Annotated in this window: 45 protein-coding genes and 1 other RNA gene (1 of these 46 running past the window's edge); 10 read left to right on the top strand and 36 right to left on the bottom strand. The window is 30.3% G+C overall.

What is annotated here, in order from left to right; genetic code table 11:
* The 6 genes from ABY298_RS00305 to ABY298_RS00330 form a co-directional block, all read right to left on the bottom strand.
* A partial coding sequence (locus ABY298_RS00305) for an agmatine/peptidylarginine deiminase (RefSeq protein ID WP_372743979.1) occupies positions 1–1,007 on the bottom strand: 1,007 nt, incomplete at its 3' end.
* Positions 1,008–1,009: 2 nt separating this feature from the next.
* Positions 1,010–1,897, bottom strand: a complete 888-nt coding sequence (locus tag ABY298_RS00310; RefSeq protein WP_372743980.1) for a carbon-nitrogen hydrolase — start codon at positions 1,895–1,897, stop codon at positions 1,010–1,012.
* A 33-nt stretch (positions 1,898–1,930) separates the two neighbouring features.
* Positions 1,931–2,149, bottom strand: coding sequence for a VF530 family DNA-binding protein (locus tag ABY298_RS00315; protein WP_372743981.1), 219 nt, complete (start codon positions 2,147–2,149; stop codon positions 1,931–1,933).
* An 8-nt stretch (positions 2,150–2,157) separates the two neighbouring features.
* Complete coding sequence (locus ABY298_RS00320) at positions 2,158–3,696, bottom strand: SDR family NAD(P)-dependent oxidoreductase (RefSeq protein WP_372743982.1); 1,539 nt, start codon at positions 3,694–3,696, stop codon at positions 2,158–2,160.
* A gap of 107 nt (positions 3,697–3,803) precedes the next feature.
* A complete protein-coding gene (locus ABY298_RS00325) occupies positions 3,804–5,357 on the bottom strand; it encodes a DEAD/DEAH box helicase (RefSeq protein WP_372743983.1) in 1,554 nt (517 codons plus the stop codon).
* Between the two features lie 92 nt (positions 5,358–5,449).
* Positions 5,450–6,568, bottom strand: coding sequence for a DEAD/DEAH box helicase (locus tag ABY298_RS00330; protein WP_372743984.1), 1,119 nt, complete (start codon positions 6,566–6,568; stop codon positions 5,450–5,452).
* A 136-nt stretch (positions 6,569–6,704) separates the two neighbouring features.
* Between ABY298_RS00330 and ABY298_RS00335 the strand changes: the two genes are divergently transcribed.
* From ABY298_RS00335 to pepT, 3 genes are all read left to right on the top strand, one after another.
* On the top strand, positions 6,705–7,742 hold the full coding sequence (locus ABY298_RS00335; RefSeq protein ID WP_372743985.1) for an oxidoreductase: 1,038 nt from the start codon (positions 6,705–6,707) through the stop codon (positions 7,740–7,742).
* 16 nt (positions 7,743–7,758) lie between these two features.
* Entirely contained in the window at positions 7,759–8,316 is a 558-nt protein-coding gene (locus ABY298_RS00340) for a hypothetical protein (protein WP_372743986.1), read from the top strand.
* A 63-nt stretch (positions 8,317–8,379) separates the two neighbouring features.
* Positions 8,380–9,615, top strand: coding sequence for a peptidase T (gene pepT, locus ABY298_RS00345; protein ID WP_372743987.1), 1,236 nt, complete (start codon positions 8,380–8,382; stop codon positions 9,613–9,615).
* An 89-nt stretch (positions 9,616–9,704) separates the two neighbouring features.
* On the opposite strand, the gene pheT is transcribed toward pepT, so the two are convergent.
* Both pheT and recG read right to left on the bottom strand, forming a co-directional pair.
* The gene (gene pheT, locus ABY298_RS00350) at positions 9,705–12,134 is read right to left on the bottom strand and encodes a phenylalanine--tRNA ligase subunit beta (protein ID WP_372743988.1); all 2,430 of its coding nucleotides are present in this window, start codon (positions 12,132–12,134) and stop codon (positions 9,705–9,707) included.
* Positions 12,135–12,465: 331 nt separating this feature from the next.
* The gene (recG, locus tag ABY298_RS00355) at positions 12,466–14,571 is read right to left on the bottom strand and encodes an ATP-dependent DNA helicase RecG (RefSeq protein ID WP_372743989.1); all 2,106 of its coding nucleotides are present in this window, start codon (positions 14,569–14,571) and stop codon (positions 12,466–12,468) included.
* Positions 14,572–14,667: 96 nt separating this feature from the next.
* On the opposite strand from recG, the gene ABY298_RS00360 reads away from it, so the two are divergent.
* Positions 14,668–15,876 carry an RsmB/NOP family class I SAM-dependent RNA methyltransferase gene (locus tag ABY298_RS00360; RefSeq protein WP_372743990.1) on the top strand — a complete coding sequence of 403 codons (1,209 nt, stop codon included), beginning with the start codon at positions 14,668–14,670 and terminating at the stop codon, positions 15,874–15,876.
* A 72-nt stretch (positions 15,877–15,948) separates the two neighbouring features.
* Here the strand turns inward: ABY298_RS00360 and ABY298_RS00365 are convergent, their stop codons facing one another.
* The 10 genes from ABY298_RS00365 to hisG all read right to left on the bottom strand — a co-directional run bounded on the left by ABY298_RS00365 (position 15,949) and on the right by hisG (position 25,280).
* A complete protein-coding gene (locus ABY298_RS00365) occupies positions 15,949–16,623 on the bottom strand; it encodes a DUF2461 domain-containing protein (RefSeq protein ID WP_372743991.1) in 675 nt (224 codons plus the stop codon).
* Positions 16,624–16,670: 47 nt separating this feature from the next.
* Positions 16,671–17,669 carry a lipoate--protein ligase gene (locus ABY298_RS00370; protein WP_372743992.1) on the bottom strand — a complete coding sequence of 333 codons (999 nt, stop codon included), beginning with the start codon at positions 17,667–17,669 and terminating at the stop codon, positions 16,671–16,673.
* A gap of 46 nt (positions 17,670–17,715) precedes the next feature.
* A complete protein-coding gene (gene hisIE / locus ABY298_RS00375) occupies positions 17,716–18,315 on the bottom strand; it encodes a bifunctional phosphoribosyl-AMP cyclohydrolase/phosphoribosyl-ATP diphosphatase HisIE (protein WP_372743993.1) in 600 nt (199 codons plus the stop codon).
* A gap of 81 nt (positions 18,316–18,396) precedes the next feature.
* Positions 18,397–19,152, bottom strand: a complete 756-nt coding sequence (hisF, locus tag ABY298_RS00380) for an imidazole glycerol phosphate synthase subunit HisF (RefSeq protein ID WP_372743994.1) — start codon at positions 19,150–19,152, stop codon at positions 18,397–18,399.
* 267 nt (positions 19,153–19,419) lie between these two features.
* Positions 19,420–20,148, bottom strand: coding sequence for a 1-(5-phosphoribosyl)-5-[(5-phosphoribosylamino)methylideneamino]imidazole-4-carboxamide isomerase (gene hisA / locus ABY298_RS00385; RefSeq protein ID WP_372743995.1), 729 nt, complete (start codon positions 20,146–20,148; stop codon positions 19,420–19,422).
* 43 nt (positions 20,149–20,191) lie between these two features.
* Positions 20,192–20,773: an imidazole glycerol phosphate synthase subunit HisH gene (hisH, locus tag ABY298_RS00390; RefSeq protein WP_372743996.1), complete on the bottom strand. Its 582-nt coding sequence runs from the start codon at positions 20,771–20,773 to the stop codon at positions 20,192–20,194.
* 58 nt (positions 20,774–20,831) lie between these two features.
* Positions 20,832–21,968 carry a bifunctional histidinol-phosphatase/imidazoleglycerol-phosphate dehydratase HisB gene (gene hisB / locus ABY298_RS00395; protein ID WP_372743997.1) on the bottom strand — a complete coding sequence of 379 codons (1,137 nt, stop codon included), beginning with the start codon at positions 21,966–21,968 and terminating at the stop codon, positions 20,832–20,834.
* 1 nt (position 21,969) lies between these two features.
* Positions 21,970–23,004: a histidinol-phosphate transaminase gene (gene hisC / locus ABY298_RS00400; RefSeq protein ID WP_372743998.1), complete on the bottom strand. Its 1,035-nt coding sequence runs from the start codon at positions 23,002–23,004 to the stop codon at positions 21,970–21,972.
* 42 nt (positions 23,005–23,046) lie between these two features.
* Positions 23,047–24,330, bottom strand: coding sequence for a histidinol dehydrogenase (gene hisD, locus ABY298_RS00405; protein ID WP_372743999.1), 1,284 nt, complete (start codon positions 24,328–24,330; stop codon positions 23,047–23,049).
* A gap of 92 nt (positions 24,331–24,422) precedes the next feature.
* Entirely contained in the window at positions 24,423–25,280 is an 858-nt protein-coding gene (gene hisG, locus ABY298_RS00410; RefSeq protein ID WP_372744000.1) for an ATP phosphoribosyltransferase, read from the bottom strand.
* A 482-nt stretch (positions 25,281–25,762) separates the two neighbouring features.
* Here hisG and purL point away from each other — a divergent pair, with 482 nt between their 5' ends.
* Both purL and ABY298_RS00420 read left to right on the top strand, forming a co-directional pair.
* A complete protein-coding gene (purL, locus tag ABY298_RS00415) occupies positions 25,763–29,407 on the top strand; it encodes a phosphoribosylformylglycinamidine synthase (RefSeq protein WP_372744001.1) in 3,645 nt (1,214 codons plus the stop codon).
* Between the two features lie 144 nt (positions 29,408–29,551).
* Positions 29,552–30,109: a hypothetical protein gene (locus ABY298_RS00420; RefSeq protein ID WP_372744002.1), complete on the top strand. Its 558-nt coding sequence runs from the start codon at positions 29,552–29,554 to the stop codon at positions 30,107–30,109.
* A gap of 89 nt (positions 30,110–30,198) precedes the next feature.
* On the opposite strand, the gene ABY298_RS00425 is transcribed toward ABY298_RS00420, so the two are convergent.
* From ABY298_RS00425 to ABY298_RS00440, 4 genes are all read right to left on the bottom strand, one after another.
* Entirely contained in the window at positions 30,199–30,978 is a 780-nt protein-coding gene (locus tag ABY298_RS00425) for a formate/nitrite transporter family protein (RefSeq protein WP_372744003.1), read from the bottom strand.
* Between the two features lie 32 nt (positions 30,979–31,010).
* Positions 31,011–31,739: a pyruvate formate-lyase-activating protein gene (gene pflA / locus ABY298_RS00430; protein ID WP_372744004.1), complete on the bottom strand. Its 729-nt coding sequence runs from the start codon at positions 31,737–31,739 to the stop codon at positions 31,011–31,013.
* 120 nt (positions 31,740–31,859) lie between these two features.
* Positions 31,860–34,085 (bottom strand): formate C-acetyltransferase, encoded by a 2,226-nt coding sequence (pflB, locus tag ABY298_RS00435; RefSeq protein WP_372744005.1) that lies wholly within the window; start codon positions 34,083–34,085, stop codon positions 31,860–31,862.
* 347 nt (positions 34,086–34,432) lie between these two features.
* Positions 34,433–35,230, bottom strand: coding sequence for an FKBP-type peptidyl-prolyl cis-trans isomerase (locus ABY298_RS00440; protein ID WP_372744006.1), 798 nt, complete (start codon positions 35,228–35,230; stop codon positions 34,433–34,435).
* A 79-nt stretch (positions 35,231–35,309) separates the two neighbouring features.
* On the opposite strand from ABY298_RS00440, the gene ABY298_RS00445 reads away from it, so the two are divergent.
* The 4 genes from ABY298_RS00445 to ABY298_RS00460 are packed head-to-tail and all read left to right on the top strand — an operon-like array spanning position 35,310 to position 37,553.
* Positions 35,310–35,684: an RNA-binding S4 domain-containing protein gene (locus ABY298_RS00445; RefSeq protein WP_372744007.1), complete on the top strand. Its 375-nt coding sequence runs from the start codon at positions 35,310–35,312 to the stop codon at positions 35,682–35,684.
* Positions 35,671–36,459, top strand: a complete 789-nt coding sequence (locus tag ABY298_RS00450) for an SDR family oxidoreductase (RefSeq protein WP_372744008.1) — start codon at positions 35,671–35,673, stop codon at positions 36,457–36,459. The genes ABY298_RS00445 and ABY298_RS00450 overlap by 14 nt, the downstream gene beginning before the upstream one ends.
* A gap of 3 nt (positions 36,460–36,462) precedes the next feature.
* Complete coding sequence (locus ABY298_RS00455; RefSeq protein ID WP_372744009.1) at positions 36,463–37,050, top strand: SAM-dependent methyltransferase; 588 nt, start codon at positions 36,463–36,465, stop codon at positions 37,048–37,050.
* Between the two features lie 5 nt (positions 37,051–37,055).
* On the top strand, positions 37,056–37,553 hold the full coding sequence (locus ABY298_RS00460) for a phosphoribosyltransferase family protein (protein ID WP_372744010.1): 498 nt from the start codon (positions 37,056–37,058) through the stop codon (positions 37,551–37,553).
* A 13-nt stretch (positions 37,554–37,566) separates the two neighbouring features.
* Here the strand turns inward: ABY298_RS00460 and ABY298_RS00465 are convergent, their stop codons facing one another.
* From ABY298_RS00465 to ABY298_RS00530, 14 genes are all read right to left on the bottom strand, one after another.
* Entirely contained in the window at positions 37,567–38,127 is a 561-nt protein-coding gene (locus tag ABY298_RS00465) for a TlpA family protein disulfide reductase (RefSeq protein WP_372744011.1), read from the bottom strand.
* 175 nt (positions 38,128–38,302) lie between these two features.
* Positions 38,303–40,702: a glycoside hydrolase family 31 protein gene (locus ABY298_RS00470; RefSeq protein ID WP_372744012.1), complete on the bottom strand. Its 2,400-nt coding sequence runs from the start codon at positions 40,700–40,702 to the stop codon at positions 38,303–38,305.
* Between the two features lie 137 nt (positions 40,703–40,839).
* On the bottom strand, positions 40,840–42,738 hold the full coding sequence (gene glgB / locus ABY298_RS00475) for a 1,4-alpha-glucan branching protein GlgB (protein WP_372744013.1): 1,899 nt from the start codon (positions 42,736–42,738) through the stop codon (positions 40,840–40,842).
* Positions 42,739–42,902: 164 nt separating this feature from the next.
* A complete protein-coding gene (locus tag ABY298_RS00480; RefSeq protein WP_372744014.1) occupies positions 42,903–44,843 on the bottom strand; it encodes an alpha-1,4-glucan--maltose-1-phosphate maltosyltransferase in 1,941 nt (646 codons plus the stop codon).
* A gap of 24 nt (positions 44,844–44,867) precedes the next feature.
* Entirely contained in the window at positions 44,868–46,130 is a 1,263-nt protein-coding gene (locus ABY298_RS00485; RefSeq protein WP_372744015.1) for a glucose-1-phosphate adenylyltransferase, read from the bottom strand.
* Positions 46,131–46,179: 49 nt separating this feature from the next.
* Positions 46,180–47,382: a glycogen synthase gene (gene glgA / locus ABY298_RS00490; RefSeq protein WP_372744016.1), complete on the bottom strand. Its 1,203-nt coding sequence runs from the start codon at positions 47,380–47,382 to the stop codon at positions 46,180–46,182.
* 262 nt (positions 47,383–47,644) lie between these two features.
* Positions 47,645–49,909 carry an aconitate hydratase gene (locus tag ABY298_RS00495; RefSeq protein WP_372744017.1) on the bottom strand — a complete coding sequence of 755 codons (2,265 nt, stop codon included), beginning with the start codon at positions 49,907–49,909 and terminating at the stop codon, positions 47,645–47,647.
* A gap of 249 nt (positions 49,910–50,158) precedes the next feature.
* The gene (locus ABY298_RS00500) at positions 50,159–52,936 is read right to left on the bottom strand and encodes a bifunctional aconitate hydratase 2/2-methylisocitrate dehydratase (protein ID WP_372744018.1); all 2,778 of its coding nucleotides are present in this window, start codon (positions 52,934–52,936) and stop codon (positions 50,159–50,161) included.
* A gap of 227 nt (positions 52,937–53,163) precedes the next feature.
* Positions 53,164–53,465: RNase P RNA component class A (gene rnpB / locus ABY298_RS00505), an RNA gene on the bottom strand.
* A 160-nt stretch (positions 53,466–53,625) separates the two neighbouring features.
* Positions 53,626–54,753: a molecular chaperone DnaJ gene (dnaJ, locus tag ABY298_RS00510; RefSeq protein ID WP_372744019.1), complete on the bottom strand. Its 1,128-nt coding sequence runs from the start codon at positions 54,751–54,753 to the stop codon at positions 53,626–53,628.
* A gap of 9 nt (positions 54,754–54,762) precedes the next feature.
* Positions 54,763–55,290 carry a nucleotide exchange factor GrpE gene (locus ABY298_RS00515; protein WP_372744020.1) on the bottom strand — a complete coding sequence of 176 codons (528 nt, stop codon included), beginning with the start codon at positions 55,288–55,290 and terminating at the stop codon, positions 54,763–54,765.
* Positions 55,291–55,429: 139 nt separating this feature from the next.
* A complete protein-coding gene (gene murA / locus ABY298_RS00520) occupies positions 55,430–56,743 on the bottom strand; it encodes a UDP-N-acetylglucosamine 1-carboxyvinyltransferase (RefSeq protein WP_372744021.1) in 1,314 nt (437 codons plus the stop codon).
* Between the two features lie 22 nt (positions 56,744–56,765).
* Entirely contained in the window at positions 56,766–57,377 is a 612-nt protein-coding gene (locus ABY298_RS00525; protein WP_372744022.1) for a DUF4290 domain-containing protein, read from the bottom strand.
* A gap of 66 nt (positions 57,378–57,443) precedes the next feature.
* Positions 57,444–57,671, bottom strand: the end of a protein-coding gene (locus tag ABY298_RS00530; protein ID WP_372744023.1) for an ATP-dependent helicase. Its footprint extends 2,100 nt past the window's final position; the window shows 228 of its 2,328 coding nt (coding positions 2,101–2,328); its start codon lies beyond the right edge, outside the window; it ends in the stop codon at positions 57,444–57,446.

Here is a 57,671-nt window from a genome sequence, read left to right on the forward strand (position 1 = left end):
GTTCCAAATCCCCAAATTAAATCAATTGCGCTAATTCCTATAATTTCTCTATCAGGGAAACATTCAGCAATTATATTAAGAGCTATTCTATCTTTAGCGTCATTAAAAGTTGGTACTAAAACCGTTTTATTTAATATTAAAAAGTTGGCGTAGCTAGCAGGAATTTGAATACCATCAAAAATTAAAGGTTTTGGCATTGGTAACTCAACTATGTTTGGTGTTTTACCAGTTTCTAGTTTAGCTTGCTGTAATCGCTTTAAATTATCTTGAAGCGGTGCATAATTAGCATCGTTTTTATTTTCTTCAACTACAGTAATTATGGTGTCTTCATTTACAAATCTGCATAAATCATCAATATGACCGTGTGTGTCATCGCCTACAATTCCATTTCCTAGCCAAATAACATTGGTTACACCTAAATACTGTTTAAAAACGGTTTCATAATCCTCTTTTGTAAAGCCTTCATTTCTTACTTGAATGGTGGGATGTAGTAAACATTCTTCACTTGTTAGTAAGGTTCCTTTACCATTTACATCAATAGCTCCTCCTTCAACAATTACAGGTTTTCCTTTATAAATAACCTGAGTTAAAGGAATATTTAAATGTTCCGAAACTTGTTTTGGAACGTATTTATCTAGTTGATAATTAGTGTATTTTGCCCAACCATTAAAGTTAAAGTTTAAGGCTTCTCTCTTTCCATTATTGTAAACTACAATTGGTCCAGAGTCGCGCATCCAACTTCTATTTGTTTTATAAATAATAAATGAAACGTTAGAAATTTTAACCGTAGCCGTTTCTAACATTCCAATAACTTTTTCCTTTAATTTTTCTGAAGCTACTACTAAAATAACTTCTTCAACAGCAGCTACTTTTTTAATAAATTCTACAAATGCCCACTGAATGGCTTCGTATTTACCTGGCCAATCATTTCCATTATGCGGAAAACACAATAAAATTCCTTGTTGTTTTTCCCATTCTGCAGGAAATCTTCTTGTTGAATTTGCCATAATTAGTCTATTGCTCTTTTAGTAATATCTCCAAAGACATCAATTCTTCTATCTCTAAAAAATGGCCAATTCTGACGTACATTTTCTTGTAAATCTAAATCTACTTCAGCAATTAAAATTTCTTCTTTATCATGTGAAGCTTGTGCTAAAATTTCACCTTGTGGACCAGCTATAAATGAAGAACCCCAAAATTGAATTCCTTCTGTACCTGGAATATATTTTTCCAAACCAACTCTGTTTGCTGCAGCAACATAAACGCCATTTGCAACCGCATGACCTTTCATAACATTCATCCACGCACCGTGTTGATTTTCACCATATTGCTCTTTTTCAAGCGGATGCCAACCAATGGCTGTTGGATAAAATAACACTTCAGCTCCTTGCAATGCTGTTAAACGAGCAGCTTCTGGATACCACTGATCCCAACAAATTAAAGTTCCAATTTTTCCTTTTTTAGTTGGAAATGTTTTAAACCCAATATCTCCAGGAGTAAAATAAAATTTTTCGTAAAAATGAGGGTCATCTGGAATGTGCATTTTACGGTATAAACCCGCTTCACTTCCATCAGTATCAATAATATACGCGCTGTTGTGATAAATTCCAGCCATTCTTTTTTCAAAGAAAGGAACAATTATTACAACGCCTAATTCTTTTGCCAAAGCACTAAAAGCAATAAATGACGTACTGTATAATTCTTCAGCAATTGAAAAATTATCAGTGTCTTCACTCTGACAGAAATAATGACTGCTATACAATTCGGGTAACGAAATTACTTCAGCTCCTTGTGCTGCAGCATCTTTTACCCAACTAATACATTTTTTAAGATTGTTTTCTGCAATATCATTTAAGTTTAATTGCAATACAGCAATTTTGTAGGTTTTATTTGGCATTTTTTGAATTTTAAAATGTAAAAATAAAAAATTTTATTTGATTGAACGAAGATAAAGATTCTCTACTTTTTCGCGCGCCCAAGGTGTTTTACGTAAAAATGTTAAGGTAGATTTTATAGTTGGATTGGAACGAAAACAATTTATTTTAATTCTATTTCCTAATTCCTCCCAGCCATAAGTTGAAACTAAAAATTGTACAATTTCAGCTAATTTAACTCCGTGTAACGGATTATTTGGTTGTTCTGTACTCATAATATATTTTACCAATCAATTGGCTTATAATCTTTTAAAAACTTTCCACACCAATGTTTTCCTGTATTTATTCCATCAATTAACGGATCCATAACACGGGCTGCTCCATCTACAATGTCTAAAGGTGGTTGAAAATCGTGTACTTCTGCTTTATGCTTAGATAAATCTACTGGATCTTCATCTGTTACCCAACCAGTATCTACAGCATTCATATAAATTCCAAATTTAGCTAATGTAGATGCAGATGTATGCGTTAACATATTTAATGCTGCTTTTGCCATGTTGGTATGTGGATGTCTGTCTTGTTTTCTAAATCTATGGAATTTTCCTTCCATTGCAGATACATTAATAATGTGCTTTTTACCTGTATTCTCCTTCTTCATTAACTCAGCTAAACGGTTACACAACACAAATGGTGCTATAGAATTTACCAATTGAACTTCCACCATTTCGGTAGTTTCAATTTCACCAATTTTTAAACGCCAACTATTTGTTTTGCGCAAATCAACTTGCTGTAAATCAGCATCTAATTGTCCTTCAGGAAAAACTTCACTAGCTGATAATGAATTGTCAAAACTATACGGAATTTGAGATAATTTAGCCGAAGCTCTTAACCCAATTCCTGGTTCTACACCGTGCCAAGTTACAGGCATATTTTTAGTTGCAGAAGCACCACTTGTTAATGTTTTCAATTCATTTAAACAACTAATATGATTTGATAATAAATCTTGTGCTGATTTTGGCAAACTTTCAAATGGCATTTCTTCTTTTTCCATTAAATGATGAAAAAATCCGGCAGGTCTTCTTACTGTTTGCGCTGCGTTATTAATTAAAATATCAAGTCTATCGTATTGTTGTTCAATATAGTTACAGAAAATTTCAACACTAGGAATATGACGTAAATCTAATCCGTGAATTTTTAAACGATCTTTCCATTTGCTGTAATCATCTTCTTTTGAAAAACGCAAAGCAGAATCTACAGGAAAACGAGTTGTAGCCACAACGGTTGCTCCAGATCGTAATAACATTAATGTAATATGATATCCAATTTTTAAACGAGAGCCCGTAATTACAGCTACTTGACCTGTTAAATCTGCAGTTTGAAAACGTTTTGCATAATTATAGTCTCCACATTCAACACACATTGTATCGTAAAAGTGATGTAATTTTGTGTACAATTTTTGGCAACAATAGCAATTTCTAGGAGATTCTAACTCAAGTTCCTTTTCACTTTTACCTGTTAAATCAATCATTAAAGGTGCTACAAAAACACTTGCTTCACGAGCACTTCTTATTCCAGTTTCTTTTCTTGCGTGCCTGTCTTTGGCTATCATTTTGCGCTTTTCGGCTTTTTTCGCGTCCTTTTTTCTTCGTGAGAATTCATCTCTATCTGGGCGCGTTAGTTGACCTGCAGCTTTTATAAGTGCAATTCTTTTTTCTTCTGAAAGTTCAAAAACCTGATTGGTATCTCCTATTAATTGTTGTAAAACAGCAATACAGGAATCCAATTGTTCATCAGTAATTTTAGAAGGATTTGAATGATTCATTTTTTGAAATTAAAGCGGCAAATATAATTGAAAAAGTTTGTTAAATATCTAAATGTTATAATTTTAAAACACTGAATATCAGAAAAAAAATATTTAAATATTCTCTATTAATCTTCTGGTGGATATCCATTAATTTCTTCAAAAACTGTATCAAAGTTTTCTAAAAGATAGGCTCTTAATTTTTTTCTATAATCATCATTCAACCAATCAATAAAATTCTTGGTGCTTTTACAAATGCATCTAATATATTGTTGAATTCTATACTCAATATCTTCGCCTAACTGATTCATTAAAATTAATGCATCGTAAACATCTTCACTATTTTCTATACAAATATAGGCATGTTGTTCAATAGAACGTTTTAGAACTTCTTTTGAAGATTCGCCATTTTGAATAGCATCTACATAGGTTGCTTTAATATCAAAATAAACATCTTTTGTTTTTACAAACTGCGCTCTTAATTCTGGAGGCATTTCATATCTAAAATTATTCTCTAATTCTTCATCATTAATTAAAGTATCTAAATAATAATTAGGAGATTTAAATATTTTTTGCCAATTAAGATCAGATCCCCACATTCCAAATCTGTGAAAATTATTTCCTAAATCTATTACATTAAAAGTTGATTTATCTTTTAATATACGTGATCCTCTACCAATCATTTGGTAGTATAATGTAAGTGATCTGGTAGCTCTATTTAATATAATTGTATCAACAGTGGGTTCATCAAAACCGGTTGTTAAAATACTTACAGAAGTTAAAATAGCATTTGGTGTTTTTTTAAACCACCTTAAAATATGTTCTCTTTCTTTTTTAGATGATGTGTTATCTAAATGCGCAATTTCGTAACCAGCGGCTCTAAATGTATGATACACGTTAAGCGATGTGTTAATACCATTATTAAAAATTAATGTTTTTTTACCTTTAGAACGTTCTTCGTAGGCTTCTAAAAGTTTGCTTAACATTTCATTATTGGTATATAAATCATCCGATGATTTTACGGTATAATCTCCATTTGCACCAACCACTAAAGAAGTTAATCCAACATTGTAAGAATACGTAATTGCACGTGATAAAAACTTATTTTCAATTAATGATTCTATAGATTCTCCAACAATTAATTCCTCATAATTATCATTCATTGGTAATTGAATGTTAGAGCTTAAAGGAGTTGCGGTAACACCTAAAAAGAATGCTTTTGAGAAGAATTTAAATATTTTTGTAAATGAATTATAATGCGCTTCATCAATAATAACCAAACCAATATCAGAAATATCTAACTTATTATCATTTAGCCTATTATTTAAGGTTTCAACCATTGCAACAAAGCACGAATACAATTGTTGATCATCTAAATTTGCTTTACTATGAATCACTTTATTAACAACATCAAACTCGGTAAGCATTTTTGAAGTTTGCTTACACAATTCAATTCTATGTGTTAATATTAAAACCTTTTTATTGTGATTTTTTAAATATTGCCTTACAATTTCGGAAAAAATTACTGTTTTCCCACCACCTGTTGGTAATTGAAATAACAAATGATAATCTTCTCTTGCTTCATCAAAACGTTTAAAAATTTTATCAATAGCTTCTTTTTGATAGCTATATAAATCTTTTCCTGCTTTTCTTTCCTCTAATTCCGTTGTTCTTACTGACACATTTCTAATTTTAATAGTAGCGTGTAAAATTACAACGAATTATAGGTTTATGCATTATAAATTTAAAAAAAAATAAAAATTTTACTTTTAACTTAAATTGAGATTTGCATAAATTTAATACCTAGCTCCTTTTGAATTTCTTGAATTCTATTAATTTCATTAGGTAAAATTAAAGCAATAGAAAACCCTGTTTTGCCAGCTCTGGCAGTTCTTCCGCTTCTATGTGTGTAATATTCAAGTTGTTCCGGAAGTTGATGGTGAATAATAAAAGCTAAGTTGTTTACATCAATACCACGTGCAGAAACATCTGTAGAAATTAATACTTGTAAACTACCATTTTTAAAAGCGCGCATAACTTTATCTCGTTCTTTTTGCTGCATATCACCTTCTAAAGCTTCTACCGAAAAACCTTCTTCTTTTAAAGTAGCTGTTAAACTTTGTGTTCCCGCTTTTGTTCTACAAAAAATAATTCCTCTATCTGATTGCCTGCGTTCCAACAGTTTAATTATTAAATTTACTTTTTCTTTAATATCTGTTTGAATAAATTGATGGGTAATTTTTGCATTTACCAAAGCGTTTTTATTTACAGCAATTTTTGGAGCTTCACTATCTATATATGTTTTTATTATTCGCTGAATTTCATCGGGCATTGTAGCTGAAAATAACCACGTATTTCTAGAACCGCTTGTGTATTTTAATATTCTATTTAAATCTTGTTTAAAGCCCATATTTAGCATTTCATCGGCTTCATCTAAAATAAGAGTATTAATTTTCTTTAAATCTACTTCACCTCTTTCAATTAAATCTATTAATCTTCCTGGAGTTGCAACAATAATATGTGTAGTTCTTTTTAAAGAACTTAATTGTTTTTCTATTTTTTCACCTCCATAAACACCTTCAACAAATATTTTCTTCTCAGAATATTTTGTGAATTTAAATAACTGCTTTTTAATTTGTTGAACTAATTCACGAGTTGGAGCTAAAATTAATCCTTGAATTGAAGGTAGATCTGGGTTTATAGTATGTAATAAAGGAATACCAAAAGCTGCCGTTTTTCCGGTTCCTGTTTGCGCCAAACCAATAAAATCGGTTTTAGATTTTAACAAAATTGGAATGGTTTTTTCTTGAATCTCTGTTGGATTTTTAATTCCAAGTTCTTTCAATGCAACTACATACTCTTTTTTTACTCCTAGTTCTAAAAATGTTGACATACCTAATAATTTAAGGCTGCAAATGTACACTTTATTAAATTAGCAATTTAAAAGATGTTATTTTTGAAAATTAAAGATTTTACAACTCAAAATCATCCATATTTTTTTAGTTACTTTGTAAGTCAAACATTTTAAAATGAAACTATCTTTTACCTTATTTTTAAGTCTTTTTTTATTGATTTCTTGCAAAGAAGAATATACATCTAGAGAAACTATAGCTGTTTCTATAGAAAAATTTAAAATAGATAGTACAAGTATTAGAGCAATTGAAATTGTAAACGATTCAACAATTATTTATGCGGGCTCAATTGGTGATATTGGACTTGTTTCTGTTGATGGAAAACTAAAAGAAAATCAAAAAATAATTACAGATACCATTGTTCCTCATTTTAGAGCTTTGGCGTACACTAAACAAGCTGTTTATGCTTTAAATGTTGCAAATCCTGCGTTGTTATATCAAATTAAAAATAATAATATTGAAATTGTTTATAAAGAAGAAAACGATAAAGTATTTTATGATTCAATGCAATTTTTTGATGAATTAAACGGTATAGCAATGGGCGATCCAACAGATAATTGCCTTTCTGTTTTAATAACTGGTGATGGAGGAAATACTTGGAAAAAAATAGATTGTGAGCAATTTCCTAAAATAGAAAATGGCGAAGCCGCTTTTGCCGCTAGCAATACAAACATAGCTATTGTGGGTAAAAATGCTTGGATTGTTACAGGTGGTATAAAAGCAAGAGTTTTCCATACTTCAGATATGGGTTTAACATGGAAAGTTTATGATACGCCAATAATACAAGGAAAACCAACAACTGGTATTTATACTGTTGCTTTTTCTAGTGAATTAAATGGTATTATTTGCGGTGGAGATTATACCAATAAATTTGGAAATTCTGCAAATAAAGCAATTACCAAAGATGGTGGAAAAACTTGGAAAGTTGTAGCTGAAAATAGTGAACCTAAATATGTGAGTTGCGTACAATATGTACCTGAAACTAATGGAAAAGAAGTTTTTGCAGTCTCTACTAATGGTATTTTTTACTCTAATAATTCTGGTGAAAATTGGCAAAAAGTAAGCGAAGAAGGTTTTTATTCTATTAGAATTGTAAATAAAAATTTGGCTTGGCTTTCTGGTGAAGAAGTAATTGCTAAAATGATTATTAAATAAATTATAAAAAATTATTATGAAAAAAATTGGTGTTTTAGTACTAATGTTAATTGCTGTTATAAGCTGTAAAAAGCAATCAGAATTACAAAAAGAGTTTAATTGTAGATCAACTGAATTAAGCAATTTAAAACAATACTCAGATTTTAAAAACAACTTTAAGTTGTCTGTTCCAACATCTTGGAAAACAAGTAAATATTACACCGAAACTTCTTCTGAAATTTTCTCAGCAGATACTATAAAACAACTTTCTGAAACGTATATTTTAAATGTATCGTATGCTTTAGGAACCGTAAATTTTGATGCTGATTTTCATCAAAAAACAGATTCAATTATTACGCAAAATGGATTTGAAAAAATAAAATCGGGTTCCGCTACTTTTATTAATTCACCTTGTTATTGGTATGTTTTAAAAGGTGAAAAAAACGGATTTACATATCATCAATTTAATATTATTTCAAAAAAAACGGAAATGGCATATTTTTCTGCAGCTATAGATATTTATGGCAATTTAAATATTGATGACAGAATTTGTGAATCGTTAAGCTTATTAGAAAAAATTGAATTTTTACAATAATTTAAGATATATACATTGTAAATACTTTTTTGAATACTTACTTTTGATGAAAATTTATAAATAATGCAAAAAATAATAGATCGCTTCGTAAAATATATTAAAGTTGACACACAATCTGATCCAGATAATCCTGCGTTTCCAAGCACAGAGAAACAATGGGATTTAGCTAAAATTTTGGTGGAAGATTTAAAAGAGATTGGAATGAAAAATGTAACCTTAGATGATAACTGTTACATTATGGCAACATTACCATCAAATGTTGATTTTAAAGTTCCTGTTATTGGCTTTATTGCTCATATTGATACAAGTCCAGATTATTCTGGAACCAACGTAAATCCTCAATTTCATCCAAATTATGATGGAAAGGATATTGTGTTAAATGCTGATGAAAACATAGTATTATCACCTAGTTATTTTGATGATTTATTATTGTATAAAGGTCAAACTTTAATTACAACTGACGGATCTACGTTATTAGGTGCCGACGATAAAGCTGGAGTTACAGAAATAATTTCGGCAATGGAATATTTAATTCAACATCCAGAAATTAAGCACGGAGAAATTAGAATTGGCTTTACACCAGATGAAGAAGTTGGGAAAGGAGCGCATATGTTTGATGTAGAGAAATTTGGTGCAGAATGGGCTTATACAATGGATGGAAGTCAGGTTGGTGAGTTAGAATATGAAAACTTTAATGCTGCAGGTGCAAAGGTAATTATTAATGGTAAAATTGTGCATCCTGGTTATGCAAAAGGAAAAATGATTAACTCTATGTTAATTGCAAATGACTTTATTGCAAGCCTACCAAAAAATGAAATTCCTCAAGAAACTGAAGGCTACGAAGGTTTTTATCACTTGCATAGTATGGAAGGTGAAGTAGAAAAAACAACGTTAGAATATATTATTAGAGATCACGATTTAAAATTATTTGAAGATAGAAAAGCTACTTTTCAAAAAGTTGCAGATACTATTAATAAAAAATTAGGTTCAAACTTAGTAACTGTTGAAATAAAAGATCAATATTTTAATATGCGCGAAAAAATTGAACCAGTAATGCATATTGTAGATATTGCTGAAGAAGCAATGAAGCAATTAAATATAAAGCCTATAATTAAAGCAATTAGAGGAGGAACTGATGGTTCTCAACTATCTTACAAAGGTTTACCTTGTCCAAATATTTTTGCTGGTGGACATAATTTTCACGGAAGATATGAGTATGTGGCTGCGGAATCTTTACAATTAGCTACAGATGTAATTATTAAAATTGCTGAAATTACTACTGAAAGAGCTAAGAAGTAAATAATTGTTATTCCCGTGAAGGCAGGAATCTACAGAAATAAAAAAAAACCTCTGAATTTCAGAGGTTTTTTTATGGTTTTTATTGAAAACTATCTTAACGTAGCTCCTAAATTCTTTTCAAAAGATTGTTGTAATTTTTGCATTATTTTATCTATTTGAACATCGTTTAACGTTTTTGTTTCGTCTTGAATTAAAAAACTTACCGCATACGATTTTTTTCCAGCATCTAATTTATCTCCTTCATAAACATCAAATAAATCCACATCTTTTAGTAAATTTTTCTCTGCCTGAAATGCTAAATTGTAAATCTCATTAAATGAAACTTCAGCATCTAACAACAATGCAAAATCTCTTTTTACTGAAGGGAATTTAGGTAGTTCAGTTACTTTAATCTGTCCTTTACCTCCTACTTTCAATACATTTTCCCAATCAAAATCAGCAAATAATACAGACTGCTTTATGCCAAATTCTTTTAAAATTGATTTTTTAACTACACCAATATCAACTAGTTTAATTTTACCTAAACTTAAAGTAATTCCTTCAGAAAAAACATCATTTTTTGTAGGTGAAGTTTTTAAATTTTTAATTCCTAAACGTTCTAATAAAGTAATAGAAATTCCTTTTAAATAAAAGAAATCAGAAGGTTTATCGGAAGTGTTCCAACGTGTTTTTGAACGATTTCCAGAAACAAATAATGTTAGGTGTTTTTGCTCGCTGTATCCGCTATCAAAGTGTTGATATGTTTTTCCAAATTCAAAGAATTTTAAGGAACTATTTTTTCTGTTAATGTTATATGCTACAGATTCTAACCCGCTAAATAACAGCGATTGACGCATAACACTTAAATCATTACTTAAAGGATTTAAAATAGTTACATTATGCGCTGGATTTAATGTTTCTGATAATGAAACATAGCTTGGCTTAGTTAAAGAATTTGCCATAGTTTCATTAAACCCTTGTGCCATTAACTGGTTGGCTGCAATGTTTTCAATCTTAGTTGGATCAAAATCAGAAAAAGAAATTGAAGTGTTTAATTTATGAGAAAACTCAACATTATTATAACCATAAACACGTAAAATTTCTTCAATAACATCTGCTTCTCTTGTAACATCAACTCTATATGATGGAATAGTTAAACCTAACCCTGTTTCCGTTACATTATTAAATTTAATATCTAACGATGCTAGTATATTTTTAACAGTTTCCTTTGGAATTTCAACACCAATTAATCGATTCATTTTTTCAAAAGAAAGGAATACTTGAAAATCTTCAATTTTTTTAGGATATAAATCAACAATTTCAGAAGAAACTTTACCTCCAGCTACTTCTAAAATTAAATTTGCTGCACGTTTTAAAGCATATTCAGTAATATTAGGATCTATTCCACGTTCAAATCTAAAAGAAGCATCTGTATTTAAAGCATGTCTTTTTGCAGTTTTACGAATTGCTACTGGGTTAAAATATGCGCTTTCTAAAAATATTGAAGTTGTATTATTTGAAACGCCAGATTCCGAACCTCCAAAAACACCAGCAATACACATTGGTTCTTCATTTCCGTTACAAATCATTAAATCTTCTTCGTGTAATTCTCTTTCTATACCATCTAGCGTAGTAAATTTAGTGCCTGTTGGTAAGGTTTTAACAATTACTTTATTTCCTTTTACTTTTGATGCATCAAAGGCGTGTAATGGTTGTCCTAATTCGTGTAACACATAATTTGTTACATCAACTATATTGTTAATTGGTGATAAACCAATAGCTTTTAATCTGTTTTTAATCCAATCTGGAGATTCTTTTACTGTTATACCAGAAATGGTAACTCCTGCATATCTTGGTGCTTTTTCAGTATCTTCTACAACAACATCAAATTTTAAGGTTCTATCGTCTACATGAAAATCACTAACAGATGGTGAAATTAATTCTAAAGAAATTTTATTTTGAATTAATCCTGCACGTAAATCTCTTGCAGTACCTAAATGACTCATTGCATCTGCTCTGTTAGGTGTTAATCCAATTTCAAAAACCTGATCAGATGCAACATTAAATACAGTTGCGGCTGGTGTTCCTACTTTTAAAGAATCATCTAGCACCATAATACCATCGTGGCTAGTACCTAAACCTAATTCGTCTTCGGCACAAATCATTCCATGACTTTCTTCTCCTCTTATTTTTCCTTTTTTAATAACAAATGGTTCTCCTTTATCATCATATAAAGTAGTTCCAATAGTTGCAACTGGCACTGTTTGACCAGCTTCTACATTTGGAGCACCACAAACTATTTGCAATGGTTCCTCTCCTTCTCCAATACTAACTGTTGTTATTTTTAATCTATCTGCATTTGGATGTTGTATACAAGTTAAAACTTTACCTACAACAATTCCAGATAAACTTCCTTTAATTGATTCAACGGTTTCTATACCTTCAACTTCAAGTCCTAAATCGGTTAACAATTCGCCTGTTTTCTCAGCTTCCCAATCTACTTTTAAAAACTGCTTTAACCAATTATATGATATTTTCATTTCTATTTTATTTTTTTACGAATTGCAAAGATAAATAATACAATTTAGAATGATAACTTCAATAGTTACTTTTTACTATAAATTTTAAATCAAAAAAAATGATTTCTTTATGTGTTTTTGTAATTTTTATATTTTTTTTAACATCTATATCGTTTTCGAAATCGTATAATTGTAGCAACTAAATGAAAAACCAATTTTATACTCATAATTGTTTATAAATTAGAGTGTAAAAATTTGAAAATATAACTTTTTGATTGATTGTTATCGAAGGTTTTTGTGAAGTAAAATGGTAGATTACTATCACTTTACTTCATATTAACCTTCTTCTTTTTTAGCTAATATTAGCCCAAAGTGTACTTTTTTTACTTATTTCTATATACGCAGTTTTAATTGCTAAATTATCTGATTTAGAGAGAGATGGATCAATTGTAAGTAATTCTATAGCTTGTTTTCTAGCTAATTTTAAAAGTTCGCCGTCTTTTATTATATCTGCAATTTTCAAGTTTAACACACCGCTTTGTTGGGTTCCCATTAAATTTCCTGGACCTCGTAATTTTAAATCTACTTCAGATATTTTAAAACCATCGCTAGTATCTACCATAGTATGCAATCTAATTTTGGCATCATCAGATAATTTAAAGCTAGTCATTAATATACAGTAACTTTGCTCTGCTCCACGTCCAACTCTACCTCTTAACTGATGTAATTGCGATAAACCAAAACGTTCTGCACTTTCAATAACCATAACACTGGCATTTGGTATGTTAACACCAACTTCAATTACTGTAGTTGCCACCATAATTTGAGTTTCACCTTTTAAAAACCGTTGCATTTCATATTCTTTATCATCGGCTTTCATTTTACCATGAACAATACTTATTTGGTATTGAGGTTTTGGAAACTCACGAGAAATACTTTCATAGCCATCCATTAAATCTTTATAATCCATCGCTTCAGATTCATTTATTAACGGATATACAATATATATTTGACGGCCTTTACTAATTTCTTCTTTTAAAAATTTAAAAACAGATAGTCTATTTTTATCATATCTATGCGCAGTAACAATCTCCTTTCTTCCTGGAGGTAACTCATCAATAACAGAAATATCTAAATCGCCATAAACACTCATTGCTAATGTTCTTGGTATTGGTGTAGCTGTCATAACTAAAACGTGCGGAGGCAATTCGTTTTTCTTCCACATTTTAGAGCGTTGTTCTACACCAAACCTATGCTGTTCATCAATAATTGCTAATCCTAAGTTTTTAAACTGTACTTTATCTTCAATTAATGCATGTGTTCCTATTAGTATATGTAACTCGCCAGATTGTAATTGTTCATGAATTAATTTGCGCTCTTTTGTTTTGGTTGAACCTGTAAGAAGTTGTACCGTAACATTCATTCCATTAAGTAATTCAACTACCGAATTATAATGCTGCGTAGCTAAAATTTCTGTAGGTGCCATAAAAGCCGTTTGAAAACCATTATCCATTGCAATTAAAATACTTAACAACGCAACAATTGTTTTACCCGAACCAACGTCTCCTTGCAATAACCTGTTCATTTGGGCATTGGAACCCATGTCTTTACGGATTTCTTTTAAAACTCGTTTTTGAGCATTGGTTAAATCAAATGGTAATTTATTAGTATAGAAATGATTAAAATACTCTCCAATCTTATTAAAATTATACCCTTTAATTTTTGCTTTTCGAATCATTTTTTTTCGAATCAATTGCATTTGAATAAAAAATAATTCCTCAAATTTTAAACGCTGTTGGGCTTTTGTAAGTAACTCTTGATTTTTTGGAAAATGAATATTTAATAACGCCTCTGTTTTAGAAATAAAACCAAAGTTTTGAAGTATTTCTTTTGATAAAGTTTCTGTAAATGAACCATTTACTTCTTCAAATAAACTTTCAACCATTTTAGAAACAACTCTGTTTGTTACTCCCTTATTACTTAATTTTTCTGTAGATGGGTAAATTGGTTGTAAGGCTGTGCGTAAACTTTTTTTGTAATCAGCTAACAATTCCATTTCAGGATGTGGCATTGAAAACGAACCATTAAAATAATTTGTTTTTCCAAAAATAACATAGGGCGTATTTACTTTTAAAGAAGTTTTAATCCATTTTACACCTCTAAACCAAACCAACTCCATTGCGCCAGTATCATCAACAAAAGTAGCTACTAACCTACTTCCTTTTTTTTGTTGTACCGTTTTTATATTAGTAATTTTTCCAACAATCTGAATTTCTGCCGCATTTTGTTGTAATTGACTTATTTTATAAAACTGGGTTCTATCTAAATATCTATTCGGGAAAAAATTCGCTAAATCTCCATAGGTATAAATTCCTAACTCCGATTTTAATAAATCTGCTCTGTTAGGGCCAACACCTTTTAAGTAAGCTATAGAAGTATTTAGTGTGTAAATTGCCATTTTTTTTTAAAATACGAAGGTAACAATTCAATGTACAATAAACAATTGCAAAATCTTATAATCTATTTATGTATATTTGCAGTCCAAAATTTTAATATGAGATTACACAGAAATTTAGTGTTTACGGTTATTGATTCGATGAAATTAATTTTTAATGAAGGAGAATATGCCGATAAAGTTGTTGAAAAAGCATTAAAAAGAGATAAGCGCTGGGGAGCTAGAGACCGTAAATTTGTTGCTGAAACTATTTATGATATGGTACGTTGGAAACGATTGTACAACGAAATTGCAGGAACAAAATCTCATTATACTACAGAGAACGTTTGGAAAAATTTTGCAGTTTTAGCTGTATTAAAAGGTTATAAATTACCAGATTGGAACCAATTACAAGGAGTTCCAGAACGTAGAATTAAAGGAAAATTTGATGAACTTCAAAAAGAACGTGTTTTTAAAGAATCTATTCCAGATTGGATGGATGAATTATGCGTAAAAGAATTGGGTGTTGAAAAATGGACAAATGAAATTAGTGCGTTAAATGAACAAGCTGAAGTTATTTTACGTGTAAATACCTTAAAAACAACTAAACTAGCATTGCAAAAAAAGCTAGAAGATGAAGGTATTGAAACTGAACCTATTAGAGGTTATGAATTTGCATTAAAATTAAAAGAACGTGCCAATGTTTTTACTACAGAAGCGTTTAAATTAGGCTTTTTTGAAGTGCAAGATGCTTCATCTCAATTGGTTGCAGAATATTTAGATGTAAAACCTGGAATGAAAGTTATTGATACTTGTGCTGGTGCTGGAGGAAAATCTTTACATTTAGCTGCTTTAATGGAAAATAAAGGTCAATTAATTGCTACAGATATTTATGAAAGTAAATTAAGAAAACTTAAAATTAGAGCTCGTAGAAATGGAGTTCATAATATTACTACCAAAGAAATAGATTCTTTAAAGGTAATTAAGAAAATGAAAGGTACTGCAGACAGAGTTTTAATTGATGCGCCTTGTAGCGGGATTGGAGTTTTAAAAAGAAATCCTGATAGTAAATGGAAATTACAACCAGAATTTGTAGATAATATTATTAAAACGCAAGCTGAAATTCTTGAAGAATATTCGCAATTAGTAAAAGTTGGTGGAAAAATGGTGTATGCAACGTGTTCTATTTTACCGTCAGAAAATGAAAAACAAGTTCAATTATTTTTAAAAAATCATCCAGAATTTCAATTAGAGAAACAAAATAAAGTTTCTGCTTATAAATCTGGTTTTGATGGTTTTTATATGGCTTTGTTAGAAAGAACGAGTTAAAAATTAACTATATAATTTATAAAAAGACCAAGACTTGAAATAGTTTTGGTCTTTTTTTTGTATGTTTTTGTTTTAATCTATAATTGAAACTCCGTTTAAATCGGTAGTTAAAACCTCGCTCATGTAGTTAAAATACGGACGCATAGCTTTAAAACTTTTGTTTATTTCATCTAAAAAATCAGGAGACAGAACTTCTTGATCGGTAAAAGAGCGCGTAACAATAAATTGTTTCATTTTAATTAAATCCATATCCGGATGATCCTTATCAAAACCACGAGGTGCAGTTTTTAGAGATTCACCTTCTAATTTTCCAAAATATTTTATAAATGTAGGGTTGTTTAATATTTCACGAATTTCAGAAGTATCCATTTCAAACTCTTTTCTAATACGCAGTAAGTCTTCTTTATTTGGTTCCCAAAAACCACCAGCTAAAAAACTTTCACCTGGCCTTATTCTTAAATAATATCCACCTCTTAATTTATTTGTTGCTCTTACAAAATTTCCGGCAAAATGCGGCTTATACGGAGTTTTATCTTTAGAAAATCGGACATCTCTATAAATTCGAAACATTTTTAAACTCTCAATTTCATCATGTTCTTTTAATTTTTCTTGTAGAGAAACATAAAATTTTTTAATAAGTTTTTGTTCACTTTCAAAAATAGATTTATTGTTAGCAAACCAATCTCTATTGTTGTTTTGCTTTAAATCTTTAAGAAAATTTATGGTTGTTTTTGAAATTGAATTCATATTTAGTTTTTTATCATTTATAGTTAATAGATTGCTTTTACAAGCAATTAATCGTTTCCATAAACAAGATTTATAAATTCTGAGTTTTCTAATTTCCCAAAATAATTTTCAACTGCTATAGTACTCAGCTTATTACTAATTTCAGTTTTATCGTACGGAACTCCAATTAATAATTCTTCAATATCTGAAACTGGTTGTCTTCCAAAAAAATCTCCAAAAATTTTAAAATCTGAAATAAGTCCTTTTTCTACAAAAATACGTAAATCAATTTCACCTATTGAAAAACGTTTGTTTCGCTGGATATTAAATTTAGGAGAATTCCCAAAATTCCAATCCCATAAATCATATTTTTCAGCTTTTAATTCGTGAACAGCTTTCCATTCAGCTTCGGTTAATTTATAAATTTCAAAATGTTCACGAGCTTCATATAAACCAGTAAGCAATTGATTTTTAAAACTTTCCATTGAAATAGGTGTGTTTAAAAACTCACTAATATTTGCAACGCGACTTCTAACCGATTTATGGCCTTTAGACTGAATTTTACTCATTTTTACCTGAAGAGCTTTAGATACTTCACTCATATCAGTATTGAACAATAAAGTTCCATGACTAATCATTCGTTTTCCGGTAGAAAATTGAGCTGTACCAGAAATTTTCTTTTCATTAACCAAAATATCATTGCGCCCTTTTAATTCGGCAGCAACTCCCATAGTATTTAACACACGTATTACTGGCTCAGTAAATTTTTTAAAATTACTAATACTTTTTCCATCGTGGTTGGTAATAAAACTAAAGTTTAAGTTTCCTAAATCATGGTAAACAGCTCCACCTCCAGAAATGCGTCTTACAACGTGTATATTTTTCTCAGTTATATATTCCTGATTAATTTCTTCTAAGGTATTTTGGTTTCGCCCAATAATTATAGATGACTCGTTAATATAAAATAATAAATAATCTGTAGAAGCATCAAAATTTCTTAATGCATATTCTTCTAAAGCTAAATTTAATTTAGGATTAGTACATCCTTCATTGTCAATAAAAATCATAGAATTTGTTTTTTTTAGAAAAAAAGTGCGCAATAATTAATACTTGTTATTTATGTCTTCCTTCTAAAACCTTTACAATATCTTTTAAACTGAATCCTTTTGCTTGTAACAAAATTAAATAATGAAATAACAAATCTGCTCCTTCATTTAAAAACAAGTCATCATTATCATCTTTAGCCTCAATAACAATTTCAACAGCTTCTTCCCCTACTTTCTGAGCAATTTTATTAATACCTTTTTCAAAAAGAGAGGCAACATAACTTTTTTCTGAGTTAGAGTTTAAGCGTCTACTTTTAATTACATTTTCTAATTCAGTTAAAAATCCAAACTGCTGATAATTAGCTTCATCCCAACAAGTATCCGTACCTTTATGACACGTTGGACCTACAGGTTTAACTTTCACTAATAAAGTATCGTTATCACAATCATTTTTAATAGAAACAAGGTTTAAAAAATTTCCGCTTTCTTCTCCTTTTGTCCAAAGTCTATTTTTAGTTCTACTAAAAAAGGTCACTTTTCCAGATTCTATGGTTTTTTTGTATGCTTCTTCATTCATATAACCTAACATTAAAACTTGTCTGGTTGTAAAATCTTGAATAATTGCTGGTACTAAACCATCACTATTTTTATTAAAATCTATTGTCATAATTGTATGTTTTGGGTGATTGAGCGGAGTTGAAATCACAATTAATAGTTGCGTTTCGGCTCCGCTCAACGACCAGTAAATTTATAGCCTAACCGGAATATTATTCCTTTTTAATTCCTTTTTTAAATCTTTTATTTCAATTTCTTTAAAGTGAAAAACACTTGCCGCTAATGCAGCATCTGCTTTACCTTTAATAAAAGTATCTGTAAAATGTTGCATATTTCCTGCTCCACCAGAAGCAATTATTGGAATATTTACTAAAGTGCCTAAATGTGCTAATGCTTCATTTGCAAAGCCATTTTTAGTACCATCGTGATCCATAGAAGTAAATAAAATCTCTCCTGCACCACGTTTTTCAACTTCCACAGCCCATTCAAATAATTTAATATCCGTAGGAACTTTTCCTCCAACTAAATGAACCATCCATTCTCCATTAATTTGTTTCGCATCAATAGCAACTACTACACATTGACTTCCAAATTTTGCAGCTAAATTATTTATTAATTGTGGATTTTTTACTGCAGAAGAATTGATAGAAACTTTATCAGCACCTGAATTTAATAATATTTCTACATCTTCAACCGATGAGATTCCGCCTCCAACAGTAAAAGGAATATTTACTTTTTCAGCAACGTGCATTACCAATTCTGCTAAAGTTTTACGTTTTTGCTCGGTAGCCGTAATATCTAAAAACACTAGTTCATCTGCCCCTTCATTTGCATAAATTTCTGCCAGTTCTACTGGATCACCAGCATCGCGTAAATCTATAAAATTAATACCTTTTACAGTTCTTCCGTTTTTTATATCCAAGCAAGGAATAATTCTTTTTGTTAACATAATTTCGTCACCCTGAACTTGTTTCAGGGTCTCATATTTTTATAAATCCAACGTTCTTATCAATGGATTCTGTTGTTTAATTAAATTTATTTTCCAATCGTAATGCCAATTTTTCAATTGTTTTTCTCTTAAAATTGCCTGTCTAATATCCATAAATTCTTCAAAATAGACTAGATTCTTTGTATTATATTTATTTGCTAATATGTAAACAAAACTAATTTTTATTAATTAACGCGATTCTGAAACAAGTTTAGAATGACGAGCACTTTAATAGTTGCTTAAAATAAATTTTTCTATCTCTTTCATACTAATTTTATGCTCGTAAATTGCTTTACCAACAATGGTACCTTCACAACCCATTTCAGCTAATTTTGGTAATTCATTATATGTAGAAATACCTCCTGAAGCTATAAGTTTTATATTTGAAATTTCTTTTAGCATTTTTTTATATAATTCAAACGAAGGACCTTGCAACATTCCATCTTTTGAAATATCTGTACAAATAACATAACTCACTCCTTCTTTTTGGTAACCTTTTACAAAAGGTATTAATTCTTTATCAGATTCTTCTAACCAACCACTAACTGCAATTTTTTCATCCATAGCATCGGCACCTAAAATAATTTTATCAGCACCAAATTTTAGTATCCAGTTTTTAAAAATTGCTGGATTTTTTACTGCAATACTCCCACCTGTTATTTGTTTAGCTCCACTTTCGAAAGCTATTCTTAAATCATCATCAGACTTTAATCCTCCACCAAAATCGATAGATAAACTTGTATTGTTTGCTATAGTTTCTAATACTTTATGATTTACAATATGACTCGCTTTTGCTCCATCTAAATCCACCAAATGTAAATGTTTTACACCGTGCGCTTCAAACATTTTAGCTACTTCTAACGGATTTTCGTTGTATATTTTTTGTGTTGCATAATCTCCTTTTGATAAACGAACACATTTACCGTTAATAATATCTATTGCAGGGATAATTCTCATTTCATTATAGTTGTTGGTTGGTTGATGGTTTTATGTTGTTGGTCTATAACTCCAAAAAATTCTTTAAAATTTGTGCTCCTGCTTTGCTACTCTTTTCTGGGTGAAATTGCACACCAAAAAAGTTTTTTTCTTGTAATGCAGAGGCGTAATTTATACCGTAATTTGTTGTTGCTATAGCCTCTATATTTAAAGGAACATAAAAACTATGTACTAAATACATATATTCTTTTTCTTTAATTCCTTTAAATAAATCGGACTTTAAATTTTCTATTTGATTCCATCCTATTTGAGGAACTTTTTCACGAGTATCAAATTTTACAACATCGCAATCAAAAATTCGTAATCCTTGAGTATCACCTTCTTCACAATAATTACACATTAATTGCATACCCAAACAAATACCTAAAACCGGCTGTTTTAATGTTGGAATTACTTTATCTAATCCTGTAGCTTCTAACATTTTCATGGCGCTACTTGCTTCGCCTACTCCTGGAAAAATAACTTTATCGGCATTTCTAATTTCCTCTTCGTCCTTACTTAAAACAGCCTCATAACCTAAACGTTGAATAGCGAATTTTAAAGATTGAATGTTTCCTGCTCCGTAATTTATAATTACTATTTTCATTTATTTTATTTTGTTGTTTGTTATTAGTTGTTAGTTGATTGCTAAAAACCAAAAACCATTACAGCATTCCTTTTGTACTAGGTAAAATCATTTTTTCAGAATCTCTTTTTACCGCTACTTTAATTGCTTTGGCAAATGCTTTAAAAATTCCTTCTATTTTATGATGTTCATTAGTACCTTCTGCTTTTATATTTAAATTACATCGTGCACCATCTGTAAATGATTTAAACAAATGAAAAAACATTTCTGTTGGCATTTCTCCAATTTTTTCACGTTTAAAATCTGCATCCCAAACCAACCAATTTCTACCTCCAAAATCAATAGCAACTTGTGCTAAACAATCATCCATTGGTAAACAAAAACCATAACGTTCTATGCCTAATTTGTTACCCAATGCTTTGGCAAACACTTCACCCAACGCAATCATAGTATCTTCTATAGTATGATGCTCATCTACTTCTAAATCTCCTTCTACTTTTATGGTTAAATCCATACTTCCGTGACGAGAAATTTGATCTAACATATGATCAAAAAAAGCAATTCCTGTAGAAATATCACTTTTACCAGTTCCATCTAAATTTAATTTGATATAAATTTTAGTTTCATTGGTATTTCTAGTGAGTTCTGCGGTTCTGTTTTCAAGCTTTAAAAACTCATATATTTTTTGCCAATCGTTACTTTCCAACGCAATAAAATTGTTTAAAGATTCCCTTTTAACAGTTATTTCATCAGTTCCTAAATTAGTATTGTCATTAATAAAAATTCCTTTAGCGCCTAAATTTTTAGCTAGCTCAACATCTGTTAATCTATCTCCTATTACAAATGAATTTTCCAGATCATACTCTTCCGAAAAATACTCAGTTAACAATCCTGTATTTGGTTTACGTGTTGGAGCATTATCTTTGGCAAAAGTTCTGTCAATTACAATATTTTCAAATTTAACACCTTCATTTTCAAAACATTGAAGTACAAAATTATGAACCGGCCAAAAATTTTCTTCTGGCATACTTTCTGTTCCTAAACCATCTTGATTAGTAACCATAACCAATTCATAATCAAGTTCTTTTGCTATTTTACCTAAATAAGTAAATGACTTCGGGTAGAAAATTATTTTCTCAAAAGAATCTACTTGCTCATCTGCAGGTTCTTTAATTATTGTACCATCACGGTCTATAAATAATACTTTTTTCTTCATTTTATAGTTCATTTAAAACTCTGCACATTAATTTATTTTCATTTTTTGTCCCTATGGTAATTCTAAGAGTATTTTCACATAAAGGTTGGGTTGTTCTATTTCTTATAACAATACCTTTTTTTAATAATTGATTATACCTTTTAACAGCATCATCTACTTTTATTAGAACAAAATTAGCATCAGATTCATATATTTTCTCAACAAAATGTAATGTCTTTAATTTTTCAATCATCTTTTGTCGCATTTGAATAATAGCCTCAATTTCTTCTTGTACCTTTTCAATAACTAACAATCTTTTAAGTGCTCGTTGTTGAGTTAACTCATTAATATTATAAGGTGGTTTTATTTTATTTAAAACGGCAATTATTTCTGAAGAAGCATAACAAATTCCTAATCTAATTCCGGCTAAACCGTAAGCTTTTGATAAGGTTTGGGTGATAATTAAATTTGGAAATTCATTTAAACGTTCCAACCAACTTTTTTGAGAAGAAAAATCTATATAAGCCTCATCAATAACTACTAAACCTTTAAATGTAGTTAACAATACTTCTACTGCTTCATTTGAAAACGAATTACCTGATGGATTGTTTGGAGAACACAAAAACAAAATTTTACTGTTTTTATCCACAACTTCCAATATTTCCTTTACTTTAGGTTGAAAACAGGTTGTTAATAGCACTTCTCTTTCTTCAACATTATTTAAATTTGCAAGTACCTTATACATTCCATACGTTGGCGGAAGCGTAATTACATTGTCTACTTTTGGCTCACAAAAAGCTCTGTAAATTAAATCTAAAACTTCATCACTTCCGTTACCTAATAAAATTTGATCTACAGGAACATTTTTTAGTTTAGAAAGTTCTCCTTTTAAAGTTTTTTGCTGAGGATCTGGATACCTATTTACACCACTTTCAAACGGATTTTCATTGGCGTCTAAAAAAACCATATTGGTAACATCATCTTTAAACTCATCTCGCGCCGATGAATAAGGCTGCATTTTTTTAATGTTTTCTCTTAGTAGTTTTTCAATTTTCATATGTAACAATTATTTATTTTCAAATTTAAAAATATTTAATTTTTATTTTAAACTATTCAACCTTAAAGTAACAGCATTTTTATGAGCATCTAATCCTTCTTCTGTAGCTAAAACTTCAATTGCTTTGCCTATTTTTTGAATTCCTTTTTCAGAAATTTTCTGAAATGAAATAGCCTTTAAAAACGAATCTAAATTTACACCAGAATACGCCTTAGTATAACCATTTGTAGGTAAAGTATGATTTGTTCCTGATGCATAATCTCCAGCACTTTCAGGTGTATAATTTCCTATAAATACAGAACCTGCGTTTTCAATTCCGTTTACATAAAACTCATTATCATTTGTGCAAACTATAAAATGTTCTGGACCATATTCATTAATTAAATCCAAGGCAATTTCTTTTGTTTCAACATAAATTAACTTCGAATTTTCAATAGCTTTTTCTGCTATTTTTTTTCTTGATAATTGTTGTAGTTGATTTTCTAATGCACCTTCAACATTTTTTAATTTTTCTAATGATGTTGAAACCAAAATAACCTGGCTATCAACTCCATGTTCTGCTTGACTTAATAAATCAGATGCTACAAAATCTGCATTGGCACTATCATCTGCAACTACCAATAATTCACTTGGTCCGGCTGGCATATCAATAGCAACTCCATATTTTGTTGCCAATTGTTTTGCTACTGTAACAAATTGATTTCCAGGTCCAAATATTTTATAAACTTGTGGAATTGTTTCTGTACCAAATGTTAGAGCTGCAATTGCCTGAATTCCACCAACTTTTATAATTTTTGTAACTCCACATTGTTGGGCTGCATAAATAATTGCTGGATGTATTTTTCCTTTTTTATTTGGAGGTGTAGATAATACAATTTCTTTACAACCTGCAATTTTAGCGGGAATAGCTAACATTAAAACCGAAGAAAATAAAGGTGCCGTTCCGCCTGGAATGTACAATCCTACTTTTTGAATGGGTCTTTTTTCTTGCCAACACTCAACACCTATTGTAGTTTCCACAATTACTGGCTCTGTTTTTTGAGCTGAATGAAATGTTGTTATGTTTTCTTTTGCTAGCGCAATAGCTTGTTTTAACTCTTCTGTAATTAAGGTGTTTGCCTCCTCAATTTCTACTTGTGAAACAAATAAGTCATCTAATTCAACACCGTCAAAAATTGAAGTGTAACGCTTTACACCATCATTTCCATTTCTTTTTACATCAGCAAAAATTGCAGTTACCGTTTCTTCAATAGATTCTACAGTTTGTGTTGGTCTTTTTAATATTTCTGACCATTCACTTTTTGGAGGGTTTATTATTTTATTCATTTTTTATAATATTAGAAGTTGAATATTAGAAGTTGAAAGTTTAAATGTTTTTAATTTAAAACTTTTAATATTAACTATTGTACTATATATATTTAAAGTACCATTTTTTCAATTGGCACAACTAACAATCCTTCGGCTCCATTTGCTTTTAATTCATCAATAACTTCCCAAAAAGAATTTTTTTCAATTACTGTATGAATAGAACTCCAGCCTTTTTCTGCCAAAGGCAAAACAGTTGGACTGCGCATTCCTGGCAACAATTTAATTATATTCTCAACTTTATCGTTAGGAACATTCATTAATATATATTTTGAGTTCTGAGCTTTTAAAACAGATTTAATTCGGAATTGAAGTTTGGCTAATATTGCTTTATTTTCGTCAGAAATTGTAGGAGAAACTGCTAACACAGCTTCACTTTTTAGCATTACTTCAACCTCTTTTAAATTGTTTTTAAATAAAGTACTTCCGCTAGAAACTATATCACAAATAGCATCTGCTAATCCAATATTTGGTGCAATTTCAACCGAACCGCTAATAATATGTATATCTGGTTTTACATTAAACTCACTAAAATATTGTTTTACTGTATTAGGATATGATGTTGCAATACGCATTCCATCAAGATCCTTAATGCCTTTGTATTTTGTACCTTTTGGAACAGCTAAAGAAACACGACATTTAGAGAAACCTAAACGTTCGGCAATAACAATGTCATCGCCTTTTTCTATTAAAACATTTTCACCTATAATAGCAATATCTACTACACCATCTCTTAAATATTGTGGAATATCTCCGTTTCTAAGGTATAAAACTTCTAATGGAAAGTTACTTGCTGAAGCTTTTAATTGATCTTTTCCATTATCTATAGAAATGCCACAATCTTTTAATAATTGCAAAGAGTCTTCGTTTAATCTCCCTGCTTTTTGAACTGCAATTTTAATTTTACTCATTTTTTTTAGTTGTTATGTTTGAGCAACCTTTAAGTTTATAAAATAATAAACCCGCCTGATTAACTCAAACGGGTTATAAATATATCTTTTTTTAAATTCAATTCAATACATTTTTAGCTCGCTCGAGTGCAAGTATGAAAATGATGATGATGTAATTGAATAAAACGCATTGTTTTCTAATTTTTGTTATGCAAATATATACATTTGTTTAAAATACAACTATTAAGTTTAAAAAATATTTACAAAAATTAATGCTTTGTTAACTATTTAACAACATTCCAAAATATACAGGCTAATTATTAAAAATATATAGTTGATAATTACCGATTTACTGCAATACTAATTTTTACCCTAAATTTTAATTGAACAAATGTTTAAAACTATATTAATAAGTATCTACAAATTCAAAAATAGGTACACTCTGTTTCTAAATATTTGATTAAATTTGCATTTTCTTATAAATCACTAAAAAAAATCGACATATGATTCATTTCTTTGGAAACACAAACAGTAAAATTTATGCTGTGCAAACGTCAAAAGAACTTACCCAATCAGCCGCAAAAAAATTATTTTGGCTTTTTGGAAATCAACCACAAATAAATGAGGCATCAATCGATGCTTTTTTTATTGGTCCTCGTGCCGCAATGGTAACTCCATGGAGTACAAATGCCGTTGAAATTACTCAAAACATGGCTATTGAAGGCATTATTAGAATTGAGGAATTTACAGCATCATATAAAGAAGCTGAATTTGATTATATGATTTTTCAAAAATACAGTAGTCTAAATCAAGATATTTTTGATATACACATTAATCCTGCTCCTATTTTAGAGATTGAGGATATTGCTGCGTACAATCAACAAGAAGGTTTAAGTTTAAGTGATGATGAAGTTGAATATTTAAACAATTTAAGCACTAAAATAGGTAGAAAACTAACTGATTCTGAAGTTTTTGGGTTTTCTCAAGTAAATTCAGAACATTGTCGTCATAAAATATTTAACGGAACTTTTGTAATTGATGGTGAAGAAATGCCTACTTCATTATTTAAATTAATAAGAAAAACTTCAGAAGCACATCCAAACGGAATTGTTTCTGCTTATAAAGATAATGTGGCTTTTGTTGAAGGACCTATTGTTGAGCAATTTGCTCCAAAGTCTCCAGATAAACCTGATTTTTATGAGAAAAAAGACTTTAAATCTGTTATTTCATTAAAAGCTGAAACCCATAATTTCCCAACAACTGTTGAGCCTTTTAATGGTGCTGCTACTGGTAGTGGTGGTGAAATTAGAGATCGTTTGGCTGGTGGAAAAGGTTCATTGCCGTTGGCTGGAACAGCTGTTTATATGACCTCCTATTCTCGTTTAAAGCAAAATAGAACTTGGGAAAACGGAATGACTGAACGTCCTTGGTTGTACCAAACACCAATGGACATTTTAATAAAAGCATCTAACGGAGCTTCAGATTTTGGAAATAAATTTGGGCAGCCTTTAATTACAGGCTCTGTGTTAACTTTTGAACACCAAGAAGAAGCGCGTAAATTAGGTTTTGATAAAGTAATTATGCAAGCCGGTGGAATTGGTTACGGAAAAGCTAATCAAGCTTTAAAAGATAAACCAAAAGAAGGTGACAAAATAGTAATTTTAGGTGGAGATAATTACCGAATTGGAATGGGTGGCGCTGCGGTTTCATCAGCTGATACTGGTGAATTTGCAAGTGGTATTGAATTAAATGCTGTGCAACGTTCTAATCCTGAAATGCAAAAACGTGCTGCTAATGCCATTCGTGGAATGGTAGAAAGCGATAACAATTCAATTGTTTCTATTCACGATCACGGTGCTGGTGGACATTTAAATTGTTTATCGGAATTAGTTGAAGAAACAGGTGGATTGATTGATTTAGATAAATTACCAGTTGGTGATCCTACACTTTCTTCAAAAGAAATTATTGGAAATGAATCTCAGGAACGTATGGGATTGGTAATTGGAAAAGAAGATGCCGCGTTTTTACATAGAATTGCAGATCGTGAGCGTTCTCCTTATTATGAAGTTGGTGATGTTACAAATGATGATCGTTTTACATTTAAATCTAAAACTACCGGTGTAAAACCAATGGATTTAGAATTAAATGATATGTTTGGAAGTTCTCCAAAAACAATTATGAATGATAAAACGGTAACGTATAATTATTCTGATTTAGAATATTCAATTCAAAATATTTCAACGTATTTAGAGCAAGTACTGCAACTAGAAGCTGTTGCTTGTAAAGATTGGTTAACAAATAAAGTAGACCGCTGTGTAGGTGGTAAAGTTGCCAAACAGCAATGTGCCGGACCATTACAATTACCTTTAAATAATGTTGGTGTTATGGCATTGGATTATAAAGGCGTTGAAGGTGTTGCAACAAGTATTGGACATTCGCCAATTGCAGCATTAATAGATCCTGCTGCAGGAAGTAGAACTGCCATTGCAGAATCTTTATCTAACATTGTTTGGGCTCCAATAAAAGATGGTTTAAAAGGTATTTCATTATCTGCAAACTGGATGTGGCCTTGTAAAAATGAAGGTGAAGATGCACGTTTGTACAAAGCAGTAAAAGCTGTTTCAGAATTTGCTATTGAATTAGGAATTAATGTACCAACAGGTAAAGATTCCTTATCTATGAAGCAAAAATATCCTAATGATGAAGTTTTATCTCCAGGAACTGTAATAATTTCAGCTGCAGGAAATTGTACTGATATTAAAAAAGTTGTAGAACCTGTTTTACAAAAAAATGGTGATTCTATTTATTATATTAACCTTTCTCAAGACGATTTTAAATTAGGAGGTTCTTCATTTGCACAAACGCTAAATAAAGTAGGAAACGATGCGCCAACTATTAAAAATGCTGCGTTTTTTAAAAATGCATTTAATACAATTCAAGAATTAATATCTGAAGATGCTATTGTTGCCGGACATGATATTGGTAGCGGCGGTTTAATTACCACTTTGTTAGAAATGTGTTTTGCTGATATTAATTTAGGTGCAAAAATAGATTTCTCAGTATTTGAAGAAAAAGACATTATTAAATATTTATTTGCTGAAAATATTGGAATTGTTTTCCAAGCCAAAAATGATACAATAATTGAACAAAAATTAAATCAAAACAATGTTTCATTTTACAAACTTGGTAAAGTTACAACGGAAGCTACGTTAGATTTTGGACCATGTAAATTAGATATTGCAAAATACCGTGATATCTGGTTTGAAACTTCGTACTTATTAGATAACAAACAAACTGCTAATGGATTGGCAAAAGATCGCTTTGATAATTATAAAAATCAACCATTAAAGTTTACGTTTCCTAAGCATTTTACGGGTGCTTCTGCACCGCTTAGCAATCAGAACAAACCTAAGGCAGCAATTATTCGTGAAAAAGGTTCAAACTCTGAACGTGAAATGGCAAATGCTATGTATTTAGCTGGTTTTGATGTAAAAGACGTACATATGACCGATTTAATTAGTGGTCGTGAAACGTTGGAAGATATACAATTTATTGGTGCTGTTGGTGGATTTTCTAATTCTGATGTATTAGGTTCTGCAAAAGGTTGGGCTGGTGCATTTTTGTACAACGAAAAAGCAAAAACGGCCTTAGACAATTTCTTTAAAAGAGAAGACACATTATCTGTGGGTATTTGTAATGGATGTCAGTTATTTATGGAATTAGAAGTTATTAATCCTGAACATAAAGTACACGGAAAAATGTTACATAACGATTCTTATAAGCACGAAAGTAACTTTACATCTGTAACCATTCAAGAAAATAATTCAGTAATGTTGTCAACATTAGCAGGAAGCACCTTAGGTGTTTGGATTTCGCATGGTGAAGGTAAATTTAATTTGCCAATGGAGGAATCAGCCTATAATATTGTTGCAAAATATGGATATGAATCGTATCCTGCAAATCCTAATGGATCTGACTATAACACTGCTATGTTAAGTAGTAAAGACGGTCGACATTTAGTAATGATGCCACATATAGAGCGTTCTATTTTTCAATGGAATTGGGCAAATTATCCTGAAGGAAGAAAAGATGAAGTTTCTCCTTGGGCAGAAGCTTTTGTGAACGCCAGAAAATGGTTAACAAAATAAATTTATTAGTTTATATTTAAAAAGAGGCTTTTGATAAAGCCTCTTTTTTTATTAATAAATTTCAAGAAAAATAATAACAGTTTTTTTCCAAAATATTATTACTTATTTGCACATTTGTTATGTAAATTTTAAAAGATTGAAATAATGGAAAATAAAGAAAAAAATGAAAGTATTGATACTTCAGCAATAGTAAAAGAACCTTCAAAACTTTGGGTTTTTATTAAAAAATACAAGTATTATGTATTTTTAATTATATTGCTTATTGTAAGTATTTTATATCATATTATAAGTGTAAAAATGCTTCAAAGTACCTTTACAAAAGAAAAAAATACTATTACAAACACTTACAAAATTAAGTTAGACAGTTTAAATAGTAATCGTTTACAATTAACTGCTAAAACTTTTTCCTGGGCAATTAGAAGTGAATTAATGAGAGAAAATTCTGAACAAGTAAATCAGTTTTTTAATGATTTTGTGAAAAATGAAGATATTATAAAACTTCAGTACATTAATGCTTCTACGTCCAAAATTCAAATTTCAACAAATAAAAAAGATGAAGGAACATCTGATTTAAAATTTATTGATATAAATGAACAAACTGTTTTACAAGATTCTACAAGTATTGAATTAGCAACACCAATTAATGGATTAAACACTAAATTAGGTGTATTTGTAATGAGCGTTAAAAAATTAAATAAATAATTGTACTAAAAATAAAAGCCTTTTCAATTGTAATTAGAAAAGGCTTTTAAAAATATTTTAGTTTTTATTTTATTCTTATTTAAAAGAAATTACTTTTCTTTTCCAAATAAATATCCATAAAACGTTCCAACAAATAGTGCTCCACCTACAATATTACCTATTGTAGCCGGAATTAAGTTTTTTACAATAAAAGTTTCCCAAGTTATTGGAGCTCCTTCAAAAATTGCTAAAGGAATAAAATACATGTTTGCTATACTGTGTTCAAATCCCATGGCTACAAATGCCATAACCGGAAACCAAATTGCAAATATTTTACCTGTAGTATCTTTGGCTGCCATACCTTGCCAAACAGCTAAACAAACTAACCAGTTAGCTCCTATTCCTTTTAAAAATGTAACCAAAAAAGTATGACTAGTTTTGCCTATTGCTATTTGATGAACAGAATCTACAAACGGAGAACTGCTTACTAAATGAGTTAAGTGTGTAATAAAATATGCTACAAAAACAGCTCCAATAAAATTACCAACATAAACTAATCCCCAGTTTTTTAGTACCGTATTTATGCCTTGTTTTTTATTTAAAACATTTGGTATAAAATAAGCATTATTACCCGTAAAAAGCTCCGCTCCTACTATTACAACCAAAATAAGTCCTAACGGAAACATGGCTCCAAATAAAAATTTAGTAATTCCAGGGTTATGTTCTGCAATACCTGGTGATCCACCACCAACAATAATTGCTAATAAACCTCCAAAAGCAATGTAAGCACCAGCTAAAAATGCTAACATTAATGTTTTACGTACTTTATATTCTCCTTTAGTATGTGCTAAATTACTAACTATTCCAATAACTTCTTTAGGTGTATTCATTTTAAAATAGGTATGTTTTTATACTACACTTTTTAATTTATTTTTACTTCTTTAAAATATTGTTTTAAAATAGCAGCCGCTTCTTCTAATTCTTTTGGTGTATTTTCTCGAGCATCTTTTAATTGATATTCCCAACCTAAAGCTTCCCATTTATGAATTCCTAATTTATGATATGGCTGTATTTCAATTTTTTCAATTGTATTATAATCTTTAAAATAGTTTCCCATTGCGTGCAATAATTCTGGTTTATTTGTTATATCTGGAATTAGAACATAACGCAACCACATATTTTTACCTGATGCTTCTCGGTACGCTGCAAAATTAAAAGTAGTTTCTTTACAACTTACGCCTGTTAAAGCTAAATAACCTTCCTCAGTCATATGTTTTATATCTAACATTACCAGGTCTGCATATTCATCAATTAGCGTTTTTGTATAGCTATTTAAAATTCTTCCGTTAGTATCTATATTGGTATGAATTCCTTCTTCTTTTAATCTTTTAAAAAACGGAATTAAATCTTTAGCTTGTAATAAAGGTTCTCCGCCTGAAACTGTTACACCTCCTTTTTTACCAAAATAAGGTTTCATTTTTAAGGCAATTTCAACAAGTTCTTCTATTTTATATTCTGTTCCTCCTGAGGTTTCTATAGTATCAGGATTATGACAATACAAGCATTTTAGTTTGCAGCCTTGTAAAAAAACCACCAAACGAATGCCTGGACCATCATGAGTTCCAAACGATTCAATCGAATGTACTCTCAATGTATTTTCTTGTGTTTTGATAATCTTAAGTTTTTAGTAGTAATAATAGTAGTAGTCAGTAAAAAAAAAGCATTGAAAAATTACTGAGTAATCTTTCAATGCTAAAAATATAAAAAATAATTACATTGATTCGTGGAACGAACGTGTAATAACTTCTAATTGTTGTTCTTTTGTTAAACGAACAAAGTTTACAGCATAACCTGAAACACGAATTGTTAACTGTGGATATTCGTCTGGATTTTCCATAGCATCCATTAACATTTCTTTATTTAACACGTTTACATTTAAATGTTGTGCATTTCTAGAGAAATAACCATCTAAAGTAGTTGCTAAATTTTCTATTTGCTCTTCTTCATTTGATCCTAAAGATTTAGGAACAATTGAAAATGTGTTAGAAATACCATCTTTAGAATCGTTATAATCAATTTTTGACACTGAATTTAACGAAGCAATTGCACCATTACAGTCACGTCCGTGCATTGGATTTGCACCTGGAGCAAATGGAATTCCTTGTGCTCTACCATCAGGTGTTGCACCTGTTTTTTTACCATAAGAAACGTTAGATGTAATTGTTAATACTGATAATGTTGGTTCAGCATTTTTATAAATTGGCAATTGTTTTAATTCTGCATTAAAATCATGAACAACGCTACTTGCTAATGTATCAACTCTATCATCATCATTTCCATAATTTGGAAATTCTCCTTCAATTTCAAAATCAACTGTTAATCCAATTTCATTACGAACAGGTTTAACTTTAGCGTATTTAATTGCTGATAATGAATCTGCTACAATTGAAAGTCCTGCAATACCGTATGCTAAATTAATACTTGGATTTGTATCAATTAACGACATTTGTGCTTTTTCGTAGTAATACTTATCGTGCATATAATGAATAATATTCATAGAATCGTTGTACACACGTGCAACTTCTTTCATGGCTATTTTAAAGTTTGCCATTACTTTATCAAAATCTAAATATTCATCTTTATACTCCTCAATACCTTCAATCATTTGAGTTCCTGTAAATTCACATCTACCGCCATTTAAAGCCAATAATAATGTTTTAGCTAAATTGGTACGTGCTCCAAAAAACTGAATTGATTTACCAACTTCTTGATATGAAACACAACAAGCAATACCGTAATCATCAGAACCTCTGTGAAGACGCATTAAATCGTCATTTTCAAATTGAATTGATGAAGTATCTATAGAAACTTTAGCGCAATAATCCTTAAAGTTTTGAGGTAAGTTAGGCGACCATAAAATAGTAATATTTGGTTCTGGTGATGGGCCTAAATTATATAATGTATGTAAGAAACGGAATGAAGTTTTAGTAACTTTTGTTCTACCATCTTCAAACATTCCTCCTATTGCTTCTGTAACCCAAGTTGGATCACCTGCAAAAATTTCATCATAAGCTTCCATACGTAAATGGCGAACCATACGTAGTTTCATTACAAATTGATCTATATATTCTTGCGCATCTACTTCAGTAATTAAACCGGCTTCTAAATCTCTTTCAATAAATATATCTAAAAACGAAGAAACATTACCTAACGACATTGCAGCTCCATCTTGTTCTTTTACAGCCGCTAAATATGCCATATATGTCCATTGAACTGCTTCTTGAGCATTTTCAGCTGGGCGAGTTAAATCTAAATTGTAATAGTTACCCATTACAACCATATCTTTTAATGCTTTAATTTGCTCAGCAACTTCTTCACGTAAACGAATTACATTGTCAGACATTGGGCCTTTAATTTCGGCTAAATCTTTCTTTTTTGAATCAATTAAACGGTTAATTCCATATAATGCAATTCTTCTATAATCACCAATTATTCTACCACGTGCATAATTATCTGGTAATCCGGTTAAAAAACCTAATGATCTAAACTTTTTAATTTCAGATGAATATACATCAAAAACACCATCATTATGAGTTTTTACATATTTTGTAAATAATGTAGAAACGCTATCACTTGGAGTTAAACCATGTTCTGATAATGCTTTTTCAACAACTTTATATCCACCAAAAGGTTTCATTGCTCTTTTTAACAATTCATTTGTTTGCAGACCAACAATTACTTCATTTTCTTTATCAATATATCCAGCTTCAAATGAGCTAATTCCAGAAATAATTTCAGTATCTACTGATCTAACTCCATTATTTGCTCTTTCTTCTTTGGTTGCTGCTTTACATATATCCCACAATTTTTGTGTTTTTTCACTTGGACCTACCAAAAAATGATATGTACCGTGATAAGGAGTGATATTTTTAGTAACAAAGTCTCTTAAGTTAATAGTACTATTCCAAATACCATCTTTAAAATTTTTAGTTTTCATAATTATATTTTATAATTTAATTTTTTTTTAAATATTAAAATTATCAATAATGCCGCAAAAATAGGGCATTTATAAATGAAAAATATGATAAATATCATATAAAAAAAGAGTTGTTTACCTTTTTAATTTTTAATATTTTACTAAAACGTTTGAAGTTAATAGTTGATGAAAAAAAATAATTTTGTTAAAAAAAATAAAAAATGTTTTTTTTTATTAAACAAGTCCGTTTTGCAGTAAAAACCTTTATTTTTTGATTGAAAAAGTATTCAATTATTTAGCAACTAGCCGTATATTAAAAAAGCTTCTTGTTTAACAAGAAGCTTTTTTATATTTAGTATAAAATTTGTTTAATTGTCTTTATCTAAATAATTAGGAATTCCATCTCCATCGGTATCTTCAGTTAAACTTTCGTTTTTGGTTAATATTCCATCTCCGTCATCATCAACATCCAAATAATCTGCTATTCCATCTCCATCGGTATCATCATTTTTAACATTTCCATCATTATTTCTATCTTCATTACTTGATAAAATTCCATCATTATCATGGTCGGCATAATTTATATCGTGTAATTCAATTTTAAAAACTAAAGGTGAATTTGCTTTAATAATATTTTGTTCAACATTTCCATATCCCAATCCTGAAGGAATAAATAAAAATCCTTCTCCATAATTTTCATAATAAAAAGATTCGTCAATATTAATAATTTTAGAACCTCCTTTAAATTTTGTAAAACCATAACTCCAACCATCAATTAAACTGGTAAGTGAAAACCAAACTTTTGATGTACTAGTATCAAAAATGGTACTATCAAGCATCATTCCATAATATTTTGTAAATATAGAATCTGATCTTTTAGGTGCATTTGTTGTTCCTTCATTTAATGTTAAATAGTACAATTTATATTCAATATCATTTTCGGTAATATCCATTTTTTGAACTTGGTCCATTAAGGGTGTTTCACCATTTGTAATTGTCCAAATTGCACCATCATCATTTAAATAATGCGATTGTAAATATGCTATTAAACTAGCATCATCAATTTCAGCTTGTGCTTCTGCATCAAAATTATCGTTATCATCTTTTCTACAACCAAACGCTATAAAGCCTAATATAGCAATAAAAAGCAACTGTTTAATTTTCATTTATTTGATTTTTAAGTAACGCAAGATACTATTTTACTACCTTTGGAAAAAGATAAAAAGTGAATTTTAACTTTTATGTATGAGAATTGATAAATATTTATGGTGCATCCGTTTTTATAAAACTAGAAGTATTGCAACTGAAGCATGTAAAAAAGGCCATGTGAAAATTCATGGCGATAATGTAAAGCCTTCTAAAATGGTTTTTAGTGGAGAAAATATAACTGTTAGAAAGGATCAAATTAACTACCAAATACAGGTTTTAGATTTACCCACAAGCAGATTAGGAGCTAAATTAGTGGATTTGTATAGAAAAGATATTACGCCACCTGAGGAATTTGAAAAATTAGAATTATTAAAATATTCTAAAGATTTTTATAGAAAAAGAGGAACTGGTAGACCTACAAAAAAAGATAGACGTGATATAGATGATTTCCAAGAAGATGATGAAGATTAATTTAGAAAATAAAAGAGCGCTGGTTGGTGGTAGTACTCAAGGTTTAGGAAAAGCAATTGCTTTAGAGTTAGCTAATTGTGGTGCTTCGGTTACTTTAATGGCCCGAAATGAGGAAAAATTAAAAGCTACTTTAAATGAATTAAACACAAATTACCATCAAAAACACTCGTATTTGGTTGTTGATTTTAATGATTTTACTAGTTTTGAAAATATAACAACTTCTTTTTTTAAAAATAATACAGTTGATATTTTGGTGAATAACACTAATGGACCTGATGCTGGAGGTGTTTTTGAAAAAGAAATTAAGGATTATCAAAAAGCTTTTGATTTACTGTTTAAAACAACCACTCATTTAACAATGTTGGCATTACCACAAATGAAACTAAATAACTTTGGAAGAATTATTAATACGGCTTCCGTATCTGTAAAAATTCCGTTGTTACATTTGGCGCTTTCAAATACCATAAGATCTGCAGTTATTATGTGGGCTAAAACATTATCTATAGAAGTTGCTCCGTATGGAATAACTGTAAATAATATTTTAACCGGAATTTTTGACACTGAAAGAATTAAGCAATTAAATGAATTTCAGGCTAAAGCAAAAAATAGTACACTTGAAGAAAATTTGAAGGTAATTACTAATGACATTCCAATGGGAAGACTTGGAAAACCAGAAGAATTTGGTAATTTAGTTGCCTTTTTAGCATCTAACTATGCAGCGTACATTACTGGAGCTAATATTCCAATAGATGGTGGATTTATAAAATCTATTTAATAAATGAACTCGAAATTTAATAAAGAGTATTGGGAAAATAAATATAGAGAAAATGCAACTGGCTGGGATATTGGCTATGCTTCCACTCCGCTTACAACTTATTTTGATCAACTAACAAATAAAGAATTAAAAATATTAATTCCGGGTGGAGGAAATTGTTACGAAGCCGAATATTTATTTGAAAAAGGTTTTAAAAATGTTTTTGTGATTGATATTGCGCTACAACCTTTAAAAAATTTAAAAAAACGTTTTCCTGAATTTCCTGAAGACCATTTAATTTATGATGATTTTTTTAACCATACCAATACTTATGATTTAATTATTGAACAAACATTTTTTTGTGCATTAGATCCAAATTTAAGAACTGCTTATGTTAATAAAACTCACCAATTACTTTCCAATACAGGTAAAGTTGTTGGGTTGTTTTTTAACTTTGATTTTACCCAAGCTGGTCCACCTTTTGGAGGTAGCATTGTGGAGTATTTAAGTTTATTTTACCAAAAATTTAATGTTGATGTATTAGAAAGATGTTATAATTCTATAAAACCAAGACGTGGAAATGAATTGTTTTTTATCTTTGAAAAAAATTAACCATCATGAAAAGTTCAATTATTTTAACTAAAGAGCAAATTGAAAATAAAACACGAAGAATTGCTTACCAAATTTATGAAACCAATAGCAATGAAAAAGAAATTGTTATTGCTGGTATAAATGGTAATGGTTTTGTTTTTGCACAAAATATTGCTGAAATTTTAAAACAAATTTCAGGAATTAAAGTGGTGCTTTGCGAAGTTATAATTGATAAAAAAAATCCATTAAAACAAGTTACAACTAACATACCTTCAATTGATTATAAGAATAAATCTCTAGTTTTAGTTGATGATGTTTTAAGCTCTGGAACTACACTAATGTATGGTATAAAACACTTTTTAGAAGTACCTTTAAAAAAGTTTAAAACAGCAGTTCTTATTAATCGTAACCATAAAAAATATCCTGTAAAAGCCGATTTTAAAGGAATTTCTTTATCAACTTCAATGCAAGAACATGTAGCCGTAGTTTTTGAGAAAAATAACGCATTTGCTATTATTGAATAATTAAGAATAGAAATTATTTAGATTCCTGTATTTTATTATCTAATAATTCTCTAACTTTTTTACCATTCCAATCTGCAGATCCAACTTTATCAATTACTATAGTTCCTTTACTATCAATTACATAGGTTGCTGGAATACTATTTGTTTTTGTAAAATATTCTGGAGGGTTACTAATAGAATTATATGTTGGTAAATTATAGTTGTTTTTAATAAAAAAGGACTCAACAGTAGGCCAATTTTCTGTTGTTACAAAAATAAAAACTACTTTGTCTTTATAATCATTATATAATTTTTGAATCATTGGCATTTCAGCTCGGCACGGTGGACACCAAGTAGCCCAAAAATTAACAAATATAACTTTATCTTTAAATTCAGTAAAATTTACATCTTCAGTATTTAATCCTTGTAAATTCCAATTATAATCTTCAATAACTAGTGTAGAATCGTTATTTATTGAAGGAGAAAATGCAATTTGACGCATAAACCACTCTCTAGATGGAGGATATAATAAAACCGCTAATGCAATTATAAATATAATGTTAGAAATTCTATTTTTTGTAAATAATTTTTTCATAAAACCTTTTAATCTTTAATTAATTGCTAAAATATAACAAATACAATTTTCTGTAAGTAACAAACTATTCTTATCTAAAGAAGTTACTTTTTTGTAGTCGTTAACTTTTTTATTGTTTACAAAAAAAAGCTTCTTAATTTCTTAAGAAGCTTTAAAAAATTTTATACTATTAAAATTATTTTGCAATAATATATATTTCTCTAAACTCTTTAGTAACCTCAAAAGTTACTTTTCCATTTATTTTAGATATGTCTATTTCCTCGTTATCAACTTCAATTTTATCAATTTTAAATGGTAACCCGTAAATATTTATTTTAAAAGTGTTATAACCTGTAATAAATTTCCCTGATTTAAATTGTTGAATAGTTAACGATTCTTCTTTTCCAACTTGTGTAAAATTACGCAAACTATATCTTCCTTTTTTATAATCGTATCCATCACCAGTATCTTCATAAACTTCAGAAGATTCTTTTCCTAATTTATAATAAACATCTAGTTCTAGTTGCTCAATTTTCTTTTCACCAACGTATTGTTGAACCGGATACTTTGGTATTATAGCACCTTCTTTTACAAAAATTGGCATACTATCTAAATCTGCATCTACCCAAACTTCTTCACCTCCAGAAATAATTGACTGATCCCAGAAATTATACCATTTACCAAAAGGAATATACATTCTTCTTCCTTTTGAATTGGCTTCAAGTATAGGACAAATTAATATTTTCTCTCCAAAAACAAATTCATCATTTCTATAATGCGTATTCGCATCTTCTTGATCATAAAGCACTAACGATTTTAAAATTGGAATACCTTCATCTGCATATTTCCAAAAAGCACTGTATAAATATGGTAATAATGTATATCTTAATTCAATAAATTTACGAACTATATCCGTAACTGTTTTACCAAAAACCCAAGGTTCTTGATCTCCGTGATCTCCAGACGAATGTACTCTACAAAATGGATGAAAAACACCTAATTGAATCCAACGGGCAAATAATTCTCCGTTTGGTTGTTCAGCAAATCCACCAATATCAGATCCTGCAAAAGAGAAACCAGACATACTCATGCGTTGTGCTTGTAGGTTTGCAATTGAAAGGTGATCCCAAGTTGCAACATTATCGCCTGTCCAAGTAGATGTGTATCTTTGAGTTCCTGAGTAGGCAGATCTTGTAATTACAAATGGCCGTTTTGGGTAGCTAAATTTCTTCAATCCTTGGTACGTTGCACGTGCCATTTGCATTCCGTAAATGTTATGAGCTTTTCTATGGCTACAAGGGTTTCCATCATAATCATGACGAACGTCATCTGGAAAAGTTTTACCAGGAACATCCATTACTGCTGGCTCATTCATATCGTTCCAAACACCAGCAACTCCTATATCTTCAATTAATTCTTTAAATAACTCACTCCACCACTCTCTTACTTCGGGCTTTGTAAAATCTGGAAAATAACATTCTCCAGGCCAAACTTTCCCTTTCATATATGGTCCGTCTGCACGTTTACAAAAATAATCTTTTTCTAAACCTTCTTTAAATACACTATATTCATTATCTATTTTAATTCCTGGATCAATAATTGCAATTGTTTTAAATCCATCATCTGCCAATTCTTGCACCATCCTTTTTGGATCAGGAAAATATTCTTTGTTCCAAGTAAAACATCTGAAACCTTCCATATAATCTATATCTAAATAAATGGCATCACAAGGAATTTGGAGCTCTCTAAATTTAGACGCAATTTCTTTTACATTAGACTCTGGGTAGTAACTCCATTTACATTGATGAAATCCTAATGCCCACATTGGTGGAATGTGATGCGGTCTTCCTGTTAGATCGGTATAATTAGAAACAACTTCAGTCATTTCCGGACCATAAATAAAATAATAATTCATTTCACCACCTTCAGCCCAAAAACTAGTTATATTTCTGCGTTCATTACAAAAATCAAAAAATGTACGGAATGTATTATCAAAAAATATACCGTAAGATAATTTATTTTGAATAGCTGTATAAAACGGAATTGCTTTGTAAATTGGATCTGTACCTCTAACATACGCAAAAGAATCGGTTACCCAATTTTGAAATCGTTTCCCTTTTAAATTATTATCTACTGGCTTATCTCCTAAACCATAATAATTTTCTCCTTGCTGAGATTTTAAAGACATTTTTACAATATCACCACCAATTTCATAACTTTCTTCCCAATGAAAACCTAGTTCATCTTCACAAATTAATGAATTGTCTTTTACATCAAAAATAGATTTACGCATATCTTGTTTTGAAATATGGCAAATTAATTTTGAAGTTGTAATTATATACTTTTCATCATCTTCAGTAATTTCTAAATGATTGTATCCTTTACTAGCATACATAGTTATAGCATATGAAAAATCTTTGTCAAACATTCCTGTTGTACTATATCTAAATCTTAAAACGCTATCTCTTTCTATTGTTAATTGTAGAACAACTCCGTTTTCACTTTTAAAATATAAAACATTCACATGTTTTTTATAAAAAACTATTTTTGAAGGAAATAAATTTCCTTTATGCTCTAATTCTGTGTTTAATATCATATTCTCTTCATTTTATCGAAATGCAAACGTACTAAAAAACAACTTGAATGTTAGTCTCTTTTTAATAAAAAAACACCCTTAATATTTACGAATTTGTAAAATTAAAGGTGTAAAATTTTATACTTGAAAAAATGACTCTATTTTATGCTTAATACAGTAATTCCTAGTGGTGGGAGTGTTAATTCAACAGAATATTCACGTCCATTCCATGATGATTTTCTAACTGTTAATGAGGTGTTTTCTACGCCACTTCCTCCATATTTTTTATCATCACTACTAAATATTTCTTGTAATTTACATTTAGTAGGAATTCCAACTTTATAGTTTTGTAGCGTTGTTGGTGTAAAATTACAAATTACCAATACGTTTTCATTATTTCCTTTTCTGATATAGGAAATTACGGAGTTTTCAGAATCATCTAAACTAATCCATTCAAATCCATCTTGTGTAAATGGTTTTTCAAATAACGGAGGAGTTGCTCTATAAAACGCATTTAATGCTGAAAAATATTCTTTCATTTGTTTATGAGGTTTAAATTCTAATAAATTCCAATCTAAACTCTCTTGAAAATCCCATTCATTATATTGCCCAAATTCACTTCCCATAAACAATAGTTTTGTTCCTGGGTGTGTAAACATATAACCATACAGTAATCTTAAATTTGCAAAACGTTGCCATTCATCACCTGGCATTCTTCCTAAAATGGAATTTTTACCATACACAACTTCATCATGAGATAACGGCAACATAAAATTTTCCGAAAATGCGTACGCCAAACTAAATGTTATTTCATTTTGATGGTATTTTCTGTACACTGGATCTTTTCCAAAATAATCTAAAGTATCGTGCATCCATCCCATCATCCATTTCATTCCAAATCCTAAGCCTCCCATAAATGTTGGTTTTGAAACCATTGGAAATGCTGTTGATTCTTCGGCTATGGTTTGTACATCTGGGAAACATTTGTATACTTCTTCGTTTAATTCTTTCAAAAACCTAATAACATCTAGGTTTTCTCTTCCTCCAAATTCATTTGGTTCCCATTCTCCATCTTCTCTTGAGTAATCTAAAAATAACATAGACGCCACTGCATCAACTCTTAATCCATCTGCATGATATTGGTCTAACCAAAATATGGCATTACTAATTAAAAACGATTTTACTTCGTTTCTTCCATAGTTAAATATCAAACTTTTCCAATCTTGATGGTATCCTTTTCTTCTATCAGGATGCTCATATAAATGTGTTCCATCAAATAAACCAAGTCCGTGTGCATCTTCGGGAAAATGAGAAGGTACCCAATCTAAAATTAATCCAATACCATTTTGATGTAATTTATCAACTAAATATTTAAATTCATCAGGATATCCAAAACGCGATGTTGGCGCAAAATATCCTGTTAATTGGTAACCCCAAGAAGGATCGTATGGATATTCCATAATTGGCATAAACTCTACATGTGTAAAGTTCATTTCTTTTACATAGCTCACCAATTCATCTGCTAACTCTATATAAGACAAAGATCTATCTTCTTCTGCATTTTTTCTCCAGGAACCTAAATGTACTTCATAAACAGAATAAGGAGCATCTAGTTTATTATGTTCCTTTCTGGTTTTCATCCAATTATCATCTTTCCAGTTATAATTATCTTCCCATACAACCGAAGCTGTTTTTGGAGGATGCTCACAACGGCGTGCATACGGATCTGCTTTTTCTGTTTTTATATCATTATTATTACTATGAATTTTATATTTATAAACCGTTCCTTTTCCTATATTAGGAATAAATCCTTCCCAAATTCCGCTTTCATCCCAACGTACATTTAACCTATGTTCACCTTCTATCCAATAATTAAAATCTCCTACTACTGATACAGATTTTGCGCTTGGTGCCCAAACTGCAAAATAGGTTCCTTCTCTCCCATCTATTTCAATTATATGAGAACCTAATTTTTCATATAATCTGTAATGTTTTCCTGCTTTAAAAAGATATATATCGAAGTCTGAAAATAGACTAAAAGCTTCTACTTGTGCCATAAATATTTTAATGATTTATACTGTTTAAATTCCAATATTGGAATTAATATTGTTTAAATTTCTTTAATTTAATTTTAATAATTTAAAACTTTATAGGATTGTTACTTTGTATTTTAAAAACAACCCTATAAAGTTAAGTTTTAATTTTGTAGATAGTTAATTTCTTATTTTTTAATTTTAAATATATGAAATGGCAAGGTTGGATGTAACTCTACAAAGTTCCACTCATCTTTCCAAGTATATGTATTACTAGTAATTAAATCTGTTAAGGCTATTGGGTGACCATTATTAATACCTAAATCTCCTAATGGAAGCTGAACCATTCCTTGTTGTGAAGAATGATCATCTAAACTAATTATTACTAATACTTCACTTGATTTAGAATCGTTCCATTTATAAAACGCAATTAAATTAGAGTTTTCTACATAACAGAATTTTATATTATTGGTTTGTTGTAAAGCTTCGTGTTGATGCCTAATCTGATTTATTTTTGTAATTACAGTAATTAATTTATTTTCAACATTCCAATCGTAATGCGTTACCTGAAATTTTTCAGAATTCAAATATTCCTCTCTACCTATTAACCCTTCACTTTTCATATATTCAAAAACAGGTCCGTAAATTCCAATATTAGAACTTAACGTTGCCGCAAGTGCATAACGCTGAATGTGTTTAGATTCATTTGCGCCTTGTAAATGATGTGGATTTATATCAGGCGTATTTGGCCAAAAATTTGGGCGCATATACTCTTTCTGATCTGTTTTTGTTAATTCTTCTACATATTCTATTATTTCATGTTTAGAATTTCTCCAAGTAAAATAAGTATACGATTGTGTATACCCTTGTTTACCTAGTTGATGCATAACTTTTGGAGCTGTAAATGCTTCCGCTAAAAATAACACATTTGGATGTTTTGCTTTTACTTGAGTTATTATCCAATTCCAAAAATGATATGGTTTTGTATGCGGATTATCAACTCTAAATATTTCTATACCGCAATCAATCCAGTACAATAAAATATCTAAACAAGCTTTCCATAAATTAACATAATCTTCACTTTCCCAATAAATTGGTAAAATATCTTGGTATTTTTTTGGAGGATTTTCAGCATATTGCACCGTTCCATCTGGTCTCCATTTAAACCATTGTGGATGTTCTTTAACCCAAGGATGATCTGGCGCAGCTTGTAAAGCATAATCCATTGCAATTTCAACATTATGTTCTTTTGCTTTATGTATTAATGCTTTAAAATCGTCTATATTTCCTAAATCTGGATGAATATCTTTATGTCCACCAAACCTAGAACCAACTCCCCAAGTAGAACCCACATCTCCTTGTTCAGCAGTGGTTGTGTTATTTTTACCTTTTCTGTTTACTTCACCAATAGGATGAATTGGAGGTAGATAAAGCGTATCAAATCCCATTCTTTGAACTCTAGGCAACAAGCGCTCACAGTCCTTTAAAGTTCCGTGAACTCCATAATGTTCAGATGAAGAACGAGGGAAAAATTCATACCAAGTACTAAACCTCGCTTTTACTCTATCTACATAAACTTTTAATTCTTTTGAATATGCAGTTAATAATTTTTTTGGATGATTGGCAAAAATATGATGCAACCTGTCGCTCATTGCTTCTCTAATTGCTTCATCATAAGATGCTTCGTTTCCAAAAATATATATCAGATGTAAAAAGTAATTTTTTTCTTCAAAATTTTCTTCATCAACTAAATTTTGAAGAAATTGTATTCCTTCTAATAATTCAGATTTTACATATTGATTATCCTGAATTTTCCTAATAATACCATGTTGCCAATTTAAAGCATAATCTACCCAAGCTTCAATTTTATAACTATAATATCCTTGTTTATCAACTGAAAATGATGCGTTCCATTCATTATTATGTTGTGGAGTCATTCTAGTTTCGCTCCAATTTTTATCTTTTTCGTGTTTATAAAGAACGGAAGAAGCTATAATATCATGGCCATCAACTAATACAACAGCACTTACATTAACAATTTCATTTACAACTCTTTTAATATAAAATTCTCCACAATTTATTTGTGGACGTACATCTTCTATTACTATTCTACTTTGATTTTTCTGCATATAAAAAATATTACTTAAGCTATTTTATAGTGTAAATCCGTGTGGTATGGTAACTCCTTTTTTAATTACAATAATACCATCTCTAATAACATATAAATCTGTTTCCGTATCTACCATTTTTTTATCTCCAATTAATCTAACATCATTTCCAACACAGCAATTTTTATCTAAAATAGCATTTTTTATAAAGCATCTGGCACCAATACCCATGGTAACAATATTTGGATCCAATATTTCCTCTAATGGTTGATAATGGTCTGCTCCCATCATATATGTATTAATTACTGTACTTTCCTTATCTATTCTTGACCTAATTCCAATTACAGAATGCTCAATTTTACCAGCATTTATTATACAACCATCTGCAACCACAGTTTTATCTAAAACAGTACCAGAAATTTTTGTAGTTGGAAGCATTCTGGCGTGTGTATAAATAGTTCTTTCTTTACAATATAAATCAAATTTTGGAAAATCATCAGTTAGACCTAAATTGGCTTCAAAAAACGATTCAATAGTTCCAATATCTGTCCAATATCCTTCGTATTGATAACTAAATACTTTCTTTTTCTCTATGGCTCCTGGAATAATTTCTTTCCCAAAATCATTTGTTGAAGTATCTTTCATTAATTTAACTAGTAAATCTCTATTAAAAATATAGATTCCCATAGATGCTAAATAGTCTCTACCCTGGTTTTTCATTTCCTCACCAGTATCTGAAGTCCATTCTGGCAATAATTCTGCCGCTGGCTTTTCTATAAATGAAGTGATTACATTTTTATCATTTGTTTTTAAAATTCCAAATGAAGTAGCATCTTTAGCTTTTACAGGAATAGTTGCAATTGAAATATCGGCTTTGCTTTTTATATGTGCTTCTACCATATCATCAAAATCCATTTGATATAATTGATCTCCAGAAAGTATTAAAGCATACTCAAAATCATGACTTAAAAAATGGTGCATACTTTGTCTTACAGCATCTGCTGTTCCTTGAAACCATGTGCTATTTCCTGGTGTTTGTTCTGCTGCTAAAACATCTACAAACGCAGAACTAAAAAAACTAAAATGATAGGTATTTTTAATATGTTTATTAAGCGATGCTGAATTAAATTGAGTTAAAACAAATATTCTTTTAATTTCTGAATTTATACAATTAGAAATTGGAATATCTACCAATCTATATTTTCCGGCAATTGGTACCGCTGGTTTTGAACGTGTTTCGGTTAATGGATACAATCTTGATCCTTGTCCTCCTCCTAAAATAATCCCTAAAACTTTATTATTAATCATAACCTATTTATTTTTATTGTTTAAACTTTATGAGCTTTGTTTGTATTTTCTAAATTAATGATTGGTATAATTCTTCTACTTGTTTTGCAATAGCTACCCAATCAAAATGTTCTTCCACTCTTTTTCTTCCATTATTACCCATTTTTATTCTTAAGGTATCGTTTTTAATTAAACTATTAATTCCGTTCGCTAAATCTTTTGAAAATTTATCTGGATCAACAGGTTCAAATGGTGCTTCTGTTTGTTGAATAAGTGGTACTAAAATTCCGGTTTCACCATTTACCACAACTTCTTTAATTCCACCAACAGCACTGGCAACTACCGCTGTATTACAAGCCATTGCTTCAATATTTATAATTCCAAAAGGTTCGTAAATGGATGGGCAACAAAAAACATCTGCATGAGAATATAATTGAATTACTGATTTTTTATCAAGCATTTCATCAATCCAAATAACATTTTTTCTTGTTTTTTTAACTTCATCAACACTATCCTTCATTTCTTTACCAATTTCAGGAGTATCTGGCGCTCCTGCACATAAAACAATTTGAGTATCCGGATCTATATATTTAATGGCATTTACTAAATGAATAATTCCTTTTTGTCGTGTAATTCTACCCACAAAAAGTACAAATGGTTTTGATTTATCAATTCCATATTTTTCTAATGTTGAAGTTTCTGATGTTACTACATATTCTTGAAGATTAATTCCATTATAAATTACCTTCACTTTACTTTCATCAACATTAAAATATTTTAACACATCTTCTTTAGTTTCATTGGATACCGCAATTAAAGCATCTGCCATTTCCAATGCTGTTTTCTCAACCCAAGACGAAGCGTCATAACCTCTTCCTAATTGTTCTCTTTTCCAAGGTCTTAAAGGTTCTAAAGAATGTGTTGTAATTACCAAAGGAATACCATAACAAAGTTTGGCTACAATACCGGCAAAATGAGCGTACCAAGTATGACAATGTACAATGTCTGCATCAATTTCTTCAGCATTCATTAATAAGCCAGTACTTAAGGTTTCAAACACTGCTTTTAGTTTTTCATTGGAATTTTTAAATGCGGGATTTTTAGAAGGAAAACCTTTTACGTTTAAATTTTTACTTGATTCATCCTGATCTCCAAAACATCTCACATCAACTTCCATTAATTTTGCAAGTTCAGTAGCTAAATATTCAACATGTACACCTGCTCCTCCATATACATAAGGAGGGAATTCTTTTGTGTAAAAAAGTGCCTTCATAAAATAATTTTCAGTTTAGTTTTTTGATATTGAAACATCTTAAATAAAAAAATAAATACTCTAATCTAATAATTAACCCGTTAAAAAAGCATAAATTATTAGCTTTGATATATTTAAAAAATTCAATGATATTTCAAGTAACTATATTAAGAAAAATAGCCTTTAAAACCAAATAAAGAGTCCTAAAAATAGAAAATAAATTCAAAAAAAAAGAGGAGCTAAAAAAAGCTCCTCTAAAATTATAAAACTAGGTACTTTAGACCTATTTCTGATTTTCTTTTTTAATTAAATTTAATGCAGATCCTTCATTATACCATTCAATTTGACCTTGATTATAAGTATGATTCAGTTTAATTATGTCTTTACTACCACTTTCGTGAACAATTTCTAACGTTAATTGTTTTCCTGGAGCAAATTCATTTAAATCTAAAAAGTTAAATGAATCATTTTCTTGAATTAAATCATAATCTGCTTCATTGGCAAAAGTCAACCCTAACATTCCTTGTTTTTTTAAGTTTGTTTCATGAATTCTTGCAAAAGATTTAACTATTACAGCTGCTACACCTAAATGACGAGGTTCCATTGCGGCATGTTCTCTTGAGGAACCTTCTCCATAATTATGATCTCCTACAACAATTGTTTTAACTCCAGCAGCTTTATATGCTCTTGCAGTATCAGGAACTGGACCATATTGGCCTGTTAATTGATTTTTTACTGAATTTGTATCTTTATTAAATGCATTTACAGCACCAATTAAACAATTATTTGAAATATTATCTAAATGACCACGGAAACGTAACCAAGGACCAGCCATAGATATATGATCTGTTGTACATTTACCAAAAGCTTTAATTAATAATTTTGCATTATTAATTGTATTACCAATAGGTGCAAACGGAGTTAATAATTGAAGCCTATCTGAATTTGGATTTACTACAACATTTACTCCAGAACCATCTTCGTAAGGTGCCTCATATCCAGCATCTTCAACAGCAAAACCTTTTGGAGGTAATTCTAATCCAGTTGGTTCATCAAAAGATACTTCCTCTCCTTTTTTATTAATCAGCGTATCTGTCATTGGATTAAAATCTAATCTTCCAGCAATTGCAATTGCAGCAACCATTTCTGGTGAAGCTACAAATGCATGTGTGTTTGGGTTGCCATCTGCTCTTTTTGAGAAATTTCTATTAAACGAATGGATAATTGTATTTTTTTCTTGTTTAGATGCTCCTGCTCTATCCCACTGACCAATACAAGGTCCACAAGCATTGGTGAAAATTTTTGCATCTAAATTTTCAAATATTTGCAATAATCCATCACGTTCGGCAGTATATCTAACTTGCTCAGAACCCGGATTAATTCCAAATTCAGCTTTTACAACTAAACCTTTTTCCACTGCTTGTTTTGCAACAGAAGCAGCTCTAGATAAATCTTCATAAGAAGAATTGGTACAAGAACCTATCAGTCCCCATTCAACTTTTAAAGGCCAACCATTTTTTGTAGCTTTTTCAGTCATTTCACCAACAGTAGTACCTAAATCTGGTGTAAATGGTCCATTTATTTGAGGTTTTAATTCTGACAAATTAATTTCAATTACTTGATCAAAATATTTTTCTGGATTTGCATAAACTTCATCATCACCTGTTAAATATGATGCTATTTTATTTGCTTCATCGGCAACTTCATTTCTATCAGTAGCACGTAAATATCGTTCCATAGATGCATCATAACCAAAAGTTGATGTTGTTGCTCCTATTTCCGCTCCCATATTACAAATTGTTCCTTTTCCTGTTGCCGACATGGATTTTGCTCCCTCACCAAAATATTCAACAATACAACCTGTTCCTCCTTTAACAGTTAATATATCCGCTACTTTTAAAATAACATCTTTTGGCGCAGACCAACCCGAAAGTTTTCCTGTTAATTTTACGCCAATTAACTTTGGAAATTTTAACTCCCAAGCCATTCCTGCCATTACATCAACAGCATCTGCTCCACCAACTCCAATAGCAACCATTCCTAATCCTCCTGCATTTACAGTATGAGAATCTGTACCAATCATCATTCCTCCAGGAAAGGCATAGTTTTCTAAAACTACCTGATGAATAATTCCAGCACCTGGTTTCCAAAAGCCAATTCCATATTTATTTGAAACTGAAGCTAGAAAATTAAAAACTTCACTACTATTATTTAAAGCTGTCTGCAAATCTTTATCAGCTCCTATTTTTGCTTGAATTAAGTGGTCACAATGCACAGTTGTTGGCACTGCTACCTTACTTTTACCGGCTTGCATAAATTGCAAAAGTGCCATTTGAGCTGTTGCATCTTGACAAGCAATTCTATCTGGAGCAAAATCTACATAATCTTTTCCTCTTACAAAAGCAGTTGTTGGTTTTCCATCCCAAAGATGGTTGTATAATATTTTTTCAGCTAAGGTTAAAGGTTTTTGAACAACAGATTTTGCTGCATCAACACGTTCTGCCATTCTTGCATAAACACCTTTTATCATTTCAATATCAAAAGCCATAATTTTTTAGTTTTAATTTTTTTTTTGATTAACAATATACAAAATAATAAGGTTGTTGTGAAAAATATTTCGATACTTATTGAAGAAAATAAAAAAGCTATCTAAAAAGAAAAATTTACGTCTGCCTGAACTTGTTTCAGGTTCTCATAGTGATTTATTTTCAATATGATGAAATTCTGAAACAAGTTTAGAATGACAAGTTTCTATACTTTTTAGATAGCTTTTAAAATAAGACAAAAAATCTTATAACTATTTTACTAACAGTTTATGTGATGGTTTAAACTTTGTTAAGTTAATGCCTTCTACCGCCGCTTCATATTCCTGAATGTTTGGTGTTCTTCCTAAAATGGTAGAAATTACCACCACAGGTGTTGATGAAAGCAACGATTCTCCTTTTTTCTCGTTAGAATCTTTAACAACTCTTCCTTGAAAAAGACGTGTAGATGTTGCCATTACAGTGTCTCCAGGTTCTGCTTTTTCTTGATTTCCCATACATAAATTGCAACCAGGGCGTTCTAAATATAGCATATTTTCGTATTTAGTACGTGCTGCAGCTTTGGGATCATTATCATCAAACTCAAATCCAGAGTATTTCTGTAATACTTCCCAATCTCCTTCCGCTTTTAATTCATCAACAATATTATATGTTGGTGGGGCAACTACTAAAGGAGCTTTAAACTCTACTTTTCCTTGTTGTGCCTCAACATTTTTTAACATTTGAGCAAGTATTTTCATATCTCCTTTATGAACCATACAAGAACCTATAAATCCAAGATCTACTTTTTTAGTTCCTCCATAATACGATAATGGTCTAATGGTATCATGTGTATATCGTTTAGATACATCTTCATTATATACATCTGGATCTGCAATCATAGGTTCAATTATCTTATCAAGATCTACAACCACTTCTGCAAAATATTTAGCATTTGCATCTGGAGTTAAAGCTGGCTTTTCACCAGATTTAATTTCTGCAATTCTCTTATCAGCAATTGCAATTAACCCTTTAAGAACTTGCAATTTATTATCCATTCCTTTGTCAATCATAATTTGGATTCTACCCTTTGCAATCTCTAAAGATTCAATTAAGGTAGCATCTTCAGATATGCAAATAGAAGCTTTTGCCTTCATTTCGGCAGTCCAATCTGTAAATGTAAATGCCTGATCTGAAGTAAGTGTACCTATATGCACTTCAATAATTCTTCCTTGAAAAACGTTATCACCACCAAATTGAGAAAGCATTTGTTGTTGCGTTGCATGAACAACATCACGGAAATCCATGTAGCTTTTCATAGTACCTTTAAATGTAACTTTTACCGATTGAGGAATTGGCATTGTAGCTTCACCCGTAGCAAGTGCCAATGCAACTGTACCTGAATCTGCACCAAAAGCAACACCTTTTGACATTCTTGTGTGAGAATCTCCACCAATAATAATTGCCCAATCATCAACAGTAATATCATTTAATACTTTATGAATAACATCGGTCATTGGTTTGTATTTATGCTGAGGGTCTCTTGCAGTTATTAAACCAAAATCATTCATAAATTTCATCAATCTAGGAATATTTGCTTTCGATTTATTATCCCAAACTGAAGCTGTATGACAACCCGATTGGTATGCCCCATCAACAATTGGAGAAATAATAGTTGCTGCCATCATTTCTAGTTCTTGCGAAGTCATTAAACCAGTAGTATCTTGTGAACCTACTATATTTACTTCAACTCGAACATCAGAACCAGCGTGTAATACTTTACCCGGCGTTGTTCCAACCGCATTTTTATTAAATATTTTTTCAACTGCCGTTAATCCTTGGCCTTCAATAGAAATTTCTTTTGATGGAGCGTACACAGGAATAACATCAACTCCTAAAACCTTTGAAGCAAATGTTTGTAGTTTTTTACCAAAAACAACAGCATAAGATCCTCCAGCTTTTATAAATTCAACTTTTTGTGGTGTTAAAGATGCCGAAATATCTATCAATTCTTTATCGCCGTTATATAGTTTTTTCTTTTTAGTATTTACTGTTAACACAGTTCCCGTAGCAACAGAATATGCTTCTTCCAAAACTGGATCTCCATTTTCATCTCTTAATGTATTTCCTTTAGCATCTGTCTTTTTTATCCAATTTTTAAGATCAATACCAATTCCTCCTGTAACACCAACTGTTGTTAAAAATATTGGTGAAATACCATTTGTTCCTGCAATAATTGGTGCAATATTAATAAATGGCACATACGGGCTAGATTTTATACCAGTCCATAACGCAACATTATTTACACCAGACATTCTTGATGAACCAACACCCATTGTCCCTTTCTCCGCAATTAACATTACTCTTTTGTCTGGATGTTCTTTTTGTAAGGCAAGTAACTCGTTTTGTTTTTCTTTATTATGTTCAAATAAACATTGACCATGTAACTCCCTATCTGATCTTGAATGGGCATCACCACCTGGAGACAATAAATCTGTAGAAATATCTCCAATTCCAGCTATAAATGTAACAACTTTTATTTCCTCTTCTACATCAGGAAGTTTAGTGAAAAATTCAGCTTTGGCATAACTCTCAATAATTTCTTTAGCTATTTTATTACCATTCTCAAAAGCTTCTTTTAAACGATCTGTATCTGCCTCATAAAGAAATACTTGTGTTTTTAAAACGTCTGCGGCTTGCTTTGCTATAATGTTATCTGTACCTAAAGCTAAATCTAACAATACTTTAACTGAAGGTCCTCCTTTCATATGTGATAAAAGCTCAAAAGCAAATGACGGTGTAATTTCTTTAACCACTACTTCGCCTAAAATAATTTCCTTTAAAAAAGTAGCTTTTACACCAGCGGCACTTGTAGTTCCAGGTAATACATTATAAATAAAGAAATTAAGAGATTCTTCTCTGTATTGATTATTTATATCTTTTATTTGATTTATTATTTCGCTTAGCAATTCAGCACCATCAATTGGTTGTGGATGTAATCCTTGGCCTTTTCTTTCTTCAATTTGCTTAAGGTAGTCTTTGTAAGTATTCATATAATGGTTGAAAATTTAGTGTTTAAAGCTTTTGATAATTTCAAGAGCGATATGTTATTTTTTAGTTTAGTTTTTTACCGAGCGAAGTTACAAAAAATGATTGCTTTTATTAGAAATGAAATAGGTTGAAAAGCATTTTTAGAGAAATAAATATTTACTATATGATTTTTTTTATTATAAATAAAAACCACCTACGAAAACGTTGTAAATATTAGGAATATGGTAAAAAATTAAGTAGATCTATAAGCCGAATTTTGTACTTTTAAAAAGTTCTTATCATTTATCTAGACTATAAATTACTTTATAGCTCAATCTGCCTACCCCTTGAAATAGAGCGAGCAACTCTAAAATTTCAATATACATGGCATTGCACCGCATAGAGTTTACCTGGTTTCACTACAGCCGAACTGTACTTGCTTTCTGTTGCACTTGTCCTCGACTCACGCCGGACGGATGTTATCCGCTATGCTACTCTGTGGTGTCCGGACTTTCCTCTTCAATAAATTGAAGCGATAAGACGACCTACTTAATTTCTGCAAAAATACATCAAATAAATGTATAAAAAAACCCACTCAAAGTTTGAGTGGGAAAATTGCTATGAAAAAGAAAAAGTGTTACCAGATGTTTCACTGATAACACTTCAAATATAATTTATTTTTTATTAAAATAAAATAAAAAAAATCTTTTTTTTATGAAAACATATCTTTTACTTTTTCAAAAAATGATTTATCAAATTTTGATGGATTTGGTTTAAAATTTTCGTCATTTTCCATTTGCTCAAAAAACTTCTTTTGCTCTTTACTCAAACTTTGTGGAGTCCATACATTTACATGTACCAATAAATCTCCAGTTCCGTAATGGTCTATACTTGGTAAACCTTTACCTCTCAGCCTCAGTATTTTACCTGACTGTGTTCCTGGTTCAATTTTTATTTTCACTTTTCCAGTAACCGTATCTATATTTTTATTAGCTCCTAAAACAGCTTCGGAAAAATTGATGTATAAATCGAAATGTAAATTAGTGCCTTCTCTTTTTAAACTATCATGAACTTGCTCTTCAATAACTACAATTAAATCACCATCAATAGAGTTATTTCCTGGTGCTGCATTTCCTTTACCATTTACTTTTAACTGAACACCTTCTGTAACCCCAGCAGGGATTTTAATTGAAACTGTTTCTTCTTTAAATTCTAATCCTTGAGCATCTGCATTTTTAGAACTTTTATCTAAAATTTCACCAGCACCCTGACATGTTGGACATGTAGAAGCTGTTTGCATTCTTCCTAAAATAGTATTGGTAATACGCATTACCTGACCAGATCCATTACAAGTAGTACATGATTTAAAAGTAACTCCTTCCGCTAAAACTTTTCTTCTAACTTTTACTTTCTTTTCAACACCATTTGCAATTTCTTCTAGAGTTATTTTTACTCTTATACGTAAATTACTACCTTTAACTCTGGCGCGTCCTCCTCTAGAACCACCACCGCCAAATCCTCCGCCAAAAGCACCACCAAATATATCGCCGAATTGACTAAAGATGTCATCCATATTCATTCCGCCTCCGCCGAAACCTCCGTGGCCTCCTCCGCCATTCTCAAAAGCCGCATGACCATATTGATCGTAACGAGCTTTTTTATTTTCATCACTTAAAACCTCATAGGCTGCAGCAGCTTCTTTAAATTTTTCTTCAGCTTCTTTATCACCTGGATTTTTATCTGGGTGATATTTAATTGCCATTTTTCTATAAGCTTTCTTTATGTCAGTTGGAGTAGCGTTTTTAGCAATACCCAATATTTCGTAATAATCTCTCTTCATTTTGTTAAATTATTGTCCTACTACTACTCTAGGATATCTTATTATTTTATCGCCTAATTTATAACCTTGCTCAATTACATCAATTATTTTACCTTTTAAATCTTCTGATGGAGCAGGTATTTGTGTAATTGCTTCGTGTAATTCAACATCAAAAACATCTCCTGCATTTGCTACAATTGGAATTAAACCTTTTTGAGATAATGAATTACGAAGTTTATTATTAATTAATTCCATTCCAACAAGAGCTTCCTCTTGATTAGATTTTTTTAATTCTGCTAAACCTCTGTCAAAATCATCTAAAATTGGCAATAAAACTGTCATTAATTCCTCATTGGCAGTTTTAAATAACTCTATTCGCTCTTTTGAAGTTCTTTTTTTATAATTTTCAAATTCCGCAAATAATCTTAAAAATTTATCTTTTTCCTGACTAACTTCTTTTTTAAGTTGGTCTTCAATGCTTATTTCTTGAACTTCCGGCTGAATATCATCATTTTCAATAATTTCTTTTTCGGCCTTTGTATCTTTCTTTTTGCTCATATTAATTGCTTAAAATTTTTCTTTAGAATGTAACTCAAAAGTGTTGCCAATATTGATTTTATGCCAATATGACATTTGATACTTACTAAATTTTAATTTTTCTGATTTTTAAAATAGAATTATTTAAAATAAATAGAATTTAATTTGCTGCAACTCTTGTTATTTTAGCTCCAATTGCACGTAATCTTTCATCAATATTTTGATAACCTCTATCTATTTGCTCAATATTATGAATGGTGCTTTTCCCGGTTGCAGAAAGTGCTGCAATAAGTAAAGAAATACCGGCTCTAATATCGGGAGAACTCATAGTTGTAGCTTTTAAACTTGACTCGTGATTCATTCCAATTACAGTGGCTCTATGTGGGTCGCATAAAATTACTTTTGCGCCCATATCTATTAATTTATCAACAAAAAACAAACGACTTTCAAACATTTTTTGGTGTATTAATACACTTCCTTTTGCTTGTGTTGCAACTACCAAAATAATACTTAATAAATCTGGTGTAAAACCTGGCCAAGGGGCATCGGAAATTGTTAAAATAGATCCATCAATAAAATTCTGAATTTCATAGTTTTCTTGAGCAGGAATATAAATATCATCTCCTTTTCTTTCTAATTTAATTCCTAATTTTTGAAAAACTCGTGGAATTAATCCTAAATGTTCCCAACTTACATTTTTTATGGTGATGGATGATTTGGTCATTGCTGCCATTCCAATCCAACTACCAATTTCAATCATATCTGGTAAAATTCTATGAGTACAACCTCCTAATTCTTTTACACCTTCAATTTTTAATAAATTAGAACCTACACCAGTAATTTTAGCACCCATACTATTTAACATAGTACATAATTGTTGAAGGTATGGTTCACAAGCGGCATTATAAATTGTTGTAATTCCTCTTGCTAATACGGCAGCCATTACAATATTTGCTGTTCCAGTTACTGAAGCTTCTTCTAGCAACATATCTGTTCCCGTTAAATATTCCGCTTCAACTCCGTAAAATTTTTCATCGGTATTATATCTAAACTTAGCTCCTAAGTTTATAAATCCTTCAAAATGCGTGTCTAATCTTCTTCTTCCAATTTTATCTCCTCCAGGACGAGGAATATATCCTTTTCCAAAACGTGCTAATAAAGGACCCACAATCATAATGGAACCTCTTAATGAACTTCCATCCTTTTTAAATTTATCCGATTCTAAATAATCTAAATCTATTTCATCTGCTTGAAACTCATAGGTGTCGGCATTTAATTTATTTACTTTTACACCTAATTCACCCAATATAAAAATTAGTTTATTTACATCTATAATGTCAGGAACATTACTAATTGTAACTTTTTCTGGTGTTAGAATTACGCTACAAATAACTTGAAGCGCTTCGTTTTTTGCTCCTTGGGGTGTGATGCTTCCACTTAATTTATGACCTCCTTCGATTACAAATGTTGACATTAATTATATATTAATTTAATTACTATTTCTTTTTTTGACGGTTACTTTTTGTGTTTGATTTTCTTTTTCGCATTAAATCTTTTACTTCAGATAGATTTTCATTGCGTTTATCTAAATCAATTTTACCATTTGAAAGTTCTTTTAAATGTTTAAAAATAACTTCATCTTCAACGGTATCTTTATTCCAATTTAAATAACATTTTTTCATGTGGTTTGCTATTGCAAAATACAATGCTGTACGCGCTTCACCTTCTTCCCATGTTAACGCGGTATCAATCATTGTTTGAATATTATTACCATAAAAACGATATTTAGAATCGTAATTTGGATACGCTAAACGTTCTGGTTTTGCTTGTAGTGCTTCTTTTTCCGGTTTTTCATAAGGAGATTCTACATCTAATTTAAAATCGGACATTATAAACAATTGATCCCAAAGTTTATGCTTAAAATCGGGTACGTCTCTTAAATGCGGTTGTAAATTTCCCATTACATGAACAATTGCTTTTGCCATTTTATTGCGCTCTTCAACATCTTCTAAAGCAATACAATGATCCACTAATTTTTGCATGTGTCTTCCGTATTCAGGGATAATTAAATGCGATCTTTCCGCATTATATTCTAAATCAAATTCCATATATCTATTCTTCTTATTTTAATATTGCAAATTACAATATATAAATTGGTTTTACAATGTAATTATTTAGCTAATTATGGTAAGCTTGGCAAATTGTAGTAATAATTTTTTAACTCCTACAGATGCAAATCTAATTTCTGCCTTTTGATTTGCTCCTGAACCTTCTAAACTTATAACTTCTCCTTTTCCAAATTTGGTATGAGAAACAATAGATCCAACGGAAACATTGGAATCGAATAAATTTACAGGATCTTTGGTTGTTTTTACCACCTTCTTTAAGTTTTTTGGTGGCTG

Origin of the sequence: Lutibacter sp., from assembly GCF_041596795.1 — a bacterium.
Taxonomy (GTDB): domain Bacteria; phylum Bacteroidota; class Bacteroidia; order Flavobacteriales; family Flavobacteriaceae; genus Lutibacter.

What these genes read in the sequence shown, in the direction of transcription:
- ABY298_RS00480 (WP_372744014.1), bottom strand. Translation starts at nt 44,843, where the DNA reads ATGCAGAAAAATCAAAGTAGAATAGTAATAGAAGATGTACGTCCACAA.
- ABY298_RS00420 (WP_372744002.1), top strand. Translation starts at nt 29,552, where the DNA reads ATGGAAAATAAAGAAAAAAATGAAAGTATTGATACTTCAGCAATAGTA.
- ABY298_RS00450 (WP_372744008.1), top strand. Translation starts at nt 35,671, where the DNA reads ATGATGAAGATTAATTTAGAAAATAAAAGAGCGCTGGTTGGTGGTAGT.
- ABY298_RS00460 (WP_372744010.1), top strand. Translation starts at nt 37,056, where the DNA reads ATGAAAAGTTCAATTATTTTAACTAAAGAGCAAATTGAAAATAAAACA.
- ABY298_RS00360 (WP_372743990.1), top strand. Translation starts at nt 14,668, where the DNA reads ATGAGATTACACAGAAATTTAGTGTTTACGGTTATTGATTCGATGAAA.
- ABY298_RS00365 (WP_372743991.1), bottom strand. Translation starts at nt 16,623, where the DNA reads ATGAATTCAATTTCAAAAACAACCATAAATTTTCTTAAAGATTTAAAG.
- purL (WP_372744001.1), top strand. Translation starts at nt 25,763, where the DNA reads ATGATTCATTTCTTTGGAAACACAAACAGTAAAATTTATGCTGTGCAA.
- ABY298_RS00425 (WP_372744003.1), bottom strand. Translation starts at nt 30,978, where the DNA reads ATGAATACACCTAAAGAAGTTATTGGAATAGTTAGTAATTTAGCACAT.
- ABY298_RS00500 (WP_372744018.1), bottom strand. Translation starts at nt 52,936, where the DNA reads ATGAATACTTACAAAGACTACCTTAAGCAAATTGAAGAAAGAAAAGGC.
- pflB (WP_372744005.1), bottom strand. Translation starts at nt 34,085, where the DNA reads ATGAAAACTAAAAATTTTAAAGATGGTATTTGGAATAGTACTATTAAC.
- hisH (WP_372743996.1), bottom strand. Translation starts at nt 20,773, where the DNA reads ATGAAAATAGTAATTATAAATTACGGAGCAGGAAACATTCAATCTTTA.
- hisB (WP_372743997.1), bottom strand. Translation starts at nt 21,968, where the DNA reads ATGAAGAAAAAAGTATTATTTATAGACCGTGATGGTACAATAATTAAA.
- ABY298_RS00440 (WP_372744006.1), bottom strand. Translation starts at nt 35,230, where the DNA reads ATGAAAATTAAACAGTTGCTTTTTATTGCTATATTAGGCTTTATAGCG.
- hisC (WP_372743998.1), bottom strand. Translation starts at nt 23,004, where the DNA reads ATGAAAATTGAAAAACTACTAAGAGAAAACATTAAAAAAATGCAGCCT.
- hisD (WP_372743999.1), bottom strand. Translation starts at nt 24,330, where the DNA reads ATGAATAAAATAATAAACCCTCCAAAAAGTGAATGGTCAGAAATATTA.
- ABY298_RS00315 (WP_372743981.1), bottom strand. Translation starts at nt 2,149, where the DNA reads ATGAGTACAGAACAACCAAATAATCCGTTACACGGAGTTAAATTAGCT.
- ABY298_RS00515 (WP_372744020.1), bottom strand. Translation starts at nt 55,290, where the DNA reads ATGAGCAAAAAGAAAGATACAAAGGCCGAAAAAGAAATTATTGAAAAT.
- dnaJ (WP_372744019.1), bottom strand. Translation starts at nt 54,753, where the DNA reads ATGAAGAGAGATTATTACGAAATATTGGGTATTGCTAAAAACGCTACT.
- ABY298_RS00320 (WP_372743982.1), bottom strand. Translation starts at nt 3,696, where the DNA reads ATGAATCATTCAAATCCTTCTAAAATTACTGATGAACAATTGGATTCC.
- recG (WP_372743989.1), bottom strand. Translation starts at nt 14,571, where the DNA reads ATGGCAATTTACACACTAAATACTTCTATAGCTTACTTAAAAGGTGTT.
- ABY298_RS00445 (WP_372744007.1), top strand. Translation starts at nt 35,310, where the DNA reads ATGAGAATTGATAAATATTTATGGTGCATCCGTTTTTATAAAACTAGA.
- hisA (WP_372743995.1), bottom strand. Translation starts at nt 20,148, where the DNA reads ATGAGAATTATCCCTGCAATAGATATTATTAACGGTAAATGTGTTCGT.
- ABY298_RS00455 (WP_372744009.1), top strand. Translation starts at nt 36,463, where the DNA reads ATGAACTCGAAATTTAATAAAGAGTATTGGGAAAATAAATATAGAGAA.
- ABY298_RS00485 (WP_372744015.1), bottom strand. Translation starts at nt 46,130, where the DNA reads ATGATTAATAATAAAGTTTTAGGGATTATTTTAGGAGGAGGACAAGGA.
- ABY298_RS00470 (WP_372744012.1), bottom strand. Translation starts at nt 40,702, where the DNA reads ATGATATTAAACACAGAATTAGAGCATAAAGGAAATTTATTTCCTTCA.
- ABY298_RS00495 (WP_372744017.1), bottom strand. Translation starts at nt 49,909, where the DNA reads ATGGCTTTTGATATTGAAATGATAAAAGGTGTTTATGCAAGAATGGCA.
- ABY298_RS00310 (WP_372743980.1), bottom strand. Translation starts at nt 1,897, where the DNA reads ATGCCAAATAAAACCTACAAAATTGCTGTATTGCAATTAAACTTAAAT.
- murA (WP_372744021.1), bottom strand. Translation starts at nt 56,743, where the DNA reads ATGTCAACATTTGTAATCGAAGGAGGTCATAAATTAAGTGGAAGCATC.
- glgB (WP_372744013.1), bottom strand. Translation starts at nt 42,738, where the DNA reads ATGGCACAAGTAGAAGCTTTTAGTCTATTTTCAGACTTCGATATATAT.
- ABY298_RS00330 (WP_372743984.1), bottom strand. Translation starts at nt 6,568, where the DNA reads ATGTCAACATTTTTAGAACTAGGAGTAAAAAAAGAGTATGTAGTTGCA.
- ABY298_RS00465 (WP_372744011.1), bottom strand. Translation starts at nt 38,127, where the DNA reads ATGAAAAAATTATTTACAAAAAATAGAATTTCTAACATTATATTTATA.
- ABY298_RS00370 (WP_372743992.1), bottom strand. Translation starts at nt 17,669, where the DNA reads ATGATTTTTATTGACAATGAAGGATGTACTAATCCTAAATTAAATTTA.
- pheT (WP_372743988.1), bottom strand. Translation starts at nt 12,134, where the DNA reads ATGAAAATATCATATAATTGGTTAAAGCAGTTTTTAAAAGTAGATTGG.
- hisG (WP_372744000.1), bottom strand. Translation starts at nt 25,280, where the DNA reads ATGAGTAAAATTAAAATTGCAGTTCAAAAAGCAGGGAGATTAAACGAA.
- hisIE (WP_372743993.1), bottom strand. Translation starts at nt 18,315, where the DNA reads ATGACAATAGATTTTAATAAAAATAGTGATGGTTTAGTACCAGCAATT.
- ABY298_RS00340 (WP_372743986.1), top strand. Translation starts at nt 7,759, where the DNA reads ATGAAAAAAATTGGTGTTTTAGTACTAATGTTAATTGCTGTTATAAGC.
- ABY298_RS00525 (WP_372744022.1), bottom strand. Translation starts at nt 57,377, where the DNA reads ATGGAATTTGATTTAGAATATAATGCGGAAAGATCGCATTTAATTATC.
- pepT (WP_372743987.1), top strand. Translation starts at nt 8,380, where the DNA reads ATGCAAAAAATAATAGATCGCTTCGTAAAATATATTAAAGTTGACACA.
- glgA (WP_372744016.1), bottom strand. Translation starts at nt 47,382, where the DNA reads ATGAAGGCACTTTTTTACACAAAAGAATTCCCTCCTTATGTATATGGA.
- ABY298_RS00335 (WP_372743985.1), top strand. Translation starts at nt 6,705, where the DNA reads ATGAAACTATCTTTTACCTTATTTTTAAGTCTTTTTTTATTGATTTCT.
- hisF (WP_372743994.1), bottom strand. Translation starts at nt 19,152, where the DNA reads ATGTTAACAAAAAGAATTATTCCTTGCTTGGATATAAAAAACGGAAGA.